The sequence below is a fragment of the Paenibacillus soyae genome (assembly GCF_024623455.1).
Taxonomy (GTDB): Bacteria; Bacillota; Bacilli; order Paenibacillales; family Paenibacillaceae; genus Pristimantibacillus; species Pristimantibacillus soyae.
In genome coordinates this window covers 288358-346028 of sequence record NZ_JANIPJ010000004.1, presented here as the reverse complement: position 1 = coordinate 346028, position 57671 = coordinate 288358, and the positions used below count along the sequence as shown (strand labels likewise).

Here is a 57671-nt window from a genome sequence, read left to right as displayed (position 1 = left end):
TTTCCATTTCGCGCAGAACCTGCTCGAGGAAATCGACATGCCGGGCGAATATTACATCGATCGGGAAGAAGGCGTTCTGTATTTCCTGCCGACAGCCGCGTTCCAAGCAAAAACCAATCCCGAGCTGACCGTGACGATGCTGAAGACGCCGATGATCAATACGGTGAACGCTTCGCACATTACATTCGAGGATCTGATTCTGGAGAACGGGCGGGACTCTGCGGCGGTTATTATGGGCGGCAGCCATGTGCGTCTCGAGCATCTCGAGATCCGCAACTTCTCCGAAGGCGGCGTCCGCATCAACACGCAGAGCCGCTGGCTGTACAACGACTTCGCGACCGCGACCGGCAAAAACCACGCCGTCGTGAACACGCATATTCACCATGTCGGCGGGACCGGCGTCATTCTGAACGGCGGTGACCGCCTCACCTTGGAGCCCGGCAACAACGTGGTCGAGAACAGCCATATCCATGATTTTGCCTACTACCACAAAGCCTACAATCCTGCCGTCATCCTGACGGGCGCCGGCAACCGCGTGTCCCGCAGCGAAATTCACGACGCGCCGCATCCCGGCATCCTCATCTTCGGCAACGACCACGTCGTGGAATACAATAACATCTATGACGTCTGCAAGACATTCTCCGATCTTGGCGCGATTTACATGAACCTCGGAGCGAATCCGCAGGAGCGGGGATCGGTCATCCGCCGCAACTACTTCCACCATATCGGGGAAGGCAAGGAAGGCGTGCAGGGCGTCTATCCGGATAATTTCACGATGGGCATTACAATAGAAGAAAATATTTTCTACCGGATGGGCAACTCCGCCATTCTGAACAATGGAGGCGCGCACGTCCGGACACGCAACAATCTCTTCATCGACGCGAAGGTGCCTTACGAATTCGCGGATCTCTACCTCGGAGACGCGCCGGAGAAGCAAATCCCGAAAAACTACATGGGCCCGTGGCAAGCGCTGTTCGAGCGCTACAACAACTTCGCAGACATGCCGCATCTGGCCAAATATCCCGAGCTGGCGGACTTCTTCACGGAGAACCGGTATTACCCGGATACGAATACGCTCGAGGGCAACGTCATCTACAACCCCACAAAGCCGAGAAGCGGGACGAACGCGAACGGCGCCCGGGACAACCTGAATCTCGTGCAATACTCGAACAACTGGGTGACAACGCAGGATCCGGGCTTCGTGGACCTTGCCGGCGGCGACCTCAATCTGAAGCCGGATGCGGCGGTATTCCAGCAAATTCCGGGCTTCCCGGACATCCCGTTCGATGAAATGGGGATTCAGGGCAAAGCCGGACCTTATCTCGCGCCGGACGTCATTCCCGCGGAAGACGTCGAGCTGTACGACGAAAGCGTGACGATCGGCATCGGCAAGTCGTATTCGTTGTACGGGGCCGTGCTTCCGTGGAACGCGACGAACAATAAGCTGGTCTATACGTCGAGCGATCCTTCCATCGTGAAGGTGGATGCGGCCGGCAAGCTGAAGGGAACGGGTCTCGGCACCGCGGTGGTTACGGCGGCCTCCGCCGACAATCCGCTCCTGCAGGACGAGGTGCAGGTGACGGTCGAGGTCGGCGACGGCATCATGGACGATACGAATTTCGAGAACGGCCGCAACAGCTGGCCGAGCGACCCGAACCGAAGCATCGTGGAAGTAGACGGCGGCAATCACATGTATAAGCTGCTCAAGGGCGCGACCGCCCTGAACGAAAACGACTACGGCAATTACGAGCTGACATTCAAGCTGCAGACGCCGCCCACGATTCCGGAATTGGCCACGTTCTACGTGTTCGACCGGCTGAATCCAAGCGGCAGCGGCGGCCGCATCGGCTACCGGAAATATGCGGACGGAACGTCGGCCTGGCTGCTCTATAACGGCGCATGGGCGACCGTCAAGCAGACGGTGTTCCCGCACCAGGACCTCCTGCCGAACACGGCCTACGATATGAAGATTATCGTGAAGGGCGGGGAAATCAGCGTCTACGTCGACAACGTGCTTAAGCTGAAGGTAACCGATCCGACTTTTAACGCTTCCGGCAAAGTCGGGTTCTACGCCGGCGGCTTCGATTACCTTCTGTTCGACGACATTCGCTTCAAGGTGCCGACGACGGACGTGGCCGGCCTGCTGCTCGATAAAACAAGCCTGAACATGGTAATTGACGAGCAGCAGCAGCTGCAGGCGCAGTTCGATCCGTCGGATGCCGCAGACCGTTCGGTCGTCTGGACGTCCGCCGATCCGGCCATCGCGTCCGTCGACGGGGAAGGCGTTATTACGGCGCTCGCCAAAGGAGAGACGACGGTGACCGTAACGTCCGTCGCCAATCCGTCGGCCGCCGCATCCGCTCGGGTCATCGTATCCGACGTGATGCACGTCACGACATTCGATGCAGGCGCGAATGGCTGGCCGGTCGATCCGAACCGCAGCATCGTTACGGTGGACGGCAACAAAATGTACCGCATCGTTAAAGGCGCGAACGCGCTTCATTCGAGATGGTTCTCGGACTACGACCTGACCTTCAAGCTGAAGATGCCTGCCGAGACGCCGTCCCAAGGCACGTTCTACGTGTACGACCGTTCCGCCTCCGGCACGTCCGGCAAGATCGGCTACCGCAAGCTGGCGGACGGCACTTCGCAATGGATTTTGTATGATCCGAGCTGGAAGGTGCTGCAAACGGTAAACGTGCCGAACGAAGATTTGCAGCCCGGCGCGACCTACAACATGCGCATGCTGGTCGACGGCGCAAGCATCCGCTTCTACGTGAACGGCGAGCTGAAGCTCAGCGGCAACGATCCGAATCACCATCCGTCGGGAGCGGTAGGCTTCTATGTAGGCGGGTTTGACGAAATGTGGTTTGACGACGTGACGTTCACCATGATCGACCGAATCGCGCCCGTCACGGCGGCGGCAGTTGCTCCGGAGCAACCCGGCGGGGCGGACGGCTGGCATACGCAGCCCATCGTCTTGACTTTGAGCGCCGCGGATGCGAGCTCCGGCGTCGCGGGCACCGAATACAGCGCGGATGGGGGCGCGACATGGCTGCCTTATCAATCGCCTGTAACCTTCGGCGCGGACGGCAGCTACACAATCCTCTATCGCTCAGTCGACGAGATGAGCAATCTGGAGCAGGCCAAGTCAGTGAGCTTCAAGATCGACCGGAGCGGGCCGGCGATAACGGTTAATGGTGTTGAGGCCGAAGCGGTTTATTCGGGGACGGAATCGTTGACGCTGAACTGGTCGGCGGAAGATGCAGGGTCGGGCTTGAATTCGGCTGCCGTTACGGCAACGCTCGACGGGCAGCTCGTTCAGCCTGGAACGACGATTCCGGCGTATGCGCTTCCTCTCGGCTCGCATACGCTCATCGTCACCGTCAGTGACGGGGCAGGGAATATGGCGGAGAGCACGGTAACGTTCTCCACGTATAGCGACAAGGATTCGCTGATCGCGCTCGTCGAGTTGTTCCGGGCAATGGGATGGATCGACAATGACGGCATCGCGAACGCGCTGACCAAGAAGCTGGAGCACGATCAGCTGGAGGCGTTCATTCATCACGTGGAAGCCCAGAGCGGCAGCCATGTTTCGGCCGAAGCCGCCGACTATTTGCTGCGGGACGCGAATGCGATACTGCAGCAGCTGCAACAAAACGATTGACAACCAAGAATTAGCCATGATATTTTGAAATCAGGAAAATAAAGGCAATGTAACCTTAGGGTTCAACCTCGCGGAGATGGAGGTTGGGCCCTTTTTGCCGTTCCACACAAAGGAGGATGTCTATGCCCGGTAAGGAAATGCTGCTTGGTAGACTTGACGAGATTGGTCAATCTCTTGCGCGTCAGGGAGGCGCGCTAGCGTTGTTGGGAGTCGGATCCGTAGGGATCGAGCTCGCGAGGATGGATGATTATTCGGATTTGGATTTTTTCGTTATTGTTAAACCCGGCCAGAAAAACAGATATATCGACCGATTAGATTGGTTGGAGGAGGTTCACCCCTTAGCCTATTCCTTCAAAAATTCGGAGGTCGGCTGCAAAATATTGTTCGAGGACGGCATCTATGGCGAATATGCGATATTCGAGGAACGGGAGCTGGAGAACGCCGCTTATGGGGAAGGGCGGATGGTTTGGAAGGATCCCGCGTTCCGGAATTTCGGGATCGTCAGGCCAACCAACCCGATCCCCCGCATCAAAAAAGACTCGCTCGACTTTCCTTTGAACGAAGCTTTGACCAACCTATATGTGGGACTCGGCCGTTACGCCAGGGGAGAGCGCCTATCCGCGATGCGTTTCGTTCAAAGCTACGCCATCGACAATATTTTATCCGTCCTGCACCTCCTGGAGCAGGAGGTGGACTATTATCCCGATCCGTTCGGCAACGAAAGACGTCTGGAAAAAAGATTTCCCCGATTCGCGGAAATCATTGGCGACATGCTGCAAGGCTATGATCGCGTTCCCGAATCGGCGCTCCGTATTTTGAGCTTCTTAGAGGGGGTATATCCTGTCAACCCGAGGTTAAGCGAAGAAATACGGCGGCTGGCCGCAATGATTCGAGCTTAAGACAAAGAAAGCAATCGAAAAGAAATCCAAGCATGATGAATCGGCTATGATGGAACAAAAGGAGCTGATCATGATGACCGTTAAACTTACCCCTTACTTGAACATGGAAGGGAACGCGAGGGAAGCGATTCGATTCTACTCGGAAGCTATCGACGCCAAAGTTCTCTCTATCATTACTTACGGCGAGATGCCGGAGATGCCTAACACGTTTACGGATGATTTAAAAAATCTTGTGGCACATGCAAGGGTAAGCGTTGGCGAAGCGGAGCTCATGCTTTCAGATGCTCCGAGCGGTTCTTCCATACCTAAAGGAAAACAAGTCACCATCTGCCTAACCACAAACAGCGTGGAGCAATCCAAACGGTATTTCGAGGGCTTGTCGCAGGGCGGTCAGGTGAATATGCCGTTCGAGGAAACCCCGTTCAGCCCCGGCTTTGGGGACGTCACGGACAAATACGGCGTGACTTTTCAGATTTATACGGAAATTTTCGGCTAGCTAGCCAAAGAGCGGCCATTCTTCGGGAAGATCCCGTTGGATGGCCGCTTTTGCGCGACGAAACAGCCATTTCTAACGTTCTGGAATAAGAGAGAAGTTGGCGTTCGCTATCATAAAAATTTCCACGGCGGAGAAGGAAGATCAAAAACAAAACCTTTACACGTTCACGATTCCATGGGATAAAGAGCTGGGTCCACGAGGTTTAATCCATTATACGAAGCCTCTGACGTTTACGGCCGATCAGCCTGTGCATGTGTTCGGCATGCATGCGACAAGCACCAATTCCATAAGCACGGCGGACTTTTCGGAGGAATCGTTATGCGATACGGAGTGGGCGCTTTTATTTACTCTCCGATTTGAGGAATGAATATTAGGATCATACGAATGCAGCCGTACCGACTGGCTGCTTTGTTTTGTTCCCGCCGTTACTGAAATATGAGGGTGCCGTCAGTGTGGAGGGGTTTTATTCGTCATTCGGATAGGGTACCATCAATAATGTAGTCTATTAATCGCCATTGCCAGAAGAGGGGATTAACATGGAAAGCTTTGCATGCCTATACGTCGTTCGGGGAGAGCCCTTTCCGTCGGGCACCTGCGTCAATCTGAGCGAGGACGAGACGGTCGTCGGCCGCACCTCCAATCAGCAGACTCCGGATTTGGCCTTTACGAACGCTTTTATATCGCGTCAGCATTTTGTCATCCGCAAGGAGAACGAACAAGCGGTGCTGTACGATTTAGGGAGCCGTCATGGAACAGAGGTTAACGGCGAACGGTTGACGCCGCATCAACCCTATAAATTAAACAATTTCGATATTATAAAGCTCGCCAAAGGGATGACCGTTCTTCACTTCTCCTATTTGTTCGCCGACCAGACCTTGGATATCGAGCCGCTTAGCATTACCAGACGGCTGCAAGTCGCGGAGCTGCCGCTGACGATTCACTGGGAGAAGCGGGAGTGCGTGGTCGAGGGGAAGCGGATCCTCATGTCGGAGAAAGAATATTTGCTTATCCGCCTGCTGTACGATAACGCGAATCGGCTTGTGCCGCTTGACGTGATTAAGTCAAGCGTATGGCCGGAGCGCTCGGCCGGAGAGGGCGGCATACCGTACGTATCGCTCGACGAGCTGAACGCTCTGATCTACAGGCTGCGCAAAAAATACGGCAAAGACACTTTTCTGATTAGCGCGGTGCGGGGAAGCGGCTATGTGCTCGAATCCGAACTCAAATCGTCATAACGAAAGCGGGATAACCATCATGAAATATATAGAAGCCGAATACTCGGGACCACTGAATGGGACCGTCCATATTCCCGGAGCGAAGAACAGCTCGCTGGCCCTGCTTGCCGCCGCTTGCTTAGCGGATGATATCGTCAAGCTGGAGGGGATTCCTCCTATTGACGACGTCCGAGTGATCGCGGAGATTAGCCGGGATATCGGCATGAAGATGACAAGGGAAGACGGGCAGATCGTTATGGACCCTCGCTGGATCCACAGCGCGACGATCGATCCGGGCAAAGCGTCGAGCTACAGGGCTTCCTATTACTTCGCCGGAGCGCTGCTGTCCAAATTCGGCAGAGTGACGATCGGTTTTCCGGGCGGCGACGATTTTGTATCGAGACCGATCGATCAGCATATCAAGGCGTTCGAAGCGCTTGGGGCGCAGGTTCGATTTTTCAAAGACCATTATGTAGTCGAAGCAGCCGAGCTGCGGGGAGCGGACATTTACTTCGATATGATCACCTCCGGGGCTACGATTAACGCGATGCTCGCGGCGGTGCGGGCCAAAGGGCGAACGCGGCTGCACAACGCCGCGCTGGATCCGGAGGTCGTGGATACGGCAGCCTTCCTGAATCGGCTTGGCGCAAGGATTTACGGAGCGGGAACGCCGTCTATCCGAATCGAAGGGGTCCCCTATCTAAACGGGGGAACGCACACCGTTATTCCGGACCGGCTGATTGCCGGAGCCTTCCTGATGGCGGCCGGACTCCGGGGCGGGCAGATTACCGTCATGGATGTCATACCCGAGCATCTAAGCGCTCCGCTCGCGAAGCTGGAAGAAATCGGGATGTATGTGGAGCGCGGGGAGAATCACATTACCGCCTACGGGACGGGCTCGCTAAGAGCAACCCGAATCCGTGCGGGCATGTATCCGGGCTTCGCCACCGATCTGCAGCAGCCGATGACCGCGCTTCTGATGCAAGCCAAAGGCAAGAGCATCGTGACCGACCGCGTCTATCCGAAGCGGTTCGCTCACGTGCCGCAGCTGCGGCGGCTTGGCGCGGAGATCGAGCTGCGCAAAGACAGCGCCTTTATCCGCGGAGGTCTTCCGCTTCAGGGAGGCTGGGTGCACGCGACGGATGTCCGTGCAGGCATCAGCCTGCTGCTCGCCGGATTAACGGCCGAGGGCAGGACCTGCATCACGGGAGTCGAGCACATCGAGCGAGGTTATGAAGACGTGATCGGCAGCTTCCGTTCGATCGGGGCCAAGCTCGCCATGCGGGAGATGGATGCGCAGGAGATGTCCGGGGAATTTTTGATGCCGGGTTAAGTTAGTAGCCGATCGTTGCATGGGCGAGAGTAACAGCCATAAGGTTTGTTTATCGCGTAAAAAAGGTCCATAGCAGGACCTTTTTTTGTTGCCGTCTTCACCTATATCCTCTAGAAGACTTTGAATCAATCTTTCAAAAATCGGCAAAATGTGACAAAATGGTGATTTCTTCATGAGATTAACAATTTCCTCAAGCTCTAGCTATTGAAGTCTGAAATATTTAATAGTAGAATGTTCCTACTCGTTGTCAAAGTTTGTAATTTTAATCGGGCACATTGTACAAGTTCATACGGGCAAATCCGTCGAAAGGCGCGAGACGCAAAGCTATAGGGACTACTTCTTAATAAGAAAAGTCAGCCAGCTGCAAACATATACGCAGAGGCATGCCTATGGTCTGACATAGGCATGCCTCTTTGCCTATAAATTACATACAGAGAAAATAGGAGTGAGGTAGAGAGAATGAACCTATTGAATGTCCGCACCTTATTTCCCAGCGACGACGGCAACCGACAACAAAGAGAAAGCTTCATAGAGCTGGTCAAACAAATCGTGGAGGGAGTCGATGAGCTTAAGGATCCCTACATTGCCCATTTGAAAGGGGAGAAAGAACGAGGCCCGCACTTTTACCGGGAACTCACTGCCACGAGCAGAATTCCCGCCAACGGCAGACCGTTGGACCGGGTGAATGAAGAATTGATAAAGCTTCTGCACGGCCACCCGTATCATACGAAATATTTTCTGACGAATATTTTGCCGATGGCAAGCACGCCCGGCATCATGGGCATGTTAACCGCGTTTATGGTCAACGGCAATAATCTGTGGGATGTGTACGGTCCTGCCGGCGCGGAAGCAGAGGTTCGCGTCGTCGCGATGATGTCCGATCTTGTCGGTTATGAACCGTCGGAGAGCGGGGGCTATACGACTTGGGGCGGTCAAGGAGCCATCTTCACGGGACTTCGGATCGCAATCAACAAACACGATGCATCGATCAAGAAGGCAGGCGTTCCGCATAACCTGTATGCCTTCTGCTCGGAAGCGGCGCACTACAGCTTGTTCAAATCGATGGAGGCGACGGGACTCGGCACCAATAATCTAATCAAAATCCGTACTCGCGAAGACAGCTCGATGGACGTGCGGGATCTCGAAGAGAAGATGGAGCAGGTCATACTCCGCGGCGGCGTGCCGGTCTATATCGTGGCGACGACGGCGACGACGGATGCGATGGGCATCGATAACATCGAAGAAATCGCGGCGGCGTCCGAAGCGCTGATGGCCAAATACGGGATGAGAAGACCGCATATCCATGCGGATTCGGCTTTAGGCGGATTTTTTGCTTTCTTTAACGATTACGACTTCGAGGCTAACCCGCTTAGCATTGGGGAAGAGACATTGATGGCGCTGGCGGCAATCCGTGAACGGATGAAGCATTTGCTTTTAGCCGATTCGCTCTGCTTCGACTTCCAGAAGCTTGGCCAGACTCCTTACTCGACAAGCTTATTCCTTGTGAAGCACGCATCCGATTTGAAGCTTGTCGACCTCGAGCCGGACGAGACGCCTTACGTCGGCCATCGCGGTTATGGAGACTACCATACGAGCTACACGCTGGAATGCTCCCGGATGGGAAGTTCCATCAGCATCCTTAGCGCCTTGCTTGCTTTCGGAACCGAAGGATACCGGAAGCTGCTTGCCCAGTTCGTCGATGTGAACATCGCCTTCCGGAAGGCGCTTGCGGCGGAAGTGCCCGAAGCGGTCATTGTCAATCCGCATAACCCGGGCATTATTACGTTGTTCCGCTTGTACGGAGATCGAAACAACGGTTATTTGGCCGAATACGAAGGACTGCGGACAAAAGCAGAAATCGAAAGCGAGAATCGGCTGAACGAGATGCTGTTCGAGATACTCGGCAGAGACCGCGGGATGATGTTTTTCGGCGATACCAAAAAACATCTATACGTGCCGACGGCCGACCGCTCCGGGGAAATCGCTCTTTATGCGGCGAAGCTGTTTGTTATTTCGCCTTATACGCAACCGTCCGACGTGGATGCAATCGTCGGTTTTTTGAAGCAAAGAATACAGGAAACCTATGCTGCTTATGATGCGCTGACCCTAAAGGAGAAGGAACATGATAAAGTCTATATTTAAATTTAATTGGTTTAGAGAACACTTGTCTGTCAAAATCGCTATCAGCATTCTAGGCCTGCAGGTCATCACTTGCGTCGCATTCGCCGCATCCGGATACATGTCGCAGAGCAGCTTGTCGGAAAAGCTGCTCGAGCAGTTCGATATGCGCTTAGAGACGGATATTCGAATCGCGCGCAACACCCTCGAGGCCATTCCAGACAGCAGCACGGAATTAACGGGCCAGGACGATCCCAAGTACGCCGTCATCAAGGAAGAGCTCGAGGAGCTTCAAGCGGAGCATAGTCTGGAGAACGTATATATTTTGTCGAGCTCGCAAGGCGAGGAACGGATTATCATTCTGTCGGGAGTGCCCGATGATTTCGGTACGCCTTATCCGTTCACTCAAGAGATGAAGGATGCGATCGCCGAAAACCAAACGAAGATCAGCCCTATATACGAGGATGAATATGGCACTCATAAATCGATCTTCATGCCGCTGGCGAATGAGTCTGGCGCCGTTTACGGAATTCTCGGCATTGATCTGGACGCTTCGGTCGTGCCGGAGACTGCCTCCAGCTCGAATTGGACGACGGTCATCATTTCGATTATCGTGTTCATCGTGGGCAGCGCTATCGCCATTCTGATCAGCCGTATCATAACGAATCCGCTGCGCAGGCTGATGACGGCCGCGGAGAGAGTGGCCGCCGGCGATATGCAAAATCACTTTCAAGTTCAAAGCAAAGACGAAATCGGCAAGCTCGGCATCGCCTTCGGCATGATGATCGGCAGCCTGAAGACGCTGATCCAGCAAGTCATCGCTTCGTCTACGCTGATCGAGAATACAAGCAAGCATCTGAGGCAATCCGTGAACGAATCGACCCAGAGCGCCCAGCAGGTGGCCGAATCGACGGACAGAATGTCGCAGGGCATTACCGAAATTGTGCAGAGCGTTTCCGATAGCCAGGAAGGGATCCATAACATCGACGCCGATATCAAGACTGTTTCGACCGGCATGAAGGAAATTCAGGAGATCGCTACCGAAGTCCATTCGCAATCGGATCAGGGGCAGGAGCTGGTTGATCGCACTCTCCGGCAGATGGAGGAGATCAAGGAGGCGATGCTTCAATCGCAGAAGGCGGCGGCGGCGCTCGAGACGCGCTCCAGCGAAATCGGCGAAATCATCGGCATCATCTCGGAAATCTCGACGCAGACGAACCTGCTCGCATTGAACGCGTCGATCGAGGCGGCGCGGGTCGGCGAGCTGGGCCGCGGCTTTGCGGTCGTCGCCGACGAAGTCAAGAAGCTGGCGACGCAGTCCGCGCAGGCGGCGCAGTCCGTCAACGAGTTGATCTCGAGCACGCAGGCGAACAGCCATCTGGTGAAGCAGAGCATCGAAGAAGGTACGAAAGCGGTCGAGCTCGGGCACACTTGGATTAACGGCACTCATCAGAGCTTCAAGCAAATCTATGCGGGCGTATCGGAGTTCACGACGCATACGAACCTGATGTTCGGATCTCTGGAGAAGGTCGAACATGCCTTCTCGGGCATTACCGGGGCCATGGAGCAGATTAGCGGAATCACTCAAGAGCAGGCGGCAGGCACGGAAGAAGTAGCCGCTTCGGCGCAGCAGCAAAGCGCGTCCATGCAGGAGATTTCCGCTGCCATTCAGCAGCTGACGGCATTATCGGTTGATCTGAACGAGTCCGTCAAGTCGTTTAAGTTGTAATAGAAGAAGCCGATCCAATTCGGGGGGACGCCCCGTATCGGATCGGCTTTCGTCGTTTGTTCCGTATGTCCGACGGCGAGACCGGTACAATGAGGATTTACCGATCATCACGGCTACGGTAAGCTATGCCTTCCACCTGCAGCCGCAGCGCCGGAAATACCCAAGCGTACGACTGGAAATAGCCGTTGTTCCGATTGATATGACCCATAATCGGGCGATGGGGAGCGACGAACCGTTCATAGGCGGGTTCCCCGTACATGCATGCCATCGCTTCGAACAGATCCAGCGGCCAGGTTTCGGCCGATAAGGGGGACGGTACCTCCTGTCCTTTGTCGTAAGGCCATTCATCCGCGCGGCCATCGACGTAATGCAGCAGCGTATCGAGCGCTTTTTTGATGGTGTTGCCGCTTGGGGATATCCAGCGGAACAGATCCTCGCCGGTTACATCCAGCACCTGCTTGGCGGCGGCCGTCAGCGGAGCAAGGGCGAAATAATGGTACCAGACCGACTTCGTTCCCCGCAGCGTCTCTTCAGGGAGGAACCCCGACCGCGCTAGCGACTCGTCGATATGCTCTTTCAGACGCTCGGCTCCATCCGCAAGACGGGAATGATCGCCCACGAGCCGGAAGAGCGACAGCCGGGCGTACAGGCCCCAGCTCTGCCAGTTGTTGCGAAGCGGGATACCCTCCCATGCGGGCAAGCAGACGGAGGTCATCCAGCGGATGAACCGCTCTCGCGTTACTCTCTGCCAGCCTTCATAAGCGTCGATCATCAGGGCAGCTTGTATGAAGCCCACTCCCAGGTATGCGGACACCAGCGGCCCGTCAAGCCCCGCCAATCCGCGGTTGACGGAGGCCCAGCCGTCGATCAGCTCAACCGCTTTGTCGGCGTAAGCGGGCTCGCCCGTCATTCGGAAGGCGAGCGCCGTCGCGTAAGCGGCTTGCGCGTCCGCTTCCATCAGCCGCTTGGCGGCTTGATGGCCGGCGGCGTCGAAGTAGAAGCCGGGGATCGTCCAGACCGAAACGGCGTGGCAGGGAGCGGACAAGCTTTCGTCCGCAAGGCGAAGCAGATGGTCTCGTGCAGTCGGGCTGTGGCTGTTCATAGGCATGGTTTCCTTTCCTGCCGTGCGTGCGGCATTCCGTCGTTATTTAGGCTCCACTTCGTCGATCGTCAGCCGGTACTGAAGGTGCCTCATATAGGAGCCCTCCTCCGTAAGGAACACCATGCGGATCCGAAGCGTTTCTTCCGGGTCCGACACGATGATGATTAACCGGTTTATACCGGCTTTCAGCGATATACGTTGTTCTTGATCGATTATTTTACAGCCGTTCATATAGATTTCGTAATCGCAGTTGGCATCCACGGCCAGCCGGCCGCGGCGGATTTCATACGGGCCGAGGCCCGGCTCCAGCATATACACGAAGCAGCTGAGGAACCAACGCTCGCGTCCCGGGTTGGCGATGCGGAAGCTGCCGTCCTCGCGTACCCGTTCCTTCTTCATCATCCACCCGTACAAGCCTTCGCCCAGATTGTTCAGCGAGAACGCCGGATCGATATAATAGGCCTTCATCGCCTCGAAATCGACATGGGACGGGCAGGGCAGCGCCATCACTTTCTCCACGGCCCAAGCTTCGTCGCCTTTCGCTGCCGCGAGAAGCTTGTCGTCGAAGGAGGCGCCTAGATTGGCGAGCAGCTTCGTATACAGGCGGACCGCCTTGTCGCTTGCCGGCTCCATCAAGAGCTGGGACAAGAGAAGTCTTCCTTCGCCCAACGATTCCGCCAGCACATAATGACCAGCCGGACGTTCCGTCTCCCTGTTCAGCTCAATTAACGCGCGCCTGCTGTATTCATCTGTATGCTGCCCTACGAAATAATCCTTCCACGCCGTCCCTTCGACGCCCGAGCATAGAACGGACATGCCGTGCGTCGCCTCTATGCCGTGGGCGGCGAGCGGACGGTTCGCGACTTCTCTGGGAGAGAGGAACACCTTATCGAAGCCGAAGAGGTCGAGGGGGCTTAAGCCTCGCGCTTCGGGAATCGCGTAGTCCGCTTCGAGATGGAAGGTCTCCTGCTCCCGTATGGATACGGAGCGGTCCAAGAGCGCGGATAAGACGGCTTCCTGGCCAGGCTCCGCCGCAAGAACAACAACCCTGCCGCCGCATTGGGCATAACGCCGAAGCGCCGAAGCAGCCGGAGCTCCCGCCTCGGCAAGCAGCCGCGGCTCGACAAGGAGAAGCTCGTAATTCTCGAGCCTCTCGATTTCGAATACGTCCATCGTGTCGTACTTTAGGCGTAGCGCGTTTCTCAAGAATAGATCCGCGTGCCCGCCGGCTTTCGCGAGCGCGCCGGTTCGAACGGCCGCCGCCGCATCGGCGATTCCCGCATAAGCGAGCAGTCCCCGCAGCAGGAGGCAGGCTTGCGGCACGCGATGGAAGTTATCGAGAAGCTCCAGCTGATTGGCGATGAACAGACCCCGTTCGCCGCGGTATTCCAGCAGAGGCGACCAGAGATCGCCGCCGTCGCCGAAGTCGCCAGCGCCGCAATTCAGAATAGGATGGAAGCTGCCTTGGACCGGCATTTCGAAGGCGGCAGAAATGAAGGGGAGCGGACCTTCCTCGCGAAGCTCCTCGTGCCAGAACATAAGATCATCATCGCCGAGACCCTGCAGGACAGGATGGTCATAGCTGCCGGCATGCGCCCGGAAGAAGGGCTGCCGCGAGAGCGCCAGCTTCCCTAAGGAGAGATGGAGCTGCTCGAGCAGCAGGACGCGCCCGCCTCTTAACGCAAATCCGTTCATCGCCTTCTCCAGCTCTCCGTCCGCGTCGTCCAGCTTGCTGCCTGCGATGAGCAGAGTCTCCGGCTCCAACCGAATGATATCCCCGCCACCAACACGCTCGCAAGCGGGCAGCAGGGCACGGACGATATGGAAATCCCTGTCGCCGCCTACGTAAGCGGCCGGCCGTCCGATATCGACCGGCTCGGTTCGCAATAAGGCAGGGTGGAGCTTATAATCCAGTTCCAGTTCGTGCATGATCTCTTCTTCATGATACAGGAGAGCGCACAAGCGGATAACCGACTGTTCGGATACCGGAGCCGGCGTCCACTGGATCGCCGCGCTTCGGCGTTCGGCCGGCTGCTGCTCGAACACGAGCGCCTCCCGATGAACGAGGCGTCCGTCCTGCCGTACCTCGAAGACGATTCGGACAAGGCGGCGATGAAGCGTGTCATTATAGACGTCGAAGCTGCGGCTGATCGGCGCGTCGTCGAAGAAGGAACGGTTGTACTCCGCCGGAATGATCGTCACGGGCTTGAAGGACGCGGACATCCTATCGAATGCCGGATTTTTGATGTAGGAGGGATACCCGTCCGGCAGCATGCCGTTGTTCAGCGTCAACGAATATTTGGGAATGACCTTCGGCTTAGGTCCCGGCGTGTCCAATGCGGCCGGAGGAAGCGGGATATCTCTCTCGGGCATCGCGCGCATGAAATAATGGGCGAAGTTAAAGGAGGAGATGCCGGTTACGCCTTGCCGTCTGGCGTACTCCACGAATAATCGTTCCTTCTCCGCAAGACCCTTCACGGCTTCCTCGGCGTGCCGGTAAGCGGCGAGGCCGACATACATGCTGCTATTCTGCGGGCAGACATACCACCAGCCTCCATGCTCGCCGAATACGAGCGGCACCCGCCGGTCCCACTGGGCAATCGTGCCGTCGATGTTGTAATGCAGGCTCTCCACCTCGGTCATGTCCTTGGGGAGCAGCCGGTTATCGCCTTCCAGGATGATGGGGCGCGTCGGGTCCAGCTCCCGGATCATGTCCATCATGCGAGGGATGTGCCGCTTGAATTCATCGCGTCCGTCCACCCACCGCATCTCATTCTGCAGGCTCCATAGGATGACCGACGGGTGATTGCGATCCCGCATTAACAGCCTGTGCACGTGCTTCTTGCAATTGGCGATAAAATCGGGATGATCCGCCGCCATCGATTTGCTGGAGCCGTATATCGCGGTTTCGTCAACGATCAGCATCCCTTCCTCGTCCGCGATGTCCAAATAATAGGAGGGGTGCGGCTCGGCATGCAGACGGACGCAGTTGACGCCGGCTTCCTTGCACATGCGGTACCAGCTCCGCACATAGTCTTCCGTCTGCTGAAGCGCTCCTTGGAAATGCCACGAATCCCCGCGCAGATTTACGGGTATGCCGTTCAGCATGAACCGCGGGCCTTCGGTCCATATTTCCCGAAAGCCGAACCGCTCCTCCGCTAGGTCGACGACGCGGCCGCCGTCCAGCAGCGCAAGCTGCAGCCGGTAGAGGTGCGGCTCATCCGGATTCCATAGCTTCGCTCCCGCCCAGTCAAGCCGGAACGAGACGCATCCATCGCGCTCCTCTCCGTCCTCCGGCCTTCGCAAGGACGCGGTGGCGGATAGTGCGGGCGCAGACCCCGGCTCCCGGTCCGCATCCCGTACCTCCAGCCGGACTTTGTACGAGTCGTCTTCCAGCAGCGGTCCTGCAAGCTCGAGCCTTGCATCGACCTCGAGTCGGCTCTCCCTCACCGATGTACGGATCGTCATATCCGCCAGCGAGGCGGCAGGGCGGCTTTCCACATACACGTCCTGCCAGATGCCTCTGGCGAGCGAGCCGAACCAAGAGCCGGCTAGGCCCGTTATTTTCTTCTGCCCGGAAGGAATCGTCACTTTGTCGAAGCTGCCGCAGACGACATGCAGATGATGCTCGGCGCCTGCCTTGGTCCATGCCGACACCTCTACCCGAAGGGGCAAATAGCCGTCTTCCCATATTGCAATGAGACGGCGGTCCAGATAAACCGCTGCTTTCTGCATGATGCCGTCAAAGCGCAAAAAGACGCGCTTGTCCCCGGCCGTCATCGAATCGGGCAGCCGGAACGTCCGATGCAGGACGCCCGCGTCCGCCTTGTTCCACGCCTTCGGGTAACCAAATACGTCAAAAGGCGCGTAATCATATTCGGGAATTTCCCCGAACGGCTTGCCCGACGGCCTAACGTAGGCGCTTCTCCAGCTGGACGGCACGCGCACCTTCATTTCCTCATAGATCAGTTCATCCGGCAGTCCGATATCCGGCTCGCTCCCATACAGCGGCATAAAGCTCCACTCGCCGTTCAAGCAAAACGAATCGCGCATCCGAGTCAGCTCCTTCCCGTTTGTCCGGATCGTCATAGCTGGATCACCAACGGGATTTCCCGCCATATGTCCTGCGACCCTTCCCATGGAATAAAGTGAGGCAGCATGGCGGCCGCCCAGTCAACCGGCGTCTCCGTTGTGGAGAGCTTGCCTTCGTAAGGAGGCGGCTCGATCGTCGCCGGCCGCTCCGAATAGAAGAACATCACGTTTTCGTGAAGCGCGATCATTCCGAATTTGTCGCCGTCTCCGGGTTTCTCCTCCTGATACTGGTAGTGATAGAAGACGTAGCTCGCCACTTGCTCCGGCCTCAGCCGCGCAATTCGCGCGAACGGTTTCGCGTTCGGGTCCGTTCTGCGCCAATGCTTCTCGCTGACGGGCCGCTGATAATGGAAAATGTCCATCATCGGCACCCATCTGCGGAGCATGTCCTCGCCGGGCCATGCTTCCAGCGCCGCTTCGCAATGGCCGAAGAGGGCATGGGGATCGACGTCTTCCGTCACGCTTTCGTAGTAGAGAAACAGCGCGTCGGCGCAGCGGAACAAGCTTAGCCGGCGAGCTTCGCGCATCTCCATGCGTTGAGCCAGCTCCGGCAGCGCATCGCGGAAATACGCTTCCGGTACGATACCGGGGCGGATTTGAGCGCGATAATGGTAACGTTTCATAGGGGAACCTCCGGGAAATGTCGTGATGCCTACATTATAGTAGCGGACGGGTAATTCCATGTTGTGCTAAAATATAACTAGTTTGCGATATTCGGATATGGGGGCGGGGGAGTTGGCGTCTCGTATTGAGCATGTTGAGCCGGGAAACCGGAGCTTTTTTCTGGCTTTCCGGGATGAGTGGTCGGGAGCGGAGCAGCATTTCCAAAAATTTCACGCGCATCAAGGGCTTGAGCTGTTGTTCATCCATGAAGGCGAGGGAGTCGTGGAGGTCGACGGAGACTCTTATGAGCTGGAGACAGGGACGCTTTTCTGCTTCCAGCCGTACCAGCTGCATAAGCTGGACATACCGGGCCGAATGGGAGGCCGATATGTCCGGACCAACTTAACCTTCGATCCGCGGTTCCTGGAGCCTTATTTGGCGCCTTTTCCGAAGCTTGAAGCCTTTCTCCGCTATTTGCACAAAGGTACGCTGTCCTCGCCCAAGTTCTCGTTCGAAGAATCCCGGCTTTCGGCGCTGATCGAGGGGCATGCGCGGTCGGTCGCGGAGCCGGGCGAGGAGCGGGAGGAAGCGCGCGTCCTGTTCCTGATCACGCTGCTGCGCCATCTTCAGCTGTCGGTCATCCCCCGCTCGGATCAGACGCCGGAAGGCTGGTCCAACAAAAACGCGGCACACATCGAGGCGATCATGGATTGGGTGGAGCTTCATTACAAGCGGCCGTTCAGCCTGGAGCTGCTGGCCGAGGAGCTGCATTTGTCTCCGACCTATGTCTCTCACCTATTCAAGCAGTATACCGGCGTATCGCTGACGGATTACGTCACGGGCAGAAGGATCCGCGAAGCATGCGCGCTGCTCGGCAATTCCGACAAGCCGGTCGGGCAAATCGCGAGCGAGATCGGCGGGTTCGGCGCGCCATATTTCTGCAAGCTGTTCAAAAAACATAAAGGCATGACGCCGCTCGACTACCGGTCGGCGCTCCATCATTCCGCCAAAGCTTAAACAGCAGGACGATACCCTGCTGTTTTTTGTCATGCTCGCCCGATCCGGGCTAAGCGGTATTGACCCGGCGTCGTGCCGGTTTGCTTCCGGAACAGCCGGATGAAGTAATTGGCGTTCTCGATGCCGACGCGTTCGCCGACCTCGGACACGGACAGCTCCGTGCTTCCTAGCAGCGTTTTCGCCGCGCGGATCTGCGCGTCGTGCAAATATTGGAGAGGGCTCCGGCCGGTGTGCGTTTTGAGGCAGCGCGCGATATAGTCGAAGCGGTAATGCAGCGTCTGCTCCATGTGCTTGGCGTCGAAGGGGCGGGTCATATTCTGCTGCAAGTATGCGATCGCCCGGTCGCACAGCTGTCTGGAGCGGGAGGCATACCGCGCGCGAGCCGCCGCTTGCAGCTGTACGAACAAGCCTGCCAGCTCCGCCTGCAGCGAGAGGGAGCTCGAGGCCGATAAGGCGTGATGCAGCTCCAGCATCCGCTCAAGGCGCGGGAGGATGTCGGGGGCATCGAAGCCGCCGAATTTCGGAATATACATCATTTGCCGATGCGGCGCGACGTCGAGATCCGTTCCTTTGGCATAGGGAAACGACCAGGGGATGCTCTCGCTTTCGATGGTTCGGACGGGCGCCGGATGGATGAAGTGAACCCAATAAATGTCGGTGATCTCGTCGCACGACCGATGTCCGACATGATGACGGTTCGGCTCGAGCACGAGCATGCGGCCTTCTTGGATTTCGTAAGGCTCCCCGTCCTCGGTAATGTACAAGGTGCCCTTGTTCACGAACAGCATGTCGTATACGTCGAAGGATCTTGCCAGATGCTTCTGTCCGGGCGGCCAGAAGGAGTGTCCGATCGTGACAAGCTGCGGCAGCGGCGGGATCGATAATTCCAAGCAGTTCATCTGCGGGGCGCTCCTTTTCTCAACTGCGATTGTTGTGCAATATTGTAACACGGGTATTTAGCATTTAGGTAGAAAATGTGCGATTGAAAGTCGATTCCGAATCTGTCCGGCGGGGGCTCTTGGTTTATATACTTAAGGCATACGAACCGGAAAGGGAGCGAGCTTATATGCGATTCCGTCAAGTCCATCTCGATTTTCACACATCCGAGGCGATCACGCCGATCGGCGCTCAATTCGACAAGAAGCAATTCCAGCAGATGCTGCAGCTTGGTCACGTCGATTCGATTACGGTATTCTCCAAATGTCATCACGGGTGGGCCTACCACCCGTCGGAGGCGAACGAAATTCATCCGGGACTCGGCTTCGACCTGCTCGGCGCCCAGATCGAGGCCGCCCATGAAATCGGCGTGAAGACGCCTGTCTATCTGTCCGCGGGACTCGACGAGAAGCTGGTTAGACGTCATCCGGAGTGGCTTGTCCGGGACGAGAACGACGCGACGAGATGGGTGAAGGGCTTTATGGAGCCGGGCTATCACGAGTTTTGCCTGAACTCGCCGTATTTGGATATTTTGCTTGCTCAAATTCATGAGACGTTATCCCGGTATGAAGCGGATGGCTTGTTCCTCGATATCGTCGGCGTGCGCAAATGCTATTGCCATACCTGCGTCGCGGGCGCAAGACGCGAAGGCATCGATCCGCGGGACGAGTCGGCGATGCGCCCGCTGTGGGAGCGGACGTACGCCCGTTATACGGCGCGGGTGAAAGAGACGGTAGAACAGGTGAAGCCGGGACTGCCGATCTTCCATAATAACGGCCATATCGCGCGGGGCCGCCGGGATCAGGCGTTCATGAACAGCCACCTGGAGCTGGAATCGCTGCCGACGGGCGGCTGGGGCTATGACCACTTCCCGTTGTCCGCCAGATACGCGCAGACGCTCGGCGTCGATTACCTCGGCATGACCGGCAAATTCCATACGTCATGGGGCGAATTCGGGGGTTACAAGCATCCGAACGCGCTGCGCTACGAAGCCGCTCTCAGCATCGCGAACGGCGCCAAATGCTCGATCGGCGACCAGCTGCATCCGAACGGCCTTATGGATGAGGCGACCTACGCGTTGATCGGCGAGGCGTATCGCGAGGTGGAGAGCAAGGAAGCCTGGTGCGCGAAGACGACGAACGTCGCGGATATCGCGCTTCTGTCGCTCGAAGCCGCAGGGATTCATCCAAAGGCGGGGACGGAGAAGAGGAAGCCGGAATCCGATGCCGGAGCCGTGCGCATGCTGCTCGAAGGGAACTTCCTGTTCGACGTCATTGACCTCGAGCAGGATTTCGCGAGCTACCGCGTATTGATCCTGCCGGATTACGTGGCAATTGACGCCGGGCTTCAGAGCAGACTGGAGCAGTTCGTACAGCAGGGAGGCCGCATTCTCGCGACCGGCTGGTCCGGATTGGAGCCGGAGGGTGATCGATTCGCGATCGATTTCGGGGCGCGTCTTGCGGGACGGAACGCTTACCGTCCCGACTATTTCCGCCCGCTGTTCAAGCCGGGCCGTCTCGGCGAAGCCTCTTATATCTTCTATTCGGAGGGGCAGAAGCTCGAGCTTGCCGGCGGAACCGAGCTCGCGCGGCGCGAGGACCCGTATTTCAATCGAGACGTGTTCGCCTTCTGCTCACATCAGCACACGCCGAGCAGCCATGCGTACGGCGGGCCGGGCATGGTCGAAAGCGGCAGCGGCATTTATATCGCCTGGAACGTGTTCGACGATTACGCGACCAAAGGCAGTCTGATTCTGAAGGAGACGGTGCTATTCGCGCTGAACCGCCTGCTTCCCGGCAAGACGCTGGAGACGAATTTGCCGGCGCAAGGCGTCGTTACTCTACAGGAGCAGAAGGACGAGAAGCGGCTGGTCAATCATTTGTTGTACGCGTCTCCGGTCCGCCGGGGAACGAGCATCGAAGTGATCGAGGATATCGTGCCGCTCCACGATGTCCAGGTATCCTTGCGGACGGAGCATGCCGTAAGCGGCGTTTATTTGGCGCCGCAGATGACGCCGCTGGCCTACGGCAGCGACGACGGCAAAATTTCGTATACGGTTCCCGTACTCGATTGCCACCAAATGGTCGTTATCGATTATAATTGAAGGAATGTCGGAACCAAATACACTCTATTCACAAAGGATGGCGAAAGATGGACTTCAAACCGTTAGCCTCGTTTCTTGACCGCATGACCTCCTGGCGCATTCCTTGGGCCGAGGTGCTGGTCATGCACCGCAATGATACCGTATTCCGATACCGTAGCGGCTTCGTTGATCTGGAGAAGCAAACGCCGATCGACGAAGGAAGAATTATTAACATCTATTCCATGACGAAAATCATGACATGTGTCGCGGCTATGCAGCTCGTGGAGAAGGGCGCCATGCTATTAAACGATCCGATCTCGGCCTACTTGCCGGAATATGCCGAGATGAACGTGAAGAAGAAGCTTCCGGACGGCGAGGTCGTGCTCGAGAAGGCGGAGCGGCCGATCACGGTACGGGATCTGTTCGCGATGACGGCGGGCTTCTCTTATGACCTTGGCGCGCCTTCCCTGAAGGAAGCCGTCGAGCGGACGAACGGCAAGCTGCCGACCCGCGCTTTCGCGGAGGCGCTCGCGAAGGAGCCGCTTCACTTCGAGCCGGGCACCCGTTGGAACTACAGCTTGTGCCACGACGTGCTGGCGGCGTTAGTCGAGGTCGTGGACGGCAGACGGTTCGGCGCTTACCTACGCGATGAAATTACCGGTCCGCTCGGGATGAACGACACGGCGTTCGATCTGACGGACGAGCAGCGGAGCCGTCTGGCTCCCCAGTATGCGTTCAACGACGAGCTGGGCAAGGCCGTGCGCTACGACGCGAACGGCTTCCGGATCGGGACCGAGTTCGAGAGCGGCGGGGCGGGGCTTCTGTCCACCGTCAGCGACTACGTGAAGTTTCTAAATGCGCTTACGAATTTAGGAACAAGCCCGGAGGGCGTGCGCATTCTGTCGCCGGCTGCGGTGAATCTCATGCGAACGGATCATCTGACCGACGCCACGCGGGGCGATTATTCGTGGGAGCAGCTGAACGGCTACGGCTTCGGCCTTGGCGTCCGCACCCACATCTCCCCTGCGGGCAGCGGAGCGCTGAGCCCGGTCGGCGAATTCGGCTGGAGCGGAGCCGCCGGCTGCATGGCCATCATCGACCCGGCTTCGGAGCTGACCGTCATGTACGCGATGCACATGCTGAACAGCCAGGAGCCGTTCGTGCAGCCGCGTCTTCGCAACATCGTGTATTCGTGTTTGTGAGGCGGAACCATGTACGAGCTGAAGACGAAAGAAACGGAGAACAGCGTCCTCGAGTTTATCGAGAACGTGGACAACCCGAAGAAGCGCGAGGACGCCTATCGCTTGCTTGACATTTTCACCGAAACGAGCGGCTTCCCGGCCAAAATGTGGGGACCCAGCATTATCGGCTTCGGTTCGTACCATTACAAGTACGCTTCGGGTCATGAAGGGGATGCCCCGCTCGTCGGTTTCTCGCCGCGCAAAGGCAAGACCAGCCTCTACTTCGCTCCCGGGGACGAAGCGAGGGAAGCGCTGCTGCAGAAGCTCGGCAAGCACACGTCGGGCAAGGCCTGCGTCTACATTAACAAAGTAGCCGACATCGACGTGGACGTGCTTGGAGAGATGATCGCGCAGTCCATCGCTTTCTTGAGAGAGACGTATCCCGACAATAGATAGAGCTTGGAGAATAGAAGCCCGCTTTTTTTAACGTCACACTCCCGAACAAACGGATTGCATAGCTCAAGCAACTGTTGTAAAATGACCTTGGTCAAATAATGACCAAGGTCATTTTTTGTGGAGCGTGTTGCATGTTAAGAGAAGAGAAAAAGAAGGAAGTCAAAGAACGGATCATTGTCACCGCTGTGGAGCTGTTTAAGCAGAAGGGCTTCGAACAGGTCACCGTGCAAGAAATCACGCAAGCCTGCGGCATCGCCAAAGGGACATTTTTTAATTATTTCGAGAAGAAGGAACAGGTGCTTCTGCACGTGGCCGGATCTTATCGGGAGCTGATGGAGCAGCTTGTCCGCAACAATAGCGATGGAAATCTAAAAGAACGGCTGATAGGCCTGTTCCGCGATCTTGCCGCCGTCTATCGGAAGCGGGCCGACATTTTGCGTCCGGCTTTGATCGAATCGATCAAGGCGGGGCCTAAGTCATCGGATCAAGCGTCGAATTTCTTGATTTTTGAGGAAACGCTTCGCGGGGTCATCGAGCAGGCTTCAGCAAACGGGACGTTCCGAAGCCGGTGGGATTCCAAGGTAAGCGCGTCGATCTTGTCGGCTATTTTCGTCCAGGCGCTCATTCAATCCGCCTCCTTCGAGACGGAGGAGAGCATGATGCATGCCATCGAACAGCAAGTACAGGCAGCATGGGAGGGATTATCGGATGAATAGCTGGTGGAATAGAAGGAGAGGCAAAGCGTTGATCGCGGTCATGCTGCTGATCGCCTTCATGTATGTGAATAACAATGCCTGGTTCGGCAGCAGCCGGGACGGAGGTCCGATTCTGCTTGCGCACCGCGGGCTGGGGCAGACTTACCCGATGGAAGGCATCCAGAACGATACATGCACGGCGGAGCGGATTTACGAGCCGGAGCATCCCTATTTGGAAAATACGCTGGACTCCATGGAAGCGGCTTTCCAAGCGGGCGCAGATATCGTGGAATTCGACGTTCACATGACGAAGGACGATCAGTTTGCCGTATTCCACGATTGGACGCTGGATTGCCGGACGAATGGGGAGGGCGTGACGCGCGATTATACGATGGACGAGCTGAAGCGGCTGGATATCGGCTACGGGTATACGGCGGACGGCGGCAAGACGTATCCTTTCCGCGGCCAGGGCATTGGACTTATGCCTTCGCTGACGGAGGTGCTGGACCGTTTCCCGGACCGCCAGCTCTTGATCGATATCAAAAGCAGCGATCCCGATGAAGGCAAGCTGCTCGCCCGATATTTGTCCGAGCTTCCCGAGGAGCGCAGAAGCTTGCTTGCCGTATACGGCGGCGACGAACCGATCGCCGCGCTGAAGGAACGGCTGCCCGATATGCGGGTCATGTCGAAGGCCACGCTGAAGAGCTGCCTGCTTCCATACATCGCCGTCGGCTGGACAGGCTACGTGCCGGAGGCTTGCCGCGGCGGTCAGCTTCATATCCCCGAGAAGATCGGTCCCTGGCTATGGGGCTGGCCGGATAAGCTTCTGAACCGGATGGACGAAGCCGATACCCGAGTCGTCGTGGTCGGGGGGGACGGCAGCGACTTCTCCAGCGGGTTCGATTCGGCGGAAGACATGGAGCGATTGCCCTCGGATTTCTCCGGCGTCATCTGGACGAACCGCATCGACCGAATAGCAAGTCTTTACGATTAACCGCATACTTTTGCTATAATGGAAGGCGGACTTCTGAAAGGAGAGACATCAATGGATTCTTTTAAAATCATGTTAAGAAAATACGCGGAGCTCGTCGTTAAGGTGGGAGTGAATATTCAGCCCGGACAGGTGCTGATCGTGCACGCGCCGATCGAGACGGCGGAGCTGACGCGATTGATCGTGGCCCAGGCTTACGAGGCCGGCGCCAAATATGTGATGGTCGAGTGGGACGACGAAGAAGTGACACGCATCCGCTACGAGAAAGCGGCGGAGGATACGTTCGATTATTATCCGCAATGGGAAGCCGACAGCCGAGTGAAATTCGCCGAAGAGGGCGGAGCGATTCTACATATCAAAGTGCCGAATCCGGAGCTGTTCCGGGGCATTGATTCGTCCAAAGTATCGAGAGCGGTTAAAGCGGCGGCAGTCGCTCGCAAGGAATATTCGGTGTATACGCGCAACAGCCGGATCAGTTGGTCGCTGATCAAAGCGCCGACGCGCGCCTGGGCGGACAAAGTGTTCGCGGATCTGCCGGCGGAGCAGCGGATCGACGCGATGTGGGAGGCGATCTTCCGCATGGTGCGCGTGGATAAGGAAGATCCGGTAGCGGCTTGGCGCGAGCATATCGATAAGCTGAAGACCTGGCAGAACCGGCTGAACGAAAAGCGTTACAAAAGCCTTCATTACCGAGCGCCGGGGACGGATCTTCGCGTGGAGCTGCCCGAAGGGCATATCTGGCGCGGAGGCGGAGGGGAGAACGAGAAAGGCGTCTACTTCGTCGCGAATATGCCGACGGAGGAAGTGTACACGATGCCGCATCGGCTCGGCGTGAACGGCACGGTGAGAAGCACGCTGCCGCTGAACCTGAACGGCCGTTTGGTAGAAGGAATCACCATGACGTTCCGTGACGGCAAGGTCGTCGCGTTCGACGCCGAGTCGGGACGCGAGCATCTGGAGACGCTGCTCGAAACCGACGAAGGCGCCTCCTATCTCGGCGAGATGGCGCTTGTTCCGCACGACTCGCCGATCTCCAACCTGAACCGCGTGTTCTACAACACGGGCATCGACGAGAACGCCTCCTGCCACTTCGCGCTTGGCAGCGCCTATCCGGTTAATCTGGAGGGCGGCACGAAGCTGTCGAACGACGAGCTGGTTGCCCACGGCGCGAACGTCAGTCTGACGCATGTCGACTTCATGATCGGCTGCGCCGATCTCGACATCGACGGGGAGCTGCAGGACGGCACTGTAGAGCCGGTATTCCGCAAGGGAAACTGGACGGAATAAGGGGGATTGCCGAGTGAAGATGCCGGTTGGATTTTGGGAAGGCGTCAGCCGATTAGGCATTGAGGTCCATGACGTGGCCCGCAATGCCGGGCTGCCGCTCGACATCATCTCGGAGCCGGAGGTCACAGCCGCGCAATATTTCGCGATCTGGCAAGCTTATTCCGAGCTCATCGGCGATCCCGCCAAAGGTATCGTCAAGCTGGCGACCGTCTTCGAAACGGCGCATTACCCGCCGTCCGTATTGGCGACTTACCACGCGCGCGATTATCGGGACGCGCTGAGCCGAATGGCCCGTTACAAACAGCTGTGTCCCCCGGAAGATCTGCGAATCTCCGAAGAAGGCGAGTATTGTTTCCTTGAACTGGAGTGGCGGGGAGCCGAAGGTTCCGGGCCGCCGCTGCTTGCAGGGATCACGCTGGCTTTCCTTCTGGAGCTTGGGCGCCGGGGCACGGGCAAGCATCTGACGGCGCGGCTCGTCGAGCTTACGGACGCGACTGGCGACTCGCGGGTGCTCGAAGCTTACTTCGGCTGTCCTGTCCGCGTCGGCGCCGCATGCAACCGCTTGACCCTGCGCCGAAGCGATCTGGATCGGCAATTTGTCTCCTATAACGAAGAGCTGCTCGAGATTCTGACTCCCGCATTGAACCGAACCTTGGATGAACATCAGCGCGGCCGTTCGATCTCCGAGGCGGTCAAACGGATCTTGAAGGAGAGTCTCGCGGAAGGGCGTCGCGACATCCGGGCGGTCGCGAAGGAGCTCGGCATGAGCGATCGTACCTTGCAGCGCCGGCTTACGGACGAGAACACAAGCTTCCAGCAGCTTCTGACGCAAGCACGCCACGAGCAGGCGCTTGAATATTTGGCAGACCCCTCCTTCGATATGAAGGAAGTGGCTTTCTTGATCGGTTACGAAGACCAGAATTCGTTCTACCGCGCTTTTCGCCTCTGGGAAGGCGAGACGCCGTCCAATTGGCGCGTCAAGCAAAGGGGAATGAGCAGCTGTGCGCTATAATTTGGCGTATTTCGCAAGAACTTTGGCGCGGCATCCTAGTTACTGAACGATCCTGGCAAGGTAAGATTATCCCTATCCGGCGCACAAGAAAAAGGAGAATGCAACATGGATATGGGATTGTTCCAAAAAACCGCTTTAGTGACAGGATCAACGAAAGGCATAGGCAAAGCGATTGCGATCGAGCTCGCCAAAGAAGGCGCGCATGTTCTTATTAACGGGCGAAACGAGGAAGAGGCCGAACGGACGGTGCATGAACTAAAAACGAGCTTCCCGGCCACCTCTCCCCGGAACGCCGCCGCCGATTTGGCGGATCCCGCGCAGAGACAAGCTTTATTCGAAAAGCATCCCGATATCGATATCTTGATCAACAATATGGGGATTTACGAAATGATGCCGTACGAGGACGTTAACGATTCCGTTTGGGAAAGGTACTTCCGTACGAATGTGCTTGCGGCAAACGGATTATGTCACTATTATTTGCCTCGGATGCTGGAGAAAAACGATGGCCGCATCCTCTTTATCGCAAGCGAAGAAGCGATCATGCCTTCGGGGCACATGCCTCAGTACGCGATGACCAAATCGATGCTGCTCTCCCTTTCGAAGAGCTTATCGAAATTAACGAGGGGAACGGAAGTGACGGTCAATACGATCATGCCGGGACCAACGCTCTCCGAGAAGGTAGAGCGAATCATCGAGAGCATGTATTCGGATGAAGAGCTGGATTTCGCGGAAAAAGAAACTCGGTTTATGGCGGCAACGCTGCCGCAATCCGAAATCCAGCGTTTCATTAAGCCCGTCGAGATCGGCAGGCTGGCCGCATTCCTATGCAGCCCTTTCGCATCGGCATTCAAGGGCTCTCCGATCCGTATGGACGGAGGGATGGTGCCAACGATCTATTAATATACAAGGCCCGCATGCCATCGGCATGCGGGCCTTGTCGTGTTGATCTCTCTAGAAGCAAGTGAACGATTCGATGCGTCTCAAATCGTACCCCGCGTACATCCAGAAGAAGCCGTTCCAGCGGAAGCCGGCGACGGAGGTTCTGCCTACGAAGACGGGGTAATACCAGAATTGATCTCCGTTGCTAAGCCAAATGTACGTGAAGCGGAAAGCGCATCTGCGGATGCCTCCCGGGTCTACGGCGAACAGAGAGGCTTGCGGCCTAGGCGGTACGAATTGCGGCGGAGCCGATGTAGGGGCTTGAAGGCCGGCACCTGGCGGCACTTGCTGTCCGGGCGGTCCGGGTGGCGGTCCGAATGGAGGCCCGGGAGGTCCCGGCGGTCCGAAGGGCGGGAATCCGCCGCCAGGCGGTCCAAATGGAGGGAAAAATGACAATCGTCTCACTCCTTATAGTAGATAAACGTCTATCTGCATTGCTGGTGTATTGTATGCGGATGCCCGCTGCGGAGTGATTTGTACAAAAAGAAGAAATGGGTATAACGTTGCCATGTACTCCAAACTCATGTCCCTGTAATCGTGCCTCCGTTCACGTGCAGGACTTGCCCCGTGACGTAAGAGGAGTCGTCGGAAGCGAGGTAGACGTAGGTCGGCGCCAGCTCGAACGGCTGTCCGGCGCGTTTCATCGGTCGAAGCAAACCGAATTTTCTTACCATCTCGGCCGGAAAGGTCGATACGATAAGAGGCGTCCAGATCGGTCCCGGAGCCACCGCGTTAACGCGGATGCCGCGGCTGACCAGTTGAAGCGACAAGGAACGAGTGAAGGCAACGATCGCGCCCTTCGTAGACGCATAATCCACAAGAAGCTCATTGCCCTCGTAGGCGGTGATGGATGTTGTGCTAATAATCGTGCTCCCTGGACGCAGATGCGGAAGGGCTGCTTTGGTCAGATAGAACATGGGGAAGATGTTCGTGCGGAAGGTATCCTCCAGCTGCTCGTCGCTTATGTTTAGAATGCTTTCCCGGGGAAATTGTACGGCTTGATTTAAAATTAACGTATCTAACCGCCCAAACGCTCCGATCGTTTTCTCGACAACTTCCTTGGAGAAAGCCGAACGCCGCAAATCCCCTTCAATCGTCAAGCAGCGCCCGCCGTACTGCTCCACCATTCTTTTGGTGGCCTCGGCGTCTTCTCTCTCGTTTAAATATACGATCGCCACGTCCGCGCCTTCCTTGGAGAACGCGATGGCGACGGCGCGGCCGATCCCGCTGTCTCCGCCTGTAATAACGGCCGTTTTGCCAGCCAGCTTGCCGCTTCCCTTGTAGCCGGGATTATCCGAGATGGGAGCGGGGTTCATCAAATATTCCAAGCCTGGCTGGCGGTCTTGATGCTGCGGCGGAAACGTGATCGGCTCTTGCTCGCATTTTGTTTCATAGCCGTAATACGGATAATAGGGGATCATGGAAGCTCCTCCGTGTTATTTTTGGATGTCTGAATAGGGTATTCACCTATAGAGTCGATGGTGTAGGGAATGCTTTGAAGATCGGCGAGCATGACGCCACAAGCCTGCAGCAATCCATAGACATCCTATCGCAATCAGAAATCCGTGAGCTATGCGTACGGGCTGCGTGGCCGTATATTGAGGAAGGTAAGACAGAAGCCCGATTGCGAAGGGGACAGCGCTCCATTTGGACAGGAGTCGGGACGTCCAGACGGCAATGGCTGCCATCACGGCTCCAATTGCAAGCAGCGCGAGGCCTGCGAGGATCATATAGAAGCCGGGACCAAAGCGTATATCCCCGGCCAAGCTCATCAGTTGGGGATTTTGCTGACGAACCGCTTCACGGCCGATCGCGTACAGGCTGAAAACCTCCGCGCCGTAGAACGGTAAAGTCAATCCGATTCCGAACCAAGATAGAAGCAGGCTTCGCGTTGCAAGCTTCTTGGCAGAGGAAGCCTGCAGAGAGAGATTCAAGCCGAGCCATCCGGCCGACAATAAAATGAACGCGAATATCGCGGCCACGTGAGAATTCATCCACTCCATCGAAGCGAATGCCTCGGCTCCAAGCAGAGATGCTTCGTCCGAGAAGGGGCGAATAACGGGATATAGCACGAACAAGACGCCAGCCGCGGCGAAAGCGACGGCCCCCAGCCGAATATGCAGCGAGGCCGCATTGTGCTCCTCGCCGATTTTCTTTTCCATGATCATAGCGATTCTCCTTATCCATTGGGATTTTTTTCACACCCCGAGCATAACTAATGGCATTAGTTTTATGCAAATAAAGATTTTATGAAGGCTTTCCTTCGAGTTTCTTTCGGGTAGAAGTTGATTTTTTGTTTTAGTTAGGATTTAATTGATGAAGGGTTGTCACATTGTTGGGAAAGCTTAACTTAGTATTTGAATTATTTAGCGAGAGGAGAAATTTTGTTTGGATTCAATATGGCTGGAGTATGCATGGGCACTACTGATTCTTATTGGTTTGGAGGGCTTGCTGTCGGCGGATAACGCCCTCGTGCTTGCGGTTATAGCCAAGCATTTGCCGGATGATCAGAAGAAGAAAGCCATTAACTATGGCATCATCATGGCGTTTGTTTTCCGTTTCGGAGCATTGTTCGCCATCTCTTTTATTGCCAACGTTTGGCAAATTCAAGCGATTGGAGCCGCGTATTTGCTGTACCTCGGCTTGAATCATATTATTAAGGCGCGTTTTGGAAAGGACAACCATAAGAATCAGGATGAAGTCAAGAAAGAATCTAAAGGCAAAGGCTTCTGGCCGACCGTCGGTAAAATCGCCATCGCGGATCTTGCGTTCGCGATCGACTCCATTCTTGCCGCGGTAGCGTTGGCTCTCGGTCTGCCTGATTCGCCGCTTGGCAATTTCGGCGGCATGGACGGAGGCAAGTTCCTGGTCGTCGTGCTTGGCGGTCTCGCGGGACTTATCCTGATCAAATACGCGGCTACATGGTTCGTCAAGCTGCTTGGAGAGAGACCGGCTCTAGAGACGACGGCTTACGCGATCGTCGCTTGGGTAGGCGTGAAGCTCGCCGTCATTACTCTTGCTCATGAGGACATTCACGTCCTGGACCATCATTTCCCGCATAGCACGGGCTGGACTCTTACGTTCTACGGCGTCTTGGTTGCGATTGCCGTCATCGGCTGGTTCGCGCCATCCAGCAAGAAAGAACAGGGCCAATCCGAAGGTTAAGCGGTTTCCGCTTGCTAGTAACGTTAAGCCATCCGTAATGGATGGCCTTTTCTTTTGTTCGACCGAAGGAGAGACCACAGGACATGAGTGAATTTACCGAATGCTATTATCTGTACTCGAGCAACCAGAATGACGGCGTGAAGCTATTGAAGAAGGCTTGGCTGCGCGGCTACGTTTACCCCGCGGGCCAGCATTGGGTGACGATCCTTCCAAGCGGCCGTCCATTCCGTCCGAATAAGCGATTGATCGGACAAAACAAAGGCGTCCTGCTGCATCTACTGCACGCCGAGGACCATGGTTGGCAGCTCAGTGTCTATGAAGGGAGGAAACGGACCTTTCATTACACGTGCGAATGGGAGGAAGAGCTAAGCATCGATCAAGAAGAATACGATCGGCATAAGATGGTCGAGCTCATCAATCGCAATCCCTATAAGATCAAATCCGTTACGCCTCTCGACATTACGAAAATTTTTTACGTGACGGACTATGAGGATATCATCGAACGAAATCCGGTTCATCAAATCGCGGAGCTGCTCCGGCTGGAGCATTATGAATGGCTGTCGTACGATTACATGCAAAGAGACTGCAAAGAAAATCCGGAGGAATTGACGGGCCAAGGCATCAGGTACGTTCAGCCGTTATTTTCTTTTTGAGCGGCGTGCCGATAGAACATTTTCATGCAAGACTCACCTTGAAATCCTACAATATTACGCATTTCGGCAGGATGCCCATCCCCCTTCGCAATTGGTGATATAATGAATTCACCATTCATGCAAGGGGGATTTTTGTCATGCGGAGCCGGCTTCATTACCTCGTTCCCCATAAGCTTAAATACCGGCTGTTCGTCGTGTTCGTCCTCGTCATCCTGCTGCCGTTCAGCGCGCTGAACATTTACAACTATGGCAGAATCGAGACGCTCGTACAGAATAAGATCAGCGAGCAGAGCCACGAGCAGCTCGACAATCTCCATCGTTCGCTCGAGGATCAGCTGAGCATCGCCTTCAAGACGCTTATTTTCCTGGAGCAGGATTCGGACGTCAAGGATATCCTGCAGAATCCGGACAAGCGGTCCGTTCTCGACAACAAAGAGCTGATGGAGAACAAGTTTAAAAATCTCAACAACAGCTTCTTCCTGTACAATCCGTCCGTGTACTACACGCTGCTAGACGACGCGGGGCATGTGTACACCTCCTATCAGCCAAGGCATACGCTCGATTACGACATTATTGCGGCTACTCCTTCCTTCGCCAAGATGCGCGAGAGCGGCGCTTCTTACTTCTGGGTACCGGATGACGAAAACTACGTGTCGCGGGATATTTCCAAAAGTCCGACGCTTCTCTCCCTCTATGCGGGGCTGAAGGACAATCGGAATCGGCAATACGGCCGGGCGAGAGTCAGCATCGACTTCTCGTTCTGGTTCCAGTCCATGCTGCAGAAGTCCGCAACCGAGCAAGCCTATTACATCGTCTCGAGAAAAGGCGAAGTCATCGCCAGCTCCGATATGACCGCCCGGCTGGCGGGGAACGCGATTCGGCAGGTGACGCTGGAGCCCTCCAACGGCTATTGGAGGGACAATACGAACGACACCCTCGTCAACTACAGCTATCTGCCTTCTCTGGATTGGTATATGGTGAACCAAATTCCGCTTCGCGTCTTGTTTCAAGAGATCGAAAGCTTAAAGCAGCAATATTTTGTCACGTTCTACGGTATTACGGCCATGTTCATCGTCGTCGCGTTTATGATCGCCTACGCGTTCACGAGACCGCTGTCCCATATGCAAGCGAAGATGAAGGAAGCGGTGCGCAAGGATCTGCGAATCCGATTGCCGGAAAAAAATTATAAAGGCGAGGTGCTCGAGCTCACGCGAACCTTCAACGAAATGATGGTCGACATGAACGGGCTGATCCAGCGCCTTAAGGCCGAGGAAAGGCAGCGCGACGCGGTTCATTTCCAGATGCTGCTCGCTCAGGTGGACCCGCATTTTCTGCTGAACACGCTCAACACCATGAAATGGATCGGCCTGCGCAGCAGAAACGAGGAAATCGTGGAAATCTGTTTGTCGCTGGGCAAGCTGCTGGAGACGAGTCTTAACTCCGACGTCGATCTGATTCATCTAAGGGATGAAATCGAGCTTACCAAGGCGTTTATCTATATTCAGCAGGTCCGGTACAGCAACAGCTTCGAAGTGGAGTTCAGCTACGAGGAAGAGATACAATTTGCGCTTGTTCCGAAGCTCAGCCTGCAGCCGCTTGTCGACAACGCCATCCGTCACGGCATTTCCCATCTCGGGGAAGGCGGGCGAATCTATATCCGGATGGGATTATCGGATACGGAGCCCGCGCAGCTTGTGCTGGAAGTCGAAGACAACGGCATCGGCATGGAGAAATCGAGACAGCATCAGGAGGCGGGGCGGAAGCGTCCGGGCATCGGGCTGCAGAACGTAAGAGAGAGGCTGCGGCTGCTGTTCAAGGACAATGCGGCACTGGAGATGGAATCGTCGGGGCAAGGAACGAGGTTTTGGATAAAATTGCCGTTTCTGTTGTCCGAGCCGTATTCAGGACGGGAGCTGTCCGCGCTAGCCGATGACGGAGGAGAGGGATAAGCTTATGTGGAAAGTGCTGTTGGTCGAAGACGAGACGTTCGTTCGGGAATCGGTGAAGGAAATTATCCGCTGGGAGGAAATGGGGTTTTCGTTATGCGGGGAGGCGAGCAATGGAGAGGAAGCGCTGGAGATCATTAAACGGGAGCCGCCGGATCTGGTGTTATGCGACATTGTGATGCCCAAGATGGACGGACTCCAGCTGCTTAAGGAGACGAGGCGCGCCGGCATCGGTTCCAAGTTCGTCATGCTCACCTGCATCGGCGACTTTGAATCGATGCGGCAAGCCATGGAGTTCGGCGCGTCCAATTACATTCTGAAGCTGTCGATGAGCGTCAAGGATCTGCGCGAGACGCTCGGGAAGATTAGCGCGGAGCTGACCGCGGTGAAGCCGGCTGCAGCTTATTCGACAGCCTCTGAAGCGGCTTTGCGGCAGCAGCCCAAGCTTCCCGATTCCGGCTCCGCCATCGACCGGATTACGCATCCCGAAGTGAAAAAAATTATCCACTATATCGAGCGGCATTACGCCGAGGAGATCACGCTGGCTTCGCTCGCCCGCCACGTCATGATGGGGGAGAACTATGTCAGCGCGCTGTTCAAGAAGAAGACGGGCGAGACGCTGATCCATTATTTGCACCGGGTCCGCATCGAGAAGGCAATCGATTATTTGCGTTCGACCGACTTGCCCGTGAACCAGATCGGACATAACGTCGGCTTCATGAACGATAACTACTTCATCAAAATATTCAAGCGCATGACAGGGACGACGCCGAGCCAATACAGGCAGACGAGATAGAACGTTTTCGCCGCAACAAATCGTGTCATTGCGGTTGCAAAATACGAAGTTCCGTTCCATTCGAAACGTGAATTTGTTACTTATAACCGCCGCGTCCGTCTTGCTATCCTTGATTTGCGTCACAACACAAGTCATTCAAGGAGGTCGTCGCTAGTGAGAAAAAAAGGCTGGTTCACAGGCATGGCATCGCTCATTCTCGTCATGGGCGTTTTGGCGGGATGTTCGGGGGGCGGCAATAACGGCAGTAACGGCGATGGAAGCAACGCGGGATCGGAGGCGTCCCCTTCGGCAGGCGCGCCGGCGGCATCGGGAGATCCGGTCAAGCTGACGATGTGGGGAGGCGTTCCGCCTGAAGCCGGTCCGCAGGCCGTTGTGGACGCATGGAACAAGGAGCATCCCGACATCCAGGTCGAATACGTGCGCTACGTGAACGATGACGAAGGCAACTTGAAGCTCGACACCGCCATGATGACCGGGCAGGACGTCGACTTGTTCGTCAATTACACAAGCTCGCAGGCAACCAAGCGGGTGGAAGCGGGACTCGCTCTGGATCTTGGCACGTTCGGCGATTATAACATCGACGAGAAGATGGGCCCGGACGCCAAGGGCTGGCAAATCAACGGCAAATACTACGGTTTGCCAACAACCAAAAGCGCGTATTTCGTAGCTCTCAACAAAGACGCCCTCGACGCGGCCGGACTTCCCGTTCCGAAGGATTGGACCTGGGACGAGCTGCGCGAATACGCGAAGCAGCTGAAGGCGGGCGGCGGCTACGGCTTTATTCAGAACCTGGAGCCGTTCGTCGATCCGATTGACTCCGTGCTTACGAAGGACGGCTACACGAAAGCGGACGGCACGTCGAATCTGGATCATCCGCTTGTGAAGAAGTGGCTGGAGACGCTGAACGCGATGATGGAGGAGGACAAAAGCACGCCGCCGCTCGGCGAGCAACTGACGTCTAAAATGCCGGTGGAGCAGGAGTTTCTGAGCGGCAAAGTGCCGATGCTCAATATCGGAGCATGGCTGCTGCGCAGCTCGAACAATTTCACGGATTTCCCTCGCGATTTCAAGATCGCCTTCGCTCCGGTGCCAAGACTGACCGACAACGCGGACGAATATGTCGCTCGCGGCGGGATCGGAGATTATATCTCCATCAACGCGAAGTCCAAAAATCAAGCGGCGGCATGGGAATTCCTGAAATGGTACGCGGACGGCGGCATGGCTCCGATGGCCGCGGGCGGCAGGCTTCCCGCATCCAAGGATGCCGATCAGGACGCGGCGCTGAACAGCCTGCTCGGCGACAAAGCCGACACGTACGACAAGGAATCGATGATGTACGTCTTGTTCGATAATAGGACGCCGACTTTCGTCAGAAGCCTGGATCAAGAGGTCGTGGACCTGCGATCACAAGAGTACGAGAAATATTTCCTCGGGGCGCAATCCGTAGACGAGACGCTTGCCGCTATGGTCGCCAGGCATAACGAGTACCTGAAGCAAACGAAATAGGGCGAATGCCCGCCGCACTCCGAATAGAACAATATTGTGCATGCGAATCGCGAGACCGCCCTTATAGGGCGGTTTTTTTGCGTAAAATCGTGGGATAAAGAAGATGGTTCTGTTCATTACCGATTCGCCGGGCCGTTGCTACACTAGGTGTAATTCCATGAAGAAACGGGGAACAGACACATGACGAACAACTGGATGCGAAGACAAAGGCTGCTCGGCTATCTCTTTATCGGCCCCAGTATGCTTGGCGTACTGCTATTTTTTTTGATCCCGGCCGCGTATTCGTTCGGTCTTATGTTCACGAATTACAAATTCATGAGCCCGAACGTCGAATTCGTCGGGCTGGACAACATCATCCGGCTGCTGAAGGACGAGATGTTCTATCTGTCGCTGAAGAACACGTTTTATTTCCTGCTCGCGGTTCCGGTATCGATCGTGCTCGGTTTTCTCGCGGCGGTCGTGCTGAACCAAAAAATCTATTTGAAGAAGCTGCTGCGCGGACTCTATTTCATGCCTTACATCACGAGCGGCGTTGCCGTCGCGTTCGTCTGGATGCTGCTGTTCCATCCGACGCAAGGTCCGATCAACGGCCTCTTGCGAAGCATCGGCATCGACGACCCGCCGGGCTGGCTGTCGACCACGACGTCGTCGATGGTCGCGATCGACATTATCTGGATCTGGTTCATGCTTGGCTACAACATGATCATTTATCTAGCCGCGCTGCAGGAGGTTTCGCCGGAACTGCTCGAAGCCGCCAAGATGGACGGGGCGAGGCCGGGCCAGATTTTGCGCAAAATCATTTGGCCGCTCGTCAGCCCCACGACGTTCCTGCTGCTCATTACCGGCCTGATTATGACGATCAAGACGTTCGGCATCATCCAGGCGGTCACGCAGGGAGGGCCGGGCAACAGCACGACGATTCTATCGCTCTACGTTTACCAGAATGCCTTCCGTTATTATGACATGGGCTACGCGTCGACAATTTCATGGGCATTGTTCATACTCATCTTGCTCATCACGCTGGCGCAATGGGTCGGCCAGAAGCGTTGGGTTCACTACTAAGAGGGAGAGGAGGACTAGAAGATGGAACTTAGAAAAAGGCTGACCTCCGAGGCGCCGAAGAAGCTTCTCGTTACGCTAATCATGCTGCTGCTCGCGATTGTGATGATCATTCCGTTCCTGTGGATGATCAGCACGTCCCTCAAGACGCCGGCCCAAGTGTTCGAATATCCGATCCGCTGGATTCCGGCCAATCCGACCTGGGAGCATCACGTGAAAGTCTGGACAGGCCCGAAGAGCTTCGGAACGTATTACTGGAATTCTCTCAAAATAGCGGTCATCGGCATGGCCGGCGCGACGTTCTTGTCGGCATTCGCCGCTTATGGCTTCGCACGGATCGAATTCAAGGGACGGAACGCGTTGTTCATGCTCTACCTGTCGATGATGATGATTCCGCCGCAGGTGCTGTTCGTACCGAAGTTTCTCATGTTCGAATGGGCGGGCATATACAACACGCACTTAGCGCTTATCCTGCCGGGGCTGTTCACGATTTTCGGCGTATTCATGCTCCGCCAGTTCTTTTTGTCCATCCCGAACGAAATAACCGAATCGGCGTTCATCGACGGCGCGGGCCACTTCCGCATCTTTTTTCGGCTCATCCTGCCGCTGGCGAAGCCGGCGCTCGCGACGCTCGCCATTATCGACTTCTCATGGCAATGGAATGATTACGAGAACGCGCTCGTATTCCTAATTGACGAGGAGCTGTACACCGTACCGCTCGGCTTGCAAAATTTCATATTGGAAAACACCGTCGACTATAACGGGATGATGGCGGCCGCTTCCGCCGGCATTATGCCGATGATCGCCGTCTTCGCGATCGGGCAGCGTTACATTATACAAGGCTTAACCAATTCTGCGGTCAAAGGGTAGGGTGAAGAAGATGCGTAACGAAATGGTGCAATCGGATATAACGGTAATCGGAGGAGGACTTGCGGGCGTCTGCGCGGCGGTGGCCGCGGCGAGGCTCGGCAGGAAGGTCGCGCTCGTGACCAATCGTCCGGTGCTTGGCGGCAACTCCAGCAGCGAGGTGCGCGTATGGGTGTGCGGAGCGACCGCGCACGGCACGAACCGCTATGCTCGGGAGACGGGCATTATGGGCGAGATGTTCGTCGAGAACCAATTCCGCAATCCGGACGGCAACCCGTACCTGTGGGATCTGGTCGTGCTGGAGACGGTGAAGGCGGAGCCGAATATTCGGCTGTTCCTGAACACCGACGTGCACGAGGTGGAGGCGGACGGCGGCGAGGATAATCGGACGATCCGCTCCGCGACAGGCTGGATGATGGGCTCCGAGCGGCGGATCCGCTTCGAAAGCTCCTATTTCCTGGATTGCACCGGCGACGGCTTGATCGGATTTTTGGCGGGGGCGAGGTTCAGGCTGGGGCGCGAAGCCGCCCATGAATTCGGCGAGGCCTGGGCGCCGGAAGCCGCGGACGACATTACGCTCGGCAGCACGCTGCTATTCTATACGAAGGACGCCGGACGTCCTGTCAAGTTCGTGCCGCCCAGCTTCGCCAAGGACATTACGAAGACGCCGATCCCGTTGAAACGGGTCATTCGAAGCGGCGATTCCGGCTGCCACTATTGGTGGATCGAATGGGGCGGCGAGCTCGATACGGTGCATGACAACGAACGCATCCGCGACGAGCTGTCGTCCGTCATCTACGGGATATGGGATTACATCAAAAATTCCGGCCGGTTCGAAGCGGATAATATGACGCTGGAATGGGTCGGATCGATTCCGGGCAAACGGGAATACCGCCGATTCGTCGGGGACTACGTGTTGAATCAGAACGACATTATCGGCCAAAGCCCATTCGAGGATCGCGTGGCGTTCGGCGGCTGGTCGATCGATCTGCATCCGCCGCAAGGGATGTACGCGACGGAGAGCGGCTCGAAGCATATGTACGCCGACGGCATCTACCATATTCCTTATCGTTCGCTCTATTCGGCTAACGTCGCGAATTTGCTCTTCGCGGGACGCGACGTCAGCGCGACCCATGTCGCCTTCGGGACGACGCGTGTCATGGCGACCTGCGCCGTCATGGGCGAAGCGGCGGGCACGGCGGCCGCGCTGTGCGCGGAGATCGGCTTGTCGCCGCGCGGGCTGTACGAACGGGAGCGGGTTCTTCTGCAGCAGACGTTGCTGAAGCAGGACGCGTCGATTATCGGGCTTGCGAACGAGGATGCGGGCGATCTGTCGCTGCGCGCGGCTTCGGTGACGGCCTCGTCCGTTCGCGGCCGAATCGCGGTGGAGGAGAGCGCCTGCGCGTATCCGCTCTTGCATGACGCGGGCATTCTCTTCCCGGTCGATCCTTCGTTCGACGGGCTGGAGCTGCTGGTGGATGCAGCCGCGGCAACCAAGCTGACGGTGGAGCTGTGGGATACGGGACTTCCGGAAAACTATGTGCCGCATTCGCTGGTAGCGGGCGTGGAGGTGGAGGTTCCCGCGGGCGAGGGCCAATGGGTGAAGGCGCCCCTCGGGTGGGAACCCGCGGGAGCGCGGAACGCTTTCATCGTGGTGCGCCGCAACGAGCAAGTCTCGCTCCGCCAATCCGACACGCCGTTCACGGGCGTGCTCTCGTTCGAGCGAGGCGCGGCCGCGCATGCCGTCGCGGAACTGGAGGACCACGACGCGTCGCAGCCGATCGTCGATTGGAGCATGAAGAAGCTCGTGCGCCGTCCATTCTGCTTCCGCGTATTGTCCGTCACGGAGGCCTATGCGCCCGGGAAAGCGGCAGGCGGCTACAGACGTCCGTTCGGCGGCCCTAATATGTGGGTATCAGAGCCGCTTGCGGGCGGAGCGGACGGAGAGCAATGGCTGGAGCTCCGCTGGGAGAGCCCCGTTCCTGCTTCGGAGATCATCTTAACCTGGAACGACGACGTGAACGAGGATCTTATCAACCTGCATCATCATCGCACGCCGTTCGAGGTGATACCCGAGCTAGCCAAGCGCTATCGCGTGGAAGCGCGTATCGGCGGAGCTTGGCAGGTGGTAGCGCAGGCGGATGACAATCGCCGCCGGACGAACCGCCTGAGGCTTCAGTCGCCGGTCGCCGCCGACGCCATTCGGATCGTCGTCGAAGAGACGAACGGCGCGCCATGCGCGGAGCTGGTGGAGGTCCGGGTGTATGGGGAGTAACGATACAAGGAGCGGAGGGCAGCCGAAAGGCTGCTCTTCTTGTCGATAGGCGGCTTCATGATGAGGCGATGCTCCAGAGTGCGCGGCCGAAGCTCAAACGCCGTCGACGATACGCTTGGCGCGGATTGACACTTGCTTGAACAGCTCGTCTTCGTCGATCGTGAGCAGCCGGCGGCCTTGCATCAACACGTTTCCATTCACGATAGTCGTGTCCACATCCGCGCCGTTGGCGCAGTAGGAAAGCAGCGAATAAAGATCGTGATGCGGCTGCAAATGGGGCTTTCTCAGATCGATTAGAATGATGTCCGCCTTTTTCCCAATCTCCAATGTGCCCGTATCATGTCCGATATGGAGCAGCTCCGCGCTGCCTGCCGTCGCCATGCGCAGAGCTTCCTTGGCGGGAAGCTTGGTGGGGTCGCCGTAATCCAGCTTTTGCAGCCAAGCGGCGGCCCGGATTTCCTCGAACATATCCAGCGTGGCGGCGCTGCCCGCCCCGTCCGTCCCTAGCCCTACGGTAATCCCTTGTTCGGTCATGTCCGTTATGGGGGCGATGCCGCAGCCAAGCTTCAGGTTGCTCACGGGATTATGGGACACGCCGCCGCGCATACCCTTTAAATACCCGATGTCGCGCCTGTTCAGATGCACGCCGTGCGCCAAGAGCACATGCGCCTTCTCGAACAATCCGAGCTGATACAAATATTCGGTTGGCGTTTGGTTATGCTTTTCCCGAATCATCCTCACTTCCTCTTTCGTCTCGGCCAGATGCGTATGCAATGGAATATTCTCCTGCTCGGCCAGCGCGATAACCTCTCGGAAGGGCTGCGGGGGGACGGTGTAAGGGGAATGCGGCCCCAGCATGGTCGTGATTCTGCCCTCGGCTTTGCCGCTCCACCGGCGGATTAAATCCATCGCCTCCAACATTCGCCGGCCTCCGTCATCTTCGAGGAAGACCAGCCCTCTTGTCAAAGAAGCGCGCATTCCAACTTCTTCGACCGCGATCGCGATTTCGTTCATGTGGATGTACATGTCCGCGAAAGCCGTCGTCCCGGATTTGATCATTTCGGCCATCGCCAGCTTAGCGCCCCAATACATGTCCTCCGGCGTCATTCGGGCTTCGGCAGGAAGCATCTTTTTGTCCAGCCAATCCATGAGCTTCAGATCGTCGGAGAACCCGCGCAGCAAGCTCATCGGCGTGTGCTGGTGGGCGTTGATCAGACCGGGCATGGCCGCCATGCCTTCGCCGTGAATCACCATGTCGGCCTCGGCGTTGATGGCAGGCTGAATGTCCGCTATGCGGGATCCGTCGATTAGGATGTCTCCGACAAACGGAGCTTCGGCTCCCAGCGTCAGGACAGTCGCGCCTTTTATTAGTTTCTTCATCGTGACAGCCTCCTTTTCTCGGGTTTATACTAAACGGTGACGTTAGGTGAGGGTCAAGCCTGAAAAAGGGGTTACTTATGAAAATCAAAGAAGTCGCGGATAAATTAAAAATATCGCAGCGGGCCATTCGCTTCTACGAAGCCAAAGGCCTCATTGCGCCGTCTAAACAAGACGACAATCAGTATCGGGTGTTTGACGAAGAGGACATTTGGCGCTTGCAGACGATTATTGCGCTGAGGGAAGCTGGCATGTCCGTTAGCGACATTCGGAACGCGCTGACGGATATCGAAGCCAATGGGAACAGCCAGCTGCGTCATTTGCTGGAGCTCCAGCGGGCCGTCATGTCCTCCAAGTGGGTCGAGATGAAGCAGATCATTCAAACAACGGACCAAATGATCGAAGCGCTCCGTAATGAACGCGAGCTTCCTCTCGACGATATTTATACACTGGCGGAAGGCTCGAGAAGATTGAGGGAGCAGCGGGCATGGGAGGACAAGTGGGGGTATGATCGTCTTGCCGGCGTTCATGATCAACGGGTTCAAGAGGAGGATAGAAAGTATAAAGATTACGACGAGGCGTTGCGCCTCATCGTAAAGTGGGTGTCGCCGTTACGCGGAGAACGAGGCTTGGATATTGGGGCGGGAACGGGCAATCTGGCAGGCCGCCTGACCGATGAGGGCGCGGTGATGGCGGGAGTCGACCAATCCAAGGAAATGCTGCGTGTGCTCCGGAATAAGTTTCCGAATATGGAATCCAAGCTTGGGAATTTCTTGGCGTTGCCTTACCTGGACTGCCAATTCGATTTCGTTGTTTCGAGTTTTGCCCTGCATCATCTGACGCGCGATCAGACGCGAATGGCCATTCAAGAGATGCGCAGAGTATTGAGACCGAAAGGCCGCATCTGCATCGCGGATTTAATGATGGACGGGGATAGTAGCGCGATCCATGAAGGGGATGAGGCGTATATGCCAGTCTCTGAGCTCATTGCGTTATTCGAAAGCTGCGGATATATTACGAAGCGTCTCGCAGTCAATCATGTACTGAATGTCATCCTTGCGGTACCGTTTCGCTAAAGCCGAAAAACCTTGACCTTGCGTTAATTGCGTTAAGGTACGCGCGGCAGCATCCGTTCTTAAAAGAAAGGCTCCCCTTATGGCAGGCAGGCGAAATCGCCTGTTGCCATAAGGGGAGCCTTCTCAAGCGGCTCGTCGACGAAGCCGACGCGCGATGTCCTACAGAAGCGTATTCAAGCAGACCGAGCCGATCTCGCGCACGCGAATCGTAAACAGCTCCGTGCCGGTCGTGCGGCCGATCAATTCCCGGTATTCCGCGACCGCCTCATGAGGCAGGACGGCGAGGATGACGCCGGCGAAGCCGCCGCCGTGCACTCGGCAAGCGCCGTCGCCGAGCCGATCGATGAAACGTTCGGTAATGGCAAGCGTAAGCGCTATGCCTTGCTCTCGGGACACCGATTCCTGATGGATGTTCTGCAGCCATTTCCAAGAGGAATTGCCGGAGTCGGTAATGAGCTTCAGCATCTTCTGCCACTCGCCGGCTTGGATGGCCTCTACCTGCTGCCCGACGCGTTCGTTCTCATCGAGGAAATGCAGCGTCCTCAGCACCGCGCGGTCTCCGGCCTTCTCGCGCAGCTCCGCAAGACGGCCGTACACCATCTCGGCAGTCAAATCGCGGCATACCTCCACGCCGAATGCTTGCGCCACCGCCCGCATCTCGTTCGGGATCGAAGCGTAATCCTCCGTCAGGTCCGCGTGATTGCCGCCTGTGCCGACGATGACCAGGCTGTAGCCCGCCGCTTCGAAGGTTCCGGGCACTCGCTCGATCTTCGGCTCCGTCGGCTCCTTGAAGTCGATGGTGATCATGCCGCCGTACGAGCAGGCCATCTGGTCCAGCATCCCGGAGGGCTTGTTCCAGTACAGGTTCTCGGCGTGCTTGCCGATGCGCGACATCATGACCGCATCCAGCTCTCCGTTGTTATAGAACGTGCTCAGAATTTGGCAGATCAAAATTTCGAAGGAAGCGGAGGAGCTGAGTCCGGAAGCAGGCAGCACGTTGCTGCTGACATAAGCGTTGAATCCGCCGATTTGGTAGCCGTGCTGCTGGAAGCCGTTCGCGATGCCGCGGATCAAAGCGGCCGTCCCGCCTTCGCCGGCCTGGGGCTCAAGTGCATCCAAACGGATGACGGTCACTCCAGGATACCCTTCGGAAACGACGGTGATGACACCCGTGTCCACTGCCGCCGCAGCCGCGATCGTGTCCAATTGAATGCTCGCCGCGAGCACCTTCCCATGGTTGTGATCCGTATGATTGCCGCCGATCTCCGTCCGGCCCGGGGCGCTAAAGTAGCTCAGCGACTCGGACTGCCCGTATTGGGCGCCGAAGCCTTCCATACATTTCCGGTACCTGTCAATCTGCAGCTCCCGTTCTTCGCCGCCGTACATTTGCTCCAGCAGCTGCTGAGCCTTTGCCGATTGAAATAGTTGTTCGAATTGCTCGTTCATATCTAGTGGTTCCTCCTGCTCCTTGCGGATGAATTGGTCGGTATCATGTCCATTGTACCGAAAGGGAGCGGTCAGGGGTAGGCTATTTAAGAAAGAAAAGGGATCGGAATCTAACTTTTAACTAGTTGACGGCTTGTGCTACTATGAATGAATAAACCAGCGATACGCAAAAGGAGAATCGATATGAAGCTTGGCGCATTTTCCGTAAGCTTGAACGTAAAGGATATTAAGGCCTCCAAGGCTTTTTACGAGAATCTAGGGTTTCAAATGTTGGGCGGTGACCTATCTCAAAACTGGCTTATTCTGAAAAATGAAAGCTGCGTTATCGGATTGTTCCAAGGCATGTTCGACAAAAACATTCTAACCTTTAATCCGGGCTGGAATGGAAATGGAGAGAATCTTGAATCCTTTACGGATATTCGGGACATTCAGAAGCAGCTGAAGGCAAGCGGAATGAAGCTGTTGACGGAAGCGGATGAATCGGGTGAAGGTCCCGCGCATTTTACGATCGAGGATCCGGACGGGAACCAAATTTTGTTCGATCAGCATCGATAATGCTCTTATCGATAAATGATAGATGGATGGAATTCATCCGGAACTCGCATTCTCTGCACCTGCTGGCCGAATTTCGAATCGAAAACGCGGAACGGGATTTTTTCGGAACGACGATCGAGGGTAGCTACAAAGGCAACAAGGAATTTATATTCATCACGAAACATCAAGACGCTATGTTAGTTTCCAATGACTATCAGAAAGAAATCGCAGAGATTAGATATTATTTACATAAGTTTTTGTACAAAGATTAAATTATCGTAAGCAGTTTTCGGGTAACGAAGCATTTAAAAACAGCGGCAGTCCTTGACTATTTTCTCGTCCAAGGAAAGCCGCTGTTTTTAATGATGGAGCCAGTGATCAAGCTAGAGACTGCTCGGCAGTCCATGCGCCAGGCGTTCGCTGCTGCCTGTAAGCCCAATGATTGGTAGGGCCTATGCCGCCGCCGATCTGAATGCCGTCCTCGATGGCCGCTTGGATAAAAGCTTTGGCCTGCTGGACGGCGAGCTCGACGCTCAAGCCATGCGCGAGGCCCGCAGTCAACGCGGCAGAGAAGGTGCAGCCCGTTCCATGGGTATGGACGGTATCGATCCGTTTGGCGGAAAACTCGGAGAAGCAATACCCGTCGTACAGCAGGTCGACGGCTTCCTCGCCGGTTTCATGCCCGCCCTTCATCACGACATACCGAATGCCGAGGTCGATAAGCTGTTTGGCGGCGTCGCGTTTGTTCGAGGCGTTACGGATCGTCATTCCGGTCAGCCGTTCGGCTTCGGGAATGTTCGGCGTGACGACTTCGACGAGGGGTAGGAGCTTCCTCTTGAAAGCCGACAATGCCGCATCCTGAAGCAGCACCGAGCCGCCTTTAGCCACCATGACGGGATCGACGACGACGCGCGTCCATTTGAATTCTTCCAGCGAAGCGGCCACCGCTTCAATGATTTCGTGACTGAACAGCATGCCCGTCTTCAGGGCGTCGACCCGTATATCGCGGCCAACCGAACGGATCTGCTCGGTCACGGCCTCGGGGCTTAGCGGATAGACGGCCTGCACGCCGGTCGTATTCTGCGCGGTAACGGCCGTGATGGCGGACATGCCGAATACGCCGAGCTCCTGGAATGTTTTCAAGTCGGCCTGAATGCCCGCCCCGCCGCCGCTGTCCGAACCGGCGATGGTTAAAGCACGGGGAACCTGGCGGCGCGAAGATTGTACATCTACCATATTGCGATCACCTCTCTTCTTAAGACATGTCGAATCGTCCGGGCGCAAAATACGAATAGTAGCTCGGCAAAGCTTTGTTCTCGATGCGATCGGCGACCAGCTTGGCGGTTATCGGACTTAGCAGGATGCCGTTGCGATAGTGGCCCGCCGCGAACATCACTTGCGCCGCAGGGTCGAGCCCGCCGAGGAAGGGGTATCCGTCCTGCGTGGACGGCCGGAGTCCCGCCCATTGATGGAAAGGAGCGCAATTCTCCAAGGCGGGAATCGCTTGCTTGTTCCAGCCACGCAGCCGCTCGATCCCGCGTTCTGTCACCGACGTATCGAAGCCCGCGACATCCTCCGAGGCGCCGCATACCAGCGTGCCGTTCGCTTTGGCTACCAAGTAGCCCTGGTTGCCGAACAGCATGTGGCGGACAGCCTTCCCGTCAACATCTCCGGCGACATCGTCAAGGGCGTAAGCGCAAATCTGGCCGCGGATCGGATAGATCGGCAGCGGAAGGTCGAAGGTTTCCGCTAGCTCCTGTGCCCAGGCGCCGGAGCATACGACAAGCCTATCTCCGCTGAAGCGACGGCCATCCTGCGCCTCGAGGACGATTCCGTTCCGCCACTCCAGCACCGATACGCGTCCCAGCTGCTCGTGGATGGCTCCTCCGGTCGACCGGCAGGCGTCCTCGAGCGCCCTCACATAATCCGGCGCGTAAAGATGGCTTTCTTCGGGCGTGTACAGCGCCGCTTTGACCTGACGCGACAGCAGAGGTTCCATGTCGAACAGGTCGGGGCCATCGATGATAGCGCCCGTTGATCCATGCTCGCGCTGCCATAATAGCCGGCCTTCCAGCGCCAGCCGATCGGCCTCATGGTAGCTTAAGTAGAGGCTGCCCGATTCCGAGTACTCGAAGGTTACGTCGGACCGCTCCCGCACCCGGCCTATCCAGTCCGGATAGAGCCGCAAGCTGTCCAGACAAAGCTGGAAGAAGGGATCGGGTCCTTCTACGTTTTCCGAGTAGGGTGCCAGCATGCCGGCCGCCGCTCCCGAAGCCTGGCCGCCGCATCGCGCCATTTCGAGCACGGTGGTTTGATAGCCGCGGCTTTGCAGCTCGAAGGCGACCGACAAGCCGATGACGCCCCCGCCCATAATGATGATGTGTTCACTCATATGCGCAACCAGCTTTCTGTCGTAAAAATTTTAGCTTAATTTCAGAGCGTCAAAACCGCTGCTGGCCGTGGCGTACTTCTTCTTGGCGATCCGGCCGGAGAGGTAGGACAGGCGGCCGGCCTCGATGCCCAGCCGCATCGCCCTCGCCATTAGAATCGGATCGCGTGCCTTCGCTACGGGCGTATTCATTAGAACGCCGGATACCCCAAGCTCCATCGCTTGCGCGACATCGGCTACCGAGCCAAGTCCGGCGTCGACGATAATCGGGACGGAGGCTTCTTCTACGATCAGTCCGATATGATAGGGATTCAGGATGCCGAGACCGGTGCCGATCGGCGCCCCGCCGGGCATGACCGCCGCGGCGCCGGCTTCCTCGAGACGTTTGCACAGGATGGGGTCATCCGTCGTATATGGAAGAACCGTAAAGCCCTCCTTAACCAGCTGCTCCGTCGCGCGCAGCGTCTCGATCGGATCAGGCAGCAGCGTCCGTTCGTTGGCGCTGATCTCCACCTTGATCCAGTCGCTTAGCCCGGACGCGCGGGCGAGCCGGGCGATGCGGACGGCTTCGTCCGCCGTGCTGGCTCCTGAGGTGTTGGGCAGGAAGGTGAACGCTCCTTGCTCGATATGCTGCAGAATCGAATCATCCTCCGCAGCGGACAGATTCACGCGGCGAATCGCGAAGGTCAGCACCTCGGCGCCGGATGCCTTGATCGCTTCTTGCTGAACGTAAGGGTTCGGGAACAATCCGGTCCCGAGGAACAACCGGGAAGTCAGCTCCCGTCCTCCGATTTGCCAAGTATCTTTTTTCATCGTGTCAGCCTCCTCCTACAAAGTGGACCAGCTCAATCTTGCTATCTTCGCGAACAAGCGTTGTCGCCCATTGCTCTCTCTTCAGCACGATACCGTCGGCCTCGACGACAATCGGTTTTTCCTGCAGCGCATAGTGGGCCACGATATCTTCAACCGTTTGAACCTCGAGCTGCTCCTGCTTGCCGTTGACGGTTATTTTCATTTCGTTCACTCCTATCGGTTCAGCTTCTTCAGGAAGGCCTCGCATGTCCCCTTGACGTCGGGGCTTCCCACAATCTCGCTTACCGCGCATATCCGAGTAGCGCCGGCGGCGATAACTTCGTCCACATTATGAAGCTTGATGCCGCCTATCGCGACGAAAGGAATTCGGATGCGCTCCGCTACCTGGTGGACATACGCTACCGTCACGGGATCGACCACATCCGCCTTCGTCGCGGTGGGGAAGACGGGGCCGACGCCGATGTAGTCGGCGCCTTGCTGCTCGGCGAGCAGCGCCTCTTCGATCGCATGCGTGGAAATGCCGATGATTTTGTCGCCGACCCGCTTGCGCGCCTCGACGAGAGGCAGATCGCCTTGACCGAGATGAATGCCGTCGGCGTCCGCCTCGAGCGCGATATCGATATGATCGTTGACGATAAAGGTGACGTTATATTGGCGGGTAAGCTCGCGCAGAGCCCTGGCTTTGGCCAGCAGCTCCTCGCGGCCGCTCGTTTTGTCGCGCAGCTGAATAATATCGGCGCCGCCCAGAATGGCTTCTTCCATGACCTCCACAAGCTCCCGTCCGGGATGGAATACTTCGCCCGTTATGGCATACAGCTTAAAATCTTTCATGTCGATCATCTCCTGTCCTTAATTAACTGCCGATGTAGCGGTCGTACAGCACCTTGGCCCGGGTCAAATCCTCGGTTCCCTGCACAAGCACGCGGCCGTCGGGGAAGAGGACGAGCCGTTCTCCGTCCGGAAGCTCCGCGCGCAGCAGATACACGTTCCGCAGAATGGTTGTCGCAACGGGCTTCAAGCGAAGCTCCCAGCCTGGCAAGTCCATAGGGCCTTTGCTCGCGAACTGAACCGTTTCCCTGCCGCATAGGGCGACGGCTTCCTCGCCTTGGGCTTGCAGAGCCGGATACTGCTTCAGCTGGCAGCAGGGACAATCCGCCCGGGGCTCGCCCAGCTTCATCTCGAACGTGCGGTTGCCCCACACGTCGATAGATAGCAGGCTGTCCCTGCGGGCATCTCGGGCGCCTACTAGAAGCTTCAGCGCTTCAACCGCCTGATAGGAGGCGATAATATCGACGATGGGCGAGATCACTCCGATCATGTCGCACGTTTGACCGCTGGAATCGCCGGCGGGGACGAAGCAGCGGAAGCAGGGGGTCTCGCCCGGTACAAGCACGGCGCTCATGCCTCTGCTGCTGACGGCGCCGCCGTAGATGAACGGAATGCCTCGGCGGAAGCAGGCGTCGTTCAGCAGGAAGCGGGTTTGAAAGTTGTCCGTGCCGTCCAGCACCAGGTCGATGCCATCGAGCAGCTTCTCGATCGACCCCGCCGTCGCATCCGCGACTATGGCCTCGATTCGGACCTCCGAATTGATGCGGCTCAGCTTTTTTTGGGCGGCGACGACTTTGGGATAGCCCTGCGCCACGTCATCTTCGTCGTATAGAAGCTGGCGCTGCAGGTTGCTCGCCTCGACATAATCCCGGTCGACGATACGAACGAATCCGACGCCGGCTCTGACCATGTGGTTGGCGAGAACGGTGCCGAGCGCGCCCATCCCGATAATGCATACCGAGCTATCCTGAAGCTTGCGCTGACCCTCCGTCCCGATCGGGGAGAATAAGATTTGTCTCGAATACCGTTCGTTCATTCTCGCGTCCCCTCCCGCTTATAAGTTCCGGAACGCTTGCTCCGGCTTCACTTCCTGCTTCAGCTGTCCGTTCTCCTGCAACCACGCGATGACAGATTGCCAAGCCTCCGGCGATTGATAGCCGAACGGCTTGTCGCCCGCATCCATAAGCGGCAGCAGAACGTCCAGGCTCTGCTTCTCGATGTCGGCGTCGAGCGGGAACTCGGTTGTCTGCTTGTCGAGCAGAATCTTCAGCGCTTCTTCCGGATGCTCCGCGGTATATTGCTGGCCTTTGGCCGCGGCTTCGATGAATTTACGGTAAGAGTCTTCGTTCTCTTCTACGCCGCTCTCGCTTGCGACCAGGACAAGCTCATAGAAATCCGGTACTCCGAAATCCGAAGGGTCGAAGGTGACAAGCTCCGCGCCTTCCTTCTCGAGCAGCAGCTTCTCGTGGTTGACGTAGCCCCCGACGATGGCATCCACCTTCTCCGTTGTTAGAGCTGGTATCAGATCCCACCCGATATCTTGAAAGTTCAGGGAAGCGGCGTCGCCGCCGTCCGTTTTCACCATGGTGCTCACGATGGCTTCGTCCAGCGGGATGGAAGGGTAGCCGATCCGCGCGCCGACTAGATCCTTGGGGCTACGGATGCCGCTTGATTCGAGCGCGAACACGCGGTTAAGCGGATGTCTGACAATAGCGGCGAGCGATACGACCGGGATATCCTCGGCGCGGGAAATCGCGACCTGCATTTGATAGCTGAGCGCGAGATCCGCCTTGCCGGTCGCCACAAGCTTGACGGCATCGTTGGTGCCGGCCGGAGTCTGCAGATTGACCTGCAGCCCCGCGTCCTCGAAGTAGCCCTGCTCCTCGGCGGCATATAAGAAGGTGTGGACGGCATTGGGATACCAGTCGAGCAGCACGGTCAGCTCTTCGAGCTCGGCTTCGGATTCGGCTTGCTTGTTCGAAGAGCAGCCAGTAAGAATAAGGGCGCAGACGGTCGCAAGCGATACAGTGGTGCGAAGGATGGAATGGGGTAGCTTTCGTGAATACATCTTGGTTTCAACTCCGGTTTCTATATAGTTTCAGTGGCCGATCTTCCATTAGGCTCGCCGATGGGCGAGCAGCATGCATTCGATCCACCATACGATGACGAATAATCCGATACCCATGAACGACAGCAGCAGGACGCCGGCAAATACGGCATCGCCGGACAGCATGTTGGATGCCCGCTTGGTATACATGCCCAGACCCGATTGACCGCCGAGCCATTCGCCGAGCGTCGCGCCTCCGACGCTTATGGCTGCCCCTAGCTTGAGTCCGGTGAAAAAGCCGGGCATCGCGGAAGGCAGCTTCCACTTCAAGAACAGCTGGGGTTTGCTTGCCCCCATCGTCCGCAGCAGGTCGCCCGTATCCGGATCGGCGCCGCGAAAGCCCGCAGACGTATTAACGGCGATGGGGAAGAAAGTGAACAGCATGACGACGGCTACCTTGCTGCCCAGCTCATAGCCGAACCACATGACCATAATCGGCGATATGGCGACGATCGGGATCGTCTGCGAAGCGACGATAACCGGGAATACCGTACGTTCGGCCAGTCGGGACAAGTCGATCCAGACCGCCGTCAGCACTCCGAGCAAAGCGGAAAGCGCAAGGCCGAGCACCGATTCCCACAAGGTGACGCCGAAGTGGCGCAGCAGCACGAGCCGATCCTCCCATAAGGCGACGAGCACATCGGACAGTCTAGGGATGATGTAATGCGGCATTCCGGCCAGCGGAGGGCCTATCTCCCATATTCCGGCGGCCAGCAGCGCAAAAACGAGAAGCGGAAGCTGCGAGCGCAAGGCCTCGAGCGGTTTTTTCTCTTTCATCGCGGATGCGCCTCGCTTTCGGGCACATCATTCCGTTCCGCTTGTTCCGCGTGCTCGTACAAGCGAAGCAGCTGCCGCTTGAGCTCGATAAAAGCAGGATCCATCACGAGCGAGTGCCGTCTTGGGCGCGGGAGAGCGACGGCGAGCTCGCGAAACGAGGCTACTGGCGTACGCGAGGCGACGAGCACGCGATCCGATAGAAGCAACGCTTCGTCCACATCATGCGTGACGAACAATACGGTCTTCCGATGCTGCTCCCACGCGTGCAGCAGCCAATCCTGCATGGACGCGCGCGTCATGGCATCCAGCGCGCCGAACGGCTCGTCGAGCAGCAGGAGCTCGCCGCCGCCGAGCAAGGAGCGGAGGAACGATACGCGCTGGCGCATGCCGCCCGACAGCTCATGCGGGTATTTGCGCTCCGTCCCCGCAAGCCCCATGCTAGGCAGCAGCTCCAGCACCTTGCTCCGCGCTGCTTTGCGCGGCGCTCCACGCAGCTCGAGACCGATGGCTGCGTTATCCAGCACCGTGCGCCAGGGCATCAGCCCGTCGCGCTGCGGCATATAGCCGATTCGGCCGTCTCTGGCCGCATGAGCGATGTCCATGCCGTCCGTCCCGATTCGAATGGTGCCCCTCTCTGCAGGGAGGAGGCCGGAGAGGAGGCGGAACAGCGTCGTTTTGCCCAGGCCGCTCGCCGCCAGCAGGCTGACGAACTCTCCGTCCCTCAGCTCGAAGCTGAGATTGTCGAACAGCAGCCGTTCTCCGGGGAAGCCAAAAGCAAGCCCGCTCACGGACAGGGCCATCGAAGGCCTCGATAGTGCTTGTTGGTTGACGTTCACACCGGCCACTCCTCAAGCCGGTAGGCCATATCCCAGAACAGATACTCCAGCCGGGAGGTCGTCAGGAAATGCTCTTCGAGCCGGGCCAGCTCGCGCTCGGGCAGCCCGTCGGCGAGCCGGTTGATCTGATCGATGCACCAGTCCGTCAGCTGACCGAATTCGTCCGAGCTGTACATGAGTATCCATTCGCTGAACAGCGGATGCTCGAGCGCGCCGGGAATCGCAGCAAGGGTGACGCCAATCTCCCGGTAGCTCCACATGCAAGGCAGCAGGGCGGCGACAACCTGGGCGAGCGAGCCGTTCGTCGCGATATCCAGCATGTACTTCGTATAGGCGATCGTCGTCGGCGCGGGCTTCGTCCGTTCCAGCTCGGCTCTAGGCACGCCGAACCGTTCGGCGTATTGCCGGTGCAGCTCCATCTCGACGTGCAGAGTCGAATGATAAAGCTCCGCGAATTTGTGCATCGTTTCGAGGTCCGGAGATTTGACGCTGGCAAGCGCGAACAGCTTGGCATAATCGATCAAATACACATAATCCTGCTTCAAATAGTAGATGAACCGGTCCGGGCTCAGCGTCCCGTCCCTTAGCTCCGTCAGGAACGGATGCCGGTGGCTTCGCTCCCATATGGGTCTGCTAGATTGATATAACCGTTCGCTGAATAAGGTCAAAAAGATCCCGTCCTTTCTTGAGCGCCGAGCGGAATTCGCCCGGACTCCTTGGGGGTATTGCACCACTCGGCTATAAAAGCGATCATGACTTGCGCGTATTGAATAAGCTCGCTCATGCTGGCGCTTTCGTTCACCGCATGGGCATGGCGCAGGTCGCCTGGGCCGTAGATCACGGTCGGAATGCCCGCGCGGGCGATCCATCCGGCGTCCGTGACGGTAGGGCTCATGCCGATCTCCGGCTCAACGCCGGTCAGCGTCTGGTGGCTGCGCACCAGCTGGCGGAGGCCCGCCGCCTCGCGATCGAGGGCGAGGGAGGGGAAGATTTCGCCCCTCTCCTCGAGCATGGAGCGTCCGCCCCAGCGGAAGGCGGGCGGATGCTGGCGCAGCCAAGGATCGCCGTCCGCGACCCTGAGCAGATGGTCCTCGATCTCGCGCGTCACCGCTTCGAAATCTTCGTCGGGATAGAAGTGGACCGTAATCCACAAGGCGCAGCGGTCCGCGATAAAGGCGGCATGACGGCCGCCTTCGATCACGGCGGGATTAATGGTATTGGAGCCGGCGGGGAAGCCGGGGTAGGATTTGGTGACCGCCCAATGCCGTTCCAGCTCTTGAAGACCGCTGATGAGCTTCATCATCTTCTCAATGGCGCTCGCGCCGCGGACGCCGCCTCCGGCATGGATGAGCTTGGCGCGCATCCCGTCATGGAACGTCTCGGGACTTTGGATCGTAATCCACCCCGTAATGACGCCGCCTTGCCCCTGGATCGACAGCGAGCTCGTATCGGCCACGACGGCGAAGTCCGCCTCGCAGCCTCTTTCCATGCAAGCGCGGGTACCGGCCTCGCCGGCTTCTTCGCCGATAACGGATTGAAACAGCAGGTCGCCTCGAAGCGGGATACCTTGCTCATGCAGAAGCTGGAGCGCGAATAGGAGGGCGGCAAGCCCGCCTTTCATATCGGAGACCCCTCGGCCATACGCTCTGCCGTCCTCCAAGGACAGCTTGAACGGATCCCGGCTCCAGCCTGAAGAATCGCCGACTTCCGCGACATCGATGTGCCCATTGAGCAGCAGGCTGCAATAATGCGCGCTGTCCGCGCCGCGTTTCACCGCGGTTACGTTCGGATCGCCGGGATAGACGTCCCACAGGGACGTTTCGAACCCGCATGCCGCCAGCAGCGACTCGACGTAGCGCTGCGCCTCCTCGGTGTTGCGGGCGGGGGGACTAACGGTGGGGAAGGCGACCAGACGCTCCAGCAGGGCAAACAATTCGTTTTGCCTAGCCTCGGCCGTTGCCTGCAGTCGCCTGATTTGTTGTTGCGAAGGTTGTAGCATGGACTCTCGTGCACCTCCTTGGGTCATAGACCAGGAAAGCGCCGGACATAGAAAAAAAGCCATTCGAGAATAAACGAATGGCCTTCGATTCGACTTGTTCTCTACGCCAGCATTACCTGGTTCAGATTAACGGTCAGGGAAATACGTTCCCAATCTCAGCCAGACTTCATCCAGCCCCCGTACGCTATTTAGTTAGCCTCACTATAAACCAGGTGACTGAAATTGGCAATACCATTTTCGCCAAACGGCTGCTTCCGGCATAACGGGGACGCACGATGTCTATTTTGCCGTAATTCCTATTCCAGACCAAATGATTTACGTTCTAGAGTTTACCAATCATGATAAAGAGCCGGCTTCCAAAAAACAATTTATCGGTCTGCTGAACGGCTTGCGTCTAGAAAAGTAGCTTGATTTCCCCTTATGAATCGATATAATACTCTATAACGTCAATGAACGGGACAGTAAATCGTCTGCAAAGCGTTGCCAAGCGAGCCGGGAGGGTGGGAGCCGGTCGACGCAAGATGATCGAAGAGGACCCGGGAGACGGCTCTCCGATGGGCGCGTGCCGCCAGTAGGACGGTCCGGTTCGGCCACGTTACGGCTATGATAAGATCCGGCTCCTCAAGGAACGCCGGATAACGAGAGTGGCACCGCGGGCACATCCCCGTCTCTAACAGAGACGGGGATTTTTTGCGTAAAAAACTAAAACGAGGAGGAAACAAAATGAACAACCTACTGTTGGCGGAAAGCCTGGCGCCGCTACTTCCGATTCCGAAGGAAGAGATCGCCGCCATGCTGGAGTATCCCCCGAACGATGCGCTCGGCGACGTCGCTTTGCCGTGTTTCGTGCTCGCCAGAACGATGAAACAAAGTCCGGCGGTCATCGCGCAGCAGCTCGCGGAGCGGCTGAGCCATCCCGGCTTCCGCGCGGAAGCCGCCGGGCCTTACCTGAACTTTAAGCTGAACCGGCCGAGCTTCGCAGAGGAGCTTCTACTTGGGGCGGTAACGGAAGACGGCTTCTGGCGGCCGAATGCCGGAGAGGGCAAGCGCGTCGTCATCGACATGTCGTCCCCGAATGTCGCCAAGCCGTTCGGCATCGGCCATCTGCGCTCGACGATGATCGGCAACGCGATCAGCCGGATTCTTGGGGAGACGGGGCACGAGACGGTCAATGTCAACCATCTGGGCGACTGGGGCACGCAATTCGGCAAAATGATTACCGCATACCTCAAATGGGGAAGCCCTGATGTGATGGCCTCCAGCGACAACGTGACCAAAGAATATTTGGCCTTGTACGTGAAATTCCACGAGGAAGCCGAGAAGCGGCCGGAGCTGGAGGACGAGGCCAGGGAATGGTTCCGCAAGCTGGAGAGCGGCGATGCCCAGGCGACGAAGCTGTGGCAGGAAATGATCGGGGAAAGCCTGAAGCAGTTCAATAAGCTTTATGCCCGGCTTGGCGTGACGTTCGACCATGTGCTGGGTGAGAGCTTCTACAACGACAAGATGGGCGCTGTCATCGAGTCGCTGCGCGAGCAGGGGCTGCTCGAGGAGAGCGAAGGCGCGCTCGTCGTTCGGCTGGACGAAGAAGGCATGCCTCCTTGCCTGCTCGTCAAATCCGACGGTACGTCGATCTACGCGACCCGCGATCTGGCAACGGCGATCTACCGCCGAGAGCAGATGGACGCCGATATTTTGCTATATGTCGTTGGGGGCGAGCAGGCTCTGCATTTCCAGCAAGTATTCCGGGTGCTCGAGAAGCTGGATGCTTCGTGGCAAGGGCGCTGTCGGCACATTCCATTCGGGCTCATGATGATGGAGGGGCAGAAGATGTCCACCCGCCGAGGCAAAGTGTTGTTCCTGGAGGACGTGCTGAACGAGGCGGTGAGTCGCGCGAGAGAGGTCATCGAAGCCAAAAATCCGACGCTCGCGGACAAGGAAGCCGTCGCCGAAGCGGTTGGCATCGGCGCCGTCGTGTTCGGCGATCTGAAGAACACCAGAACGCTCGACGTCGACTTTTCTTTGAAGGAAGTGCTCAACTTCGACGGGGAGACCGGGCCTTATCTTCAGTACACCTACGCGAGAACATGCAGCATCCTTCGCAAGGCGGGGGCTGCTATCGGCCAAGCGGAAGGGGCGGCTCCCGCCTACTTCGAGCTCGCGGACAACGAATACGTATGGCCGCTGCTCAAGCTGATCTCCCATTACCCGACCCGGCTTCAGCAAGCCGCGGCTCGTTACGAGCCTTCCATCCTGGCCCGTTACTTGCTTGAATTGGCGCAGGCGTTCAACCGATTCTATCATCACGTGAAGGTATTGGACGGCGGCGCTGCGGAGCAAGTCTTCAAGCTGAGCCTCGTTCGGGCCGCTTCCGAGGCCATCCGCAAGGGGCTATCGCTTCTAGGTATTCGCGCGTTGGAAGAACTTTAGGGCCTCGGCTGTCCGCTAACCCACCAGCTCGATGAACCGGCTGGCCGCCTGCGAGAGCGGCGTGCTCCGCATCGTCAAGATGCCGACATGCGTAGGCGGCAGCTGCACGTCGAGCTGGATCTCGAAGAGCGAGCCGTCCTCCAGCTCCTGAGATACGAATTCACGGCTCACGTAAGAGATGCCGAGGCCTTTCCGCGCGAATTCGATTAGCAGATCGACGCTGCCGACCTCGATTTCCGGCTTGATCGTGCGGCCATAACTCTGGAACAGCTCCGTAATGGCCATCCTGGCCCGGCTGTTGCGCGAGAAGAGGATGATCGGATGTTCGAGGAGCTTCTCCAGCGACAGTACTTCGCCCTTCAGCTCGGCATAGCGGGCTCCCGCCACGAAGCAATCCTGCAGCTTGATGCTTTCCCTCACCTTCAGCTGCGGATCGACGATCGGCAAGCGCACGACGCCGAGGTCGATCCGTCCTTCCTTCAGAAATGCCATCACCTCCGGCGTCGTTCCATGATTCAGGTGAAGCTTGATACCCGGATACTTCAGGTGGAACTCCTCCAGATACGGCAGCAAATAATGCTTGAACAACGAGTCGCTGCCGCCGATCCGGAGCTCTCCGCTGTCCAGGTTTTTGAGCGCGGCCATCTTCTCTTCCGCCAGCGTGATGAGTACCTGGGACTGCTCGATATACGAATAGAGAATGGCGCCTTCCTGCGTCAGCGTGACCCCCTTGGCTGTCCGGTGGAACAAGGAGATGCCGAAGCTGTCTTCGAGCTGCTTGATCGCGTGGCTGACGCTCGGCTGGGTCAAATAGACGGCTTTGGCCGCTTTGGACAAGCTGCCCGTTTTGGCCGCCCAATAGAACACTTTGTACAGCTCATGATTGTTGGATATAGACACGATATATAACTCCTCTCAAATATATCGATTACTTATATAGGTGTT

The 57671-nt window shown here is 57.1% G+C and carries 48 protein-coding genes and 1 riboswitch (1 of these 49 running past the window's edge); of the genes, 27 read left to right on the top strand and 21 right to left on the bottom strand.

Going from position 1 to position 57671, the window contains the following annotated elements; all coding sequences use genetic code 11:
- From NQZ67_RS08415 to NQZ67_RS08385, 7 genes are all read left to right on the top strand, one after another.
- A protein-coding gene (locus NQZ67_RS08415) for an Ig-like domain-containing protein (RefSeq protein WP_257444537.1) crosses the window boundary here: on the top strand, positions 1-3667 show its 3' portion. 863 nt of this gene lie to the left of the window's left edge; the window shows 3667 of its 4530 coding nt (coding positions 864-4530); the start codon falls outside the window, past its left edge; it ends in the stop codon at positions 3665-3667.
- Between the two features lie 122 nt (positions 3668-3789).
- Entirely contained in the window at positions 3790-4566 is a 777-nt protein-coding gene (locus NQZ67_RS08410) for a hypothetical protein (RefSeq protein ID WP_257444536.1), read from the top strand.
- Between the two features lie 73 nt (positions 4567-4639).
- Positions 4640-5062, top strand: coding sequence for a VOC family protein (locus NQZ67_RS08405; RefSeq protein WP_257444594.1), 423 nt, complete (start codon positions 4640-4642; stop codon positions 5060-5062).
- A gap of 536 nt (positions 5063-5598) precedes the next feature.
- On the top strand, positions 5599-6297 hold the full coding sequence (locus NQZ67_RS08400; protein ID WP_257444535.1) for an FHA domain-containing protein: 699 nt from the start codon (positions 5599-5601) through the stop codon (positions 6295-6297).
- Positions 6298-6316: 19 nt separating this feature from the next.
- Complete coding sequence (murA, locus tag NQZ67_RS08395; protein ID WP_257444532.1) at positions 6317-7609, top strand: UDP-N-acetylglucosamine 1-carboxyvinyltransferase; 1293 nt, start codon at positions 6317-6319, stop codon at positions 7607-7609.
- 282 nt (positions 7610-7891) lie between these two features.
- A riboswitch (cyclic di-GMP riboswitch) is annotated at positions 7892-7978 on the top strand.
- Between the two features lie 90 nt (positions 7979-8068).
- On the top strand, positions 8069-9751 hold the full coding sequence (locus NQZ67_RS08390; RefSeq protein WP_257444530.1) for a pyridoxal phosphate-dependent decarboxylase family protein: 1683 nt from the start codon (positions 8069-8071) through the stop codon (positions 9749-9751).
- A complete protein-coding gene (locus NQZ67_RS08385) occupies positions 9732-11456 on the top strand; it encodes a methyl-accepting chemotaxis protein (RefSeq protein WP_257444528.1) in 1725 nt (574 codons plus the stop codon). The genes NQZ67_RS08390 and NQZ67_RS08385 overlap by 20 nt, the downstream gene beginning before the upstream one ends.
- A 97-nt stretch (positions 11457-11553) precedes the next feature.
- On the opposite strand, the gene NQZ67_RS08380 is transcribed toward NQZ67_RS08385, so the two are convergent.
- The 3 genes from NQZ67_RS08380 to NQZ67_RS08370 are packed head-to-tail and all read right to left on the bottom strand — an operon-like array spanning position 11554 to position 17273.
- Positions 11554-12558, bottom strand: a complete 1005-nt coding sequence (locus tag NQZ67_RS08380) for an alginate lyase family protein (protein WP_257444526.1) — start codon at positions 12556-12558, stop codon at positions 11554-11556.
- A gap of 42 nt (positions 12559-12600) precedes the next feature.
- Entirely contained in the window at positions 12601-16611 is a 4011-nt protein-coding gene (locus NQZ67_RS08375) for a glycoside hydrolase family 2 protein (protein WP_257444524.1), read from the bottom strand.
- Positions 16612-16643: 32 nt separating this feature from the next.
- On the bottom strand, positions 16644-17273 hold the full coding sequence (locus NQZ67_RS08370; protein WP_257444522.1) for a hypothetical protein: 630 nt from the start codon (positions 17271-17273) through the stop codon (positions 16644-16646).
- 112 nt (positions 17274-17385) lie between these two features.
- Between NQZ67_RS08370 and NQZ67_RS08365 the strand changes: the two genes are divergently transcribed.
- Positions 17386-18270, top strand: coding sequence for a helix-turn-helix transcriptional regulator (locus NQZ67_RS08365; RefSeq protein WP_257444521.1), 885 nt, complete (start codon positions 17386-17388; stop codon positions 18268-18270).
- Positions 18271-18299: 29 nt separating this feature from the next.
- Here the strand turns inward: NQZ67_RS08365 and NQZ67_RS08360 are convergent, their stop codons facing one another.
- Positions 18300-19169, bottom strand: coding sequence for a helix-turn-helix transcriptional regulator (locus tag NQZ67_RS08360; RefSeq protein WP_257444520.1), 870 nt, complete (start codon positions 19167-19169; stop codon positions 18300-18302).
- Between the two features lie 167 nt (positions 19170-19336).
- Between NQZ67_RS08360 and NQZ67_RS08355 the strand changes: the two genes are divergently transcribed.
- The 8 genes from NQZ67_RS08355 to NQZ67_RS08320 all read left to right on the top strand — a co-directional run bounded on the left by NQZ67_RS08355 (position 19337) and on the right by NQZ67_RS08320 (position 27811).
- On the top strand, positions 19337-21310 hold the full coding sequence (locus NQZ67_RS08355; RefSeq protein ID WP_257444519.1) for a beta-galactosidase trimerization domain-containing protein: 1974 nt from the start codon (positions 19337-19339) through the stop codon (positions 21308-21310).
- A 47-nt stretch (positions 21311-21357) separates the two neighbouring features.
- Positions 21358-22491 carry a serine hydrolase domain-containing protein gene (locus tag NQZ67_RS08350; RefSeq protein WP_257444517.1) on the top strand — a complete coding sequence of 378 codons (1134 nt, stop codon included), beginning with the start codon at positions 21358-21360 and terminating at the stop codon, positions 22489-22491.
- A 9-nt stretch (positions 22492-22500) separates the two neighbouring features.
- On the top strand, positions 22501-22926 hold the full coding sequence (locus NQZ67_RS08345) for a DUF1801 domain-containing protein (RefSeq protein WP_257444516.1): 426 nt from the start codon (positions 22501-22503) through the stop codon (positions 22924-22926).
- Between the two features lie 131 nt (positions 22927-23057).
- Positions 23058-23642, top strand: coding sequence for a TetR/AcrR family transcriptional regulator (locus tag NQZ67_RS08340; protein ID WP_257444515.1), 585 nt, complete (start codon positions 23058-23060; stop codon positions 23640-23642).
- Positions 23635-24615 (top strand): glycerophosphodiester phosphodiesterase family protein, encoded by a 981-nt coding sequence (locus NQZ67_RS08335; RefSeq protein ID WP_257444514.1) that lies wholly within the window; start codon positions 23635-23637, stop codon positions 24613-24615. The genes NQZ67_RS08340 and NQZ67_RS08335 overlap by 8 nt, the downstream gene beginning before the upstream one ends.
- A gap of 51 nt (positions 24616-24666) precedes the next feature.
- The gene (locus NQZ67_RS08330) at positions 24667-25899 is read left to right on the top strand and encodes an aminopeptidase (protein ID WP_257444508.1); all 1233 of its coding nucleotides are present in this window, start codon (positions 24667-24669) and stop codon (positions 25897-25899) included.
- 19 nt (positions 25900-25918) lie between these two features.
- Positions 25919-26911, top strand: coding sequence for an AraC family transcriptional regulator (locus NQZ67_RS08325; RefSeq protein ID WP_257444593.1), 993 nt, complete (start codon positions 25919-25921; stop codon positions 26909-26911).
- 105 nt (positions 26912-27016) lie between these two features.
- Positions 27017-27811, top strand: a complete 795-nt coding sequence (locus NQZ67_RS08320; RefSeq protein ID WP_257444506.1) for an SDR family NAD(P)-dependent oxidoreductase — start codon at positions 27017-27019, stop codon at positions 27809-27811.
- Between the two features lie 51 nt (positions 27812-27862).
- On the opposite strand, the gene NQZ67_RS08315 is transcribed toward NQZ67_RS08320, so the two are convergent.
- The 3 genes from NQZ67_RS08315 to NQZ67_RS08305 form a co-directional block, all read right to left on the bottom strand.
- The gene (locus NQZ67_RS08315; RefSeq protein WP_257444504.1) at positions 27863-28246 is read right to left on the bottom strand and encodes a collagen-like protein; all 384 of its coding nucleotides are present in this window, start codon (positions 28244-28246) and stop codon (positions 27863-27865) included.
- Between the two features lie 125 nt (positions 28247-28371).
- Positions 28372-29271 carry an SDR family oxidoreductase gene (locus tag NQZ67_RS08310; protein WP_257444500.1) on the bottom strand — a complete coding sequence of 300 codons (900 nt, stop codon included), beginning with the start codon at positions 29269-29271 and terminating at the stop codon, positions 28372-28374.
- Positions 29272-29313: 42 nt separating this feature from the next.
- A complete protein-coding gene (locus NQZ67_RS08305) occupies positions 29314-30012 on the bottom strand; it encodes a hypothetical protein (protein ID WP_257444499.1) in 699 nt (232 codons plus the stop codon).
- Between the two features lie 226 nt (positions 30013-30238).
- Here NQZ67_RS08305 and NQZ67_RS08300 point away from each other — a divergent pair, with 226 nt between their 5' ends.
- The 8 genes from NQZ67_RS08300 (at position 30239) to NQZ67_RS08265 (ending at position 40117) form a co-directional block, all read left to right on the top strand.
- Positions 30239-31015: a TerC family protein gene (locus tag NQZ67_RS08300; protein WP_257444498.1), complete on the top strand. Its 777-nt coding sequence runs from the start codon at positions 30239-30241 to the stop codon at positions 31013-31015.
- Between the two features lie 83 nt (positions 31016-31098).
- Positions 31099-31668 carry a hypothetical protein gene (locus tag NQZ67_RS08295; protein ID WP_257444497.1) on the top strand — a complete coding sequence of 190 codons (570 nt, stop codon included), beginning with the start codon at positions 31099-31101 and terminating at the stop codon, positions 31666-31668.
- 137 nt (positions 31669-31805) lie between these two features.
- A complete protein-coding gene (locus NQZ67_RS08290) occupies positions 31806-33617 on the top strand; it encodes a sensor histidine kinase (protein WP_257444495.1) in 1812 nt (603 codons plus the stop codon).
- 4 nt (positions 33618-33621) lie between these two features.
- A complete protein-coding gene (locus NQZ67_RS08285) occupies positions 33622-34410 on the top strand; it encodes a response regulator (protein ID WP_257444494.1) in 789 nt (262 codons plus the stop codon).
- 153 nt (positions 34411-34563) lie between these two features.
- Positions 34564-35916 carry an ABC transporter substrate-binding protein gene (locus tag NQZ67_RS08280; RefSeq protein WP_371825278.1) on the top strand — a complete coding sequence of 451 codons (1353 nt, stop codon included), beginning with the start codon at positions 34564-34566 and terminating at the stop codon, positions 35914-35916.
- 180 nt (positions 35917-36096) lie between these two features.
- Positions 36097-36978 carry a carbohydrate ABC transporter permease gene (locus tag NQZ67_RS08275; protein ID WP_257444493.1) on the top strand — a complete coding sequence of 294 codons (882 nt, stop codon included), beginning with the start codon at positions 36097-36099 and terminating at the stop codon, positions 36976-36978.
- 21 nt (positions 36979-36999) lie between these two features.
- Positions 37000-37845, top strand: coding sequence for a carbohydrate ABC transporter permease (locus NQZ67_RS08270; RefSeq protein WP_257444491.1), 846 nt, complete (start codon positions 37000-37002; stop codon positions 37843-37845).
- 10 nt (positions 37846-37855) lie between these two features.
- Positions 37856-40117 (top strand): FAD-dependent oxidoreductase, encoded by a 2262-nt coding sequence (locus NQZ67_RS08265; protein WP_257444490.1) that lies wholly within the window; start codon positions 37856-37858, stop codon positions 40115-40117.
- 93 nt (positions 40118-40210) lie between these two features.
- Here the strand turns inward: NQZ67_RS08265 and NQZ67_RS08260 are convergent, their stop codons facing one another.
- Positions 40211-41497: an amidohydrolase gene (locus tag NQZ67_RS08260; RefSeq protein WP_257444488.1), complete on the bottom strand. Its 1287-nt coding sequence runs from the start codon at positions 41495-41497 to the stop codon at positions 40211-40213.
- Between the two features lie 77 nt (positions 41498-41574).
- Between NQZ67_RS08260 and NQZ67_RS08255 the strand changes: the two genes are divergently transcribed.
- Positions 41575-42570, top strand: a complete 996-nt coding sequence (locus NQZ67_RS08255; RefSeq protein ID WP_257444487.1) for a MerR family transcriptional regulator — start codon at positions 41575-41577, stop codon at positions 42568-42570.
- 159 nt (positions 42571-42729) lie between these two features.
- Here NQZ67_RS08255 and NQZ67_RS08250 read toward each other — a convergent pair whose 3' ends face one another.
- Positions 42730-44016, bottom strand: coding sequence for a galactokinase (locus NQZ67_RS08250; RefSeq protein ID WP_257444485.1), 1287 nt, complete (start codon positions 44014-44016; stop codon positions 42730-42732).
- Positions 44017-44199: 183 nt separating this feature from the next.
- Here NQZ67_RS08250 and NQZ67_RS08245 point away from each other — a divergent pair, with 183 nt between their 5' ends.
- Positions 44200-44571 carry a VOC family protein gene (locus NQZ67_RS08245; protein WP_257444483.1) on the top strand — a complete coding sequence of 124 codons (372 nt, stop codon included), beginning with the start codon at positions 44200-44202 and terminating at the stop codon, positions 44569-44571.
- A 357-nt stretch (positions 44572-44928) separates the two neighbouring features.
- Here NQZ67_RS08245 and thiD read toward each other — a convergent pair whose 3' ends face one another.
- Genes thiD through NQZ67_RS08190 form a run of 11 tightly spaced genes read right to left on the bottom strand, consistent with a single transcriptional unit; the run spans position 44929 to position 54299 of the window.
- Positions 44929-45786 (bottom strand): bifunctional hydroxymethylpyrimidine kinase/phosphomethylpyrimidine kinase, encoded by an 858-nt coding sequence (thiD, locus tag NQZ67_RS08240; protein ID WP_257444481.1) that lies wholly within the window; start codon positions 45784-45786, stop codon positions 44929-44931.
- A gap of 19 nt (positions 45787-45805) precedes the next feature.
- Positions 45806-46942, bottom strand: coding sequence for a glycine oxidase ThiO (thiO, locus tag NQZ67_RS08235; protein ID WP_257444479.1), 1137 nt, complete (start codon positions 46940-46942; stop codon positions 45806-45808).
- A gap of 30 nt (positions 46943-46972) precedes the next feature.
- Entirely contained in the window at positions 46973-47752 is a 780-nt protein-coding gene (locus NQZ67_RS08230; protein WP_257444477.1) for a thiazole synthase, read from the bottom strand.
- Positions 47753-47756: 4 nt separating this feature from the next.
- Positions 47757-47954: a sulfur carrier protein ThiS gene (gene thiS / locus NQZ67_RS08225; protein ID WP_257444475.1), complete on the bottom strand. Its 198-nt coding sequence runs from the start codon at positions 47952-47954 to the stop codon at positions 47757-47759.
- 11 nt (positions 47955-47965) lie between these two features.
- Entirely contained in the window at positions 47966-48583 is a 618-nt protein-coding gene (thiE, locus tag NQZ67_RS08220; RefSeq protein WP_257444474.1) for a thiamine phosphate synthase, read from the bottom strand.
- Between the two features lie 22 nt (positions 48584-48605).
- Positions 48606-49616: a ThiF family adenylyltransferase gene (locus tag NQZ67_RS08215; RefSeq protein WP_257444472.1), complete on the bottom strand. Its 1011-nt coding sequence runs from the start codon at positions 49614-49616 to the stop codon at positions 48606-48608.
- An 18-nt stretch (positions 49617-49634) separates the two neighbouring features.
- Positions 49635-50648, bottom strand: a complete 1014-nt coding sequence (locus NQZ67_RS08210; protein ID WP_257444470.1) for an ABC transporter substrate-binding protein — start codon at positions 50646-50648, stop codon at positions 49635-49637.
- 48 nt (positions 50649-50696) lie between these two features.
- Positions 50697-51464, bottom strand: coding sequence for an ABC transporter permease (locus tag NQZ67_RS08205; RefSeq protein ID WP_257444468.1), 768 nt, complete (start codon positions 51462-51464; stop codon positions 50697-50699).
- Complete coding sequence (locus NQZ67_RS08200) at positions 51461-52300, bottom strand: ABC transporter ATP-binding protein (RefSeq protein WP_257444466.1); 840 nt, start codon at positions 52298-52300, stop codon at positions 51461-51463. Before NQZ67_RS08200 ends, NQZ67_RS08205 begins: the two co-directional genes overlap by 4 nt.
- Positions 52297-52968, bottom strand: coding sequence for a thiaminase II (gene tenA / locus NQZ67_RS08195; protein WP_257444464.1), 672 nt, complete (start codon positions 52966-52968; stop codon positions 52297-52299). The genes NQZ67_RS08200 and tenA overlap by 4 nt, the downstream gene beginning before the upstream one ends.
- Positions 52965-54299, bottom strand: a complete 1335-nt coding sequence (locus NQZ67_RS08190) for an acetylornithine deacetylase (protein ID WP_306812759.1) — start codon at positions 54297-54299, stop codon at positions 52965-52967. The genes tenA and NQZ67_RS08190 overlap by 4 nt, the downstream gene beginning before the upstream one ends.
- A gap of 723 nt (positions 54300-55022) precedes the next feature.
- Between NQZ67_RS08190 and argS the strand changes: the two genes are divergently transcribed.
- Positions 55023-56726, top strand: coding sequence for an arginine--tRNA ligase (argS, locus tag NQZ67_RS08185; RefSeq protein WP_257444461.1), 1704 nt, complete (start codon positions 55023-55025; stop codon positions 56724-56726).
- A 15-nt stretch (positions 56727-56741) separates the two neighbouring features.
- Here argS and NQZ67_RS08180 read toward each other — a convergent pair whose 3' ends face one another.
- A complete protein-coding gene (locus NQZ67_RS08180; RefSeq protein WP_257444590.1) occupies positions 56742-57620 on the bottom strand; it encodes a LysR family transcriptional regulator in 879 nt (292 codons plus the stop codon).
- Positions 57621-57671: the final 51 nt, after the last annotated feature.

Bases quoted from the DNA above. Each gene is read 5' to 3' on its own strand.
- NQZ67_RS08385 (WP_257444528.1), top strand. From the start codon at position 9,732: ATGATAAAGTCTATATTTAAATTTAATTGGTTTAGAGAACACTTGTCT.
- NQZ67_RS08370 (WP_257444522.1), bottom strand. From the start codon at position 17,273: ATGAAACGTTACCATTATCGCGCTCAAATCCGCCCCGGTATCGTACCG.
- NQZ67_RS08390 (WP_257444530.1), top strand. From the start codon at position 8,069: ATGAACCTATTGAATGTCCGCACCTTATTTCCCAGCGACGACGGCAAC.
- NQZ67_RS08340 (WP_257444515.1), top strand. From the start codon at position 23,058: ATGTTAAGAGAAGAGAAAAAGAAGGAAGTCAAAGAACGGATCATTGTC.
- NQZ67_RS08410 (WP_257444536.1), top strand. From the start codon at position 3,790: ATGCCCGGTAAGGAAATGCTGCTTGGTAGACTTGACGAGATTGGTCAA.
- NQZ67_RS08260 (WP_257444488.1), bottom strand. From the start codon at position 41,497: ATGAAGAAACTAATAAAAGGCGCGACTGTCCTGACGCTGGGAGCCGAA.
- argS (WP_257444461.1), top strand. From the start codon at position 55,023: ATGAACAACCTACTGTTGGCGGAAAGCCTGGCGCCGCTACTTCCGATT.
- NQZ67_RS08205 (WP_257444468.1), bottom strand. From the start codon at position 51,464: ATGAAAGAGAAAAAACCGCTCGAGGCCTTGCGCTCGCAGCTTCCGCTT.
- thiE (WP_257444474.1), bottom strand. From the start codon at position 48,583: ATGAAAGATTTTAAGCTGTATGCCATAACGGGCGAAGTATTCCATCCC.
- NQZ67_RS08190 (WP_306812759.1), bottom strand. From the start codon at position 54,299: ATGCTACAACCTTCGCAACAACAAATCAGGCGACTGCAGGCAACGGCC.
- NQZ67_RS08375 (WP_257444524.1), bottom strand. From the start codon at position 16,611: ATGCGCGATTCGTTTTGCTTGAACGGCGAGTGGAGCTTTATGCCGCTG.
- NQZ67_RS08215 (WP_257444472.1), bottom strand. From the start codon at position 49,616: ATGAACGAACGGTATTCGAGACAAATCTTATTCTCCCCGATCGGGACG.
- NQZ67_RS08400 (WP_257444535.1), top strand. From the start codon at position 5,599: ATGGAAAGCTTTGCATGCCTATACGTCGTTCGGGGAGAGCCCTTTCCG.
- NQZ67_RS08405 (WP_257444594.1), top strand. From the start codon at position 4,640: ATGACCGTTAAACTTACCCCTTACTTGAACATGGAAGGGAACGCGAGG.
- thiD (WP_257444481.1), bottom strand. From the start codon at position 45,786: ATGGTAGATGTACAATCTTCGCGCCGCCAGGTTCCCCGTGCTTTAACC.
- thiO (WP_257444479.1), bottom strand. From the start codon at position 46,942: ATGAGTGAACACATCATCATTATGGGCGGGGGCGTCATCGGCTTGTCG.
- NQZ67_RS08355 (WP_257444519.1), top strand. From the start codon at position 19,337: ATGCGATTCCGTCAAGTCCATCTCGATTTTCACACATCCGAGGCGATC.
- NQZ67_RS08210 (WP_257444470.1), bottom strand. From the start codon at position 50,648: ATGTATTCACGAAAGCTACCCCATTCCATCCTTCGCACCACTGTATCG.
- thiS (WP_257444475.1), bottom strand. From the start codon at position 47,954: ATGAAAATAACCGTCAACGGCAAGCAGGAGCAGCTCGAGGTTCAAACG.
- NQZ67_RS08285 (WP_257444494.1), top strand. From the start codon at position 33,622: ATGTGGAAAGTGCTGTTGGTCGAAGACGAGACGTTCGTTCGGGAATCG.
- NQZ67_RS08335 (WP_257444514.1), top strand. From the start codon at position 23,635: ATGAATAGCTGGTGGAATAGAAGGAGAGGCAAAGCGTTGATCGCGGTC.
- NQZ67_RS08270 (WP_257444491.1), top strand. From the start codon at position 37,000: ATGGAACTTAGAAAAAGGCTGACCTCCGAGGCGCCGAAGAAGCTTCTC.
- NQZ67_RS08380 (WP_257444526.1), bottom strand. From the start codon at position 12,558: ATGAACAGCCACAGCCCGACTGCACGAGACCATCTGCTTCGCCTTGCG.
- NQZ67_RS08250 (WP_257444485.1), bottom strand. From the start codon at position 44,016: ATGAACGAGCAATTCGAACAACTATTTCAATCGGCAAAGGCTCAGCAG.
- NQZ67_RS08350 (WP_257444517.1), top strand. From the start codon at position 21,358: ATGGACTTCAAACCGTTAGCCTCGTTTCTTGACCGCATGACCTCCTGG.
- NQZ67_RS08245 (WP_257444483.1), top strand. From the start codon at position 44,200: ATGAAGCTTGGCGCATTTTCCGTAAGCTTGAACGTAAAGGATATTAAG.
- NQZ67_RS08310 (WP_257444500.1), bottom strand. From the start codon at position 29,271: ATGATCCCCTATTATCCGTATTACGGCTATGAAACAAAATGCGAGCAA.
- NQZ67_RS08320 (WP_257444506.1), top strand. From the start codon at position 27,017: ATGGATATGGGATTGTTCCAAAAAACCGCTTTAGTGACAGGATCAACG.
- NQZ67_RS08345 (WP_257444516.1), top strand. From the start codon at position 22,501: ATGTACGAGCTGAAGACGAAAGAAACGGAGAACAGCGTCCTCGAGTTT.
- NQZ67_RS08325 (WP_257444593.1), top strand. From the start codon at position 25,919: ATGCCGGTTGGATTTTGGGAAGGCGTCAGCCGATTAGGCATTGAGGTC.
- NQZ67_RS08330 (WP_257444508.1), top strand. From the start codon at position 24,667: ATGGATTCTTTTAAAATCATGTTAAGAAAATACGCGGAGCTCGTCGTT.
- NQZ67_RS08305 (WP_257444499.1), bottom strand. From the start codon at position 30,012: ATGGAAAAGAAAATCGGCGAGGAGCACAATGCGGCCTCGCTGCATATT.
- murA (WP_257444532.1), top strand. From the start codon at position 6,317: ATGAAATATATAGAAGCCGAATACTCGGGACCACTGAATGGGACCGTC.
- NQZ67_RS08360 (WP_257444520.1), bottom strand. From the start codon at position 19,169: ATGAACTGCTTGGAATTATCGATCCCGCCGCTGCCGCAGCTTGTCACG.
- NQZ67_RS08230 (WP_257444477.1), bottom strand. From the start codon at position 47,752: ATGAAAAAAGATACTTGGCAAATCGGAGGACGGGAGCTGACTTCCCGG.
- NQZ67_RS08275 (WP_257444493.1), top strand. From the start codon at position 36,097: ATGACGAACAACTGGATGCGAAGACAAAGGCTGCTCGGCTATCTCTTT.
- NQZ67_RS08290 (WP_257444495.1), top strand. From the start codon at position 31,806: ATGCGGAGCCGGCTTCATTACCTCGTTCCCCATAAGCTTAAATACCGG.
- NQZ67_RS08255 (WP_257444487.1), top strand. From the start codon at position 41,575: ATGAAAATCAAAGAAGTCGCGGATAAATTAAAAATATCGCAGCGGGCC.
- NQZ67_RS08295 (WP_257444497.1), top strand. From the start codon at position 31,099: ATGAGTGAATTTACCGAATGCTATTATCTGTACTCGAGCAACCAGAAT.
- NQZ67_RS08265 (WP_257444490.1), top strand. From the start codon at position 37,856: ATGCGTAACGAAATGGTGCAATCGGATATAACGGTAATCGGAGGAGGA.